Origin of the sequence: Enterobacter cloacae complex sp. 2022EL-00788 (assembly GCF_026627565.1) — a bacterium.
GTDB classification, from domain to species: Bacteria; Pseudomonadota; Gammaproteobacteria; order Enterobacterales; family Enterobacteriaceae; genus Enterobacter; species Enterobacter pasteurii.
Map to the genome: position 1 here is coordinate 1 of NZ_JAPNMC010000022.1, position 56467 is coordinate 56467.

A 56467-nucleotide genomic window follows, 5' to 3' on the forward strand; every position below is an offset into this window, starting at 1 on the left:
TGTTTCTATAATGCTCGACTGGCCAGTCATGTAATGCTGAACCGCCGCAAGACGGATGTGAAAGGGATATCTCATAAGGACCTCCAGATTCTTTGATCTGGTGTCCAGGATATGGGGTTCAGTGCAGTCGCCACCACCCTGGCGACCCGGGCTCCCGGCGGTAAATCGCCGCTTCGCGGTGCCCTCGGCTTATTCCTTCCGGCTTATCGGGGACGGGCGGATGTAACGTCCCTGTAAAGCCGCCCTCTCGGCGCATCCATGCGCCTCGCCCCGACCTGCAGGAAACGCCTCAGCGATTTACAGCCGGACCAGGGCATCGCTGACAGCCCTCAGTCATTCAGAAAGCAACATTATTGCTTCTTCATAAAAAAATTACCGGGGATCCCTCAGCCCGCAGGGAGAGGGAGAACAAAAAACCCGCCGAAGCGGGTTTTTTTATTAGTTGCTGGTATCCAGCTCGTCGAAGCTCTTCACCAGATCGTCAATTGCCTTAATCTGCTTGAGGAACGGCTCAAGCTTGTCCAGCGGCAGCGCGGATGGACCGTCGCATTTCGCGTTAGCCGGATCCGGGTGCGCTTCAATGAACAGGCCCGCCAGGCCCGTTGCCATCCCGGCACGCGCCAGCTCGGTAACCTGAGCGCGACGGCCGCCAGACGCTGCGCCAAACGGATCGCGGCACTGGAGGGAGTGCGTAACGTCAAAAATAACCGGAGACTGGTTAGAGACGTTCTTCATCACGCTGAAGCCCAGCATATCCACCACCAGGTTGTCATAACCGAAGTTTGAACCACGGTCGCACAGGATCACCTGGTCATTACCGCCTTCGATAAACTTATCGACGATGTTACCCATCTGGCCTGGGCTCACGAACTGCGGTTTTTTCACGTTAATCACGGCACCGGTTTTCGCCATGGCTTCAACCAGATCGGTCTGGCGAGCCAGGAACGCCGGAAGCTGGATCACGTCTACTACGTCAGCCACAGGCTGCGCCTGAGACGCTTCGTGCACGTCGGTGATCACCTTCACGCCAAACGTCTGTTTCAGCTCCTGGAAAATCTTCATCCCCTCTTCGAGGCCCGGGCCACGGTAGGAGTGAATGGAGGAGCGGTTGGCTTTGTCAAAAGAGGCTTTAAACACGTACGGGATGCCCAGCTTTTGGGTCACGGTCACGTAGTGTTCGCAGATGCGCATAGCGAGATCGCGGGACTCCAGCACGTTCATACCGCCAAACAGCACGAACGGCAGGTCGTTTGCCACGTTGATATCACCAATGCTAACCACTTTTTGTTTCATAGGATCGCCTTATTCAGGTGTGAATCGGAATTAAATTTAATGCAGTGTAATGTGTTTATGCGCGATCGCGTTGATCTGCGCGCGAATCATTTCGCTAATCGGATCTTCCGGACATTGCTCGACGAAATAATTCAAATCGTTCAGCGCCACGTGCTCGCAGTCGAGTTGCGCGTAAATCAGGCCGCGGTCGCGGATTTCGTACGGATCTTCCGGATTAAACTGCAGCAGCACTTCGCTTGCGCGCAGCGCCAGCTCCATCTGTCGCTCTTCCATCAGCGCAGACTTCAGCGTATCCAGCAGCTTGCGGATAACCTCAGCGTTATCGGCTTCATCAAGATCTTCATTGAACAGTTCGGCTATCGGGCTGATGTTGCCCTTCAGCCAGACGTCAAGCGTGTGTTCATCCAGCGTGTCGCCGTTAAACGGATTGATTAACCACATCTCACCGTCCAGCCACTCCGCACGCAGGATCATCTGCGTCGGGAAGATGACCGGCACCAGCGGAATATCCAGCCGGTGCGCAACCCAAAGTAAAATGGCGCCCAACGCGACGGCGCTGCCCTGACGATTTTTCAACACCTGGTCCAGCCACAGTGCGTCAGACAGGCGGTACACGCCGCGCGTGTCGCAGAAACCCCATTCGCCGTAGAAAAGCTCAATCAGCTTCTCCAGTTGCCAGTCCTGCGGACGTGCCTGACTGATCTCCTCGCGCGCCAGGCTAACCAGATTTTCCAGTTCAGCGTAAACGTACTGTGACGTAAAATCGTCGCGGATCATCTCTGAAATCAGGATCATACCATCGCAAAGCGGCGCTTTATTAAATTCGAAATCGGCTAAGGACCTCATGACTTACCCCAGTAACGGTATTCTTGTGGTGGCGAGTTTAATGATGATGTACAGCACCACCAGACCCAGCAGAAAGGCGATAAAACCCGTCTGCTGGCTGCGCGGACGATGACGCCCAAGCGCGATAAAACCCAAAACGATGTAGATGATAACGCCAAACAGCTTTTCAGTCAGCCATGCGCCTTTATCAGTAAATGGCAGATAGCCGGTCTTCCACATTAACCCGGCGCCGGAAAGAAACAGCACCGTGTCGATGCAGTGCGGAGCGATGCGCACCCAGCGGGCGTTAATCAGCGGATTATTACTGTAGCGCCACCAGTAGCGGACAATGAAAAAGCCGATGGTCAGGGCAACGGCCAACAGGTGAACGGAGATCAGCAGCGTAAACAGGCTCATGACCGCTTCCCCAGCGTCAGGCGCTCGTTGCCGCCGTAATCCCGACAGGTTTCCACCATGCGATAGCCGGCACGCGTAAACAGCGCCCGCACCGCCTCCCCCTGCGTCCAGCCATGTTCCACCAGCAGCCAGCCATCGGGAAGCAGATGTTGCCGTGACGTTGTCACAATGTGATCGAGATCCGCAAGCCCCTGATTAGCGGCTACCAGCGCCGTCAGCGGTTCAAAGCGTACGTCACCCTGCGCCAGATGCGGGTCATTTTCGTCAATGTAGGGAGGATTGCTGACAATCATGTCGAACAGGCGGTCTTCAAGGGCGGTAAACCAGCTGCTCTGCAGAACGGAAACATTGCTAAACCCCAGACGCTCAACGTTGCGCTGCGCGAGAGTGACCGCATCAGGCATCACGTCCACTGCCGTCACGGTGCAGTCCGGCCGCTCGCTGGCAAGCGCCAGCGCAATGGCGCCGGTGCCCGTTCCGAGATCGAGGATCCGGCACGGCTGCGCCGGTAATCGCGCCAGCGCCTGCTCCACCAGACACTCGGTGTCCGGGCGCGGGATCAGCGTGGCCGCTGAGACGTACAGCGGAAGTGACCAGAACTCGCGTTCGCCTACCAGATGCGCCACCGGCTCGCCGGCTTTGCGGCGGGCAAGCAGCAACTCCAGCTGCGAAAGCTGTTCAGCGGTCAGGATGGTTTCACCGAACGCCAGCAGGTACGTCCGGGCTTTGCCCGTGACGTATTCCAGCAGTATTTCGGCATCGCGCTTCGGGCTTTCACCCGCAGAAAGCGCGCTGGCGGCATGGCGTAGCCAGCGTTGAAAATCCATTAATCCTGCTCGGACAGCGCCGCCAGCTGGTCGGCCTGGTATTCCTGCACGATAGGCTCAATCAGCATATCGAGCTTGCCTTCCATCGCCTCATCCAGACGGTAGAGCGTCAGGTTGATACGGTGGTCGGTCACGCGGCCCTGCGGGAAGTTATAGGTGCGGTTACGGTCGCTGCGGTCGCCGCTGCCCAGCAGGTTGCGGCGGGTAGAGGCTTCCGCCTGCTGGCGTTTGGCCATTTCCGCCGCGTGAATGCGCGCGCCCAGCACCGACAGCGCCTTGGCTTTGTTTTTGTGCTGGGAACGTTCGTCCTGACACTCCACCACAATGCCGGTTGGCAGGTGGGTAATACGGATGGCGGAATCGGTGGTGTTAACGTGCTGACCACCTGCCCCGGAGGAGCGGAAGGTGTCGATACGCAGGTCCGCCGGGTTGATATCCGGCAGTTCCGCTTCCGGCAGCTCAGGCATCACCGCCACCGTACAGGCTGAGGTGTGGATACGCCCCTGCGACTCGGTGGCCGGCACGCGCTGCACGCGATGGCCGCCGGATTCAAACTTCAGTCGGCCATAGACGCCGTCACCGCTGATCTTGGCGATCACCTCTTTATAGCCGCCGTGCTCGCCTTCATTGGCGCTCATGATCTCCACGCGCCAGCGGCGGGACTCTGCATAACGGCTGTACATACGGAACAGATCCCCGGCAAACAGCGCGGCTTCGTCGCCGCCGGTACCGGCGCGCACTTCCACGAAGGCGTTACGTTCGTCATCCGGATCTTTCGGCAGCAGAAGCACCTGAAGCTGCTGCTCCATCTCCTCTGAACGCGCTTTGGCATCCTGCAGCTCTTCCTGCGCCATCTCGCGCATTTCAGGATCGTCGAGCATCATCTGCGCGGTTTCGATATCTTCCTGAACCTGTTGCCAGTCGGTAAAGCATTTTGAAACATCACTTAACTGCGCGTATTCACGCGACAGCGCGCGAAAACGTTCCTGGTCGGCAATGGTCCCGGCATCGCCGAGCAGCGCCTGTACTTCTTCATGGCGCTCGTGCAGAGCTTCCAGTTTAGCGACGATAGAAGGCTTCATAGGCGTAAATGCACCTTGTCATAGAAAATGGGTATAGGGCGCTATTCCAGCCCGAGGCTGTTGCGCAGAATAGTCAGGCGTTCATCATCCCCGTCACGGGCAGCCTGCTGAAGAGATTTGGTTGGAGCATGGATCAGGCGGTTGGTCAGCTTCCAGGCCAGATCCTGCATAATTGCCTGCGCATCGCCGCCCTGTTCAAGCGCCGCGAGCGCTTTGGCCGTCAGGTCATCACGCACCTGCTCCGCCTGACCGCGGTACTCGCGGATGGTCTCGCTGACGCTTTGCGCGCGCAGCCAGGCCATAAATTCGCTGGTTTCCTGCTCAACGATGGTTTCCGCCTGCACCGCCGCCGCTTTACGCTGGGCAAGGTTGTGCGAAATGATGCTTTGCAGGTCGTCAACGCTGTAAAGGTAGGCGTTCGCGAGCTTGCCCACTTCCGGTTCAACATCGCGCGGAACGGCGATATCCACCAGCAGCATCGGCTGATTTCGGCGAGACTTCAGCGCACGTTCGACCATCCCTTTGCCGATAATCGGCAGCGGGCTGGCGGTAGAGCTGATGATAATGTCCGCCTCTTTCAGGCGTTCATCGATGTCGCTCAGGGCAATCACCTCAGCGCCCACTTCATCTGCCAGCGCCTGCGCACGCTCGCGGGTACGGTTGGCGATAATCATCTTCTTCACTTTGTGTTCGCGAAGATGGCGCGCCACCAGCTCGATGGTTTCACCTGCCCCCACCAGCAGCACCGTGACGGTCGACAGCGACTCAAAGATTTGACGGGCGAGCGTACAGGCCGCGAAGGCAACCGAAACCGCACTGGCACCAATGTCGGTTTCGGTTCGCACACGCTTGGCCACGGAGAACGACTTCTGGAACATACGCTCCAGTTCGCTGGCTTTCAGATGCCCTTTCTGGGAATCCGCAAAGGCTTTTTTCACCTGGCCGAGGATCTGCGGCTCGCCGAGCACCAGCGAATCCAGACCGCTCGCGACGCGCATAAGATGGCTGACCGCATCGTTATCCTGATGCCAGTACAGGCTGTTGCGCAGCTCTTCCTCGTTGAGGTTGTGGTAATCGCAGAGCCAGCGGATCAGCGCGTCGTGCAGGTTGTCCTGCTCCTCTACGCTCAAGTAAAGCTCGGTACGGTTGCACGTCGACAGCACCACGCCACCCTGCACCATCGGCTGTGCGAGCAGGCTGTCCAGCGCCAGGTCGAGCGTATCCGGCGAAAACGTAACGCGTTCTCGCAGCGAAACCGGGGCCGTTTTGTGGTTAATGCCGAGTGCTAATAGGGTCATGTTGAGCGGGAGTAGTACCAGCGTTAATAAGGTTAGCAGGACGCATCATACAGGATGCGCGAGATCAATAAAAGAGACTGCACCCTTTCGGAGTAATAGGTTACATAGCGCTTTGAGATAATTTGAACGTAGACGGTGCCCCCCTTCAACGCTAGCATTAACACTTATAACTGCAACGTATCTCAAGGATTTGTCATCATTATGACCCGAATGATTCGCCTGCTGCCTCTGGCGGCCCTCGTACTGTCCGCCTGTTCCGTTCATCAGCCGAAAGGCCCGGGCAAAAGCCCTGACTCACCGCAGTGGCGTCAGCACCAGCAGGACGTGCTGAAATTAAGCCAGTACCAGACCCGCGGCGCGTTTGCCTATCTCTCTGACGAGCAAAAAGTTTATGCTCGCTTCTTCTGGCAGCAGACGGGCCAGGACAACTATCGTCTGCTGCTGCTGAACCCGCTGGGCAGCACCGAGCTGGAGCTTATCGCGAAACCGGGCGAAGCGCAGATCACCGATAACAAAGGCCAGCACTATACCGCGACCGATGCCGAAGAGATGATTGGCAAGCTAACCGGGATGCCGATCCCGCTCAACAGCCTGCGCCAGTGGATCCTCGGCCTGCCGGGTGATGCAACCGACTATAAGCTTGACGAACAATACCGTCTGAGCCAGGTGAACTACACCCAGAACGGTAAAACCTGGAAAGTGGTTTACAGCGCCTATGACAGCAAGACTCAGCCGTCGCTGCCGTCCAATATGGAGCTGACGCAGGGTAGCCAGCGCATCAAGCTGAAGATGGACAACTGGATCGTTAAATGATGACCCGCTGGCCCTCTCCCGCAAAACTGAACCTGTTTCTCTATATCACCGGGCAGCGCGCTGACGGCTATCACACGCTGCAAACGCTGTTTCAGTTTGTCGATTACGGCGACACGATCTTTATCGAGCCACGTCATGACGGTCAGATTTGCCTGCTGACTCCCGTCGACGGCGTGGAGCATGACGATAACCTCATCGTACGCGCCGCGCGCCTGCTGATGAAAGCAGCGTCGGCGTCCGGTCGTCTGCCCGCGGGAAGCGGGGCGGGTATCCGTATCGAGAAACGCCTGCCGATGGGGGGTGGTCTCGGCGGCGGTTCGTCAAATGCCGCGACCGTGCTGGTGGCCCTTAATCACCTGTGGGGCTGCGATCTTTCCATAGACGAGCTGGCAGCATTAGGGTTGACGCTGGGCGCGGATGTACCGGTGTTTGTGCGCGGCCACGCGGCGTTTGCCGAAGGCGTGGGTGAAATTCTGACGCCGGTCGACCCGCCGGAAAAATGGTATCTGATTGTGCATCCCGGAGTGAGTATTCCTACCCCGGTCATCTTTAAAGATCCTGACCTGAAAAGAAATACCCCGGTACGGTCAATAGAAACGTTATTAAATTGTGAATTCAGCAACGATTGCGAGGATATCGCAAGAAAACGTTTTCGCGAGGTTGATGCGGTGCTTTCCTGGCTGTTAGAATACGCGCCGTCGCGCCTGACCGGTACAGGGGCCTGTGTCTTTGCTGAATTTGACACCGAGTCCGCCGCCCGTCAGGTGCTTGAGCAAGCGCCGGTTTGGCTGCATGGTTTTGTAGCGCGCGGGATGAACACCTCCCCCCTACAGCAGGCCATTCTGGCGCAGACTGAGTTTCGGTGACAACGTCACCCTGTTCCAGACGTTGCATCGCGCTCTTTAATACACCGCCTGGATAGCATTCGCTTAGGCCCCGCAGTTTGCGGCGGACGCTATCCACCACTGGACGCATGCCTGAGGTTCTTCTCGTGCCTGATATGAAGCTTTTTGCTGGTAACGCCACCCCGGAACTAGCACAACGTATTGCCAACCGCCTGTACACTTCCCTCGGCGACGCCGCTGTAGGTCGCTTTAGCGACGGCGAAGTCAGCGTACAAATTAACGAAAATGTACGCGGTGGTGATATTTTCATCATCCAGTCCACCTGTGCTCCAACGAATGACAACCTGATGGAACTGGTTGTTATGGTCGACGCCCTGCGTCGTGCTTCTGCAGGCCGTATCACTGCTGTTATTCCTTACTTTGGTTATGCCCGCCAGGACCGTCGCGTCCGTTCCGCGCGTGTGCCAATCACCGCTAAAGTTGTCGCTGACTTCCTGTCCAGCGTTGGCGTTGACCGCGTACTGACGGTTGACCTGCACGCAGAGCAGATTCAGGGCTTCTTCGACGTTCCGGTTGATAACGTATTCGGCAGCCCAATCCTGCTGGAAGACATGCTTCAGCTGAACCTGGACAACCCAATTGTGGTTTCTCCGGATATCGGCGGCGTGGTACGTGCTCGTGCTATCGCGAAGCTGCTGAACGATACCGACATGGCGATCATCGACAAACGTCGTCCGCGCGCTAACGTATCCCAGGTGATGCACATCATCGGTGACGTGGCCGGCCGCGACTGCGTGCTGGTTGACGACATGATCGACACCGGCGGTACGCTGTGTAAAGCAGCAGAAGCGCTGAAAGAGCGTGGTGCAAAACGCGTATTCGCTTACGCAACTCACCCGATCTTCTCCGGTAATGCAGTGAATAATCTCCGCAACTCCGTTATCGACGAAGTTGTGGTTTGCGATACCATCCCTCTGAGCGACGAGATCAAGGCACTGCCAAACGTGCGTACCCTGACCCTGTCCGGGATGCTGGCCGAAGCGATTCGTCGTATCAGCAACGAAGAATCCATCTCAGCAATGTTCGAACACTAATCGAACACGGCCAAAAAACCCGCTGCGGCGGGTTTTTTTGTTTCTGATATGTATTAATGCTCTAAATAATTCGTGTTGCAGGAAGGCGGCAAGTGAATGAATCCCAGGAGCTTACTTAAAGTAAGTGACCGGGATGAATGCGCGCAGCCAACGCCTCTGCAGCGCGAAGTATGACGAGCAATGATTAATGCCTCCTTCACCTGCCATTTATATGACAGATGATGCGCACACGGATGATAGATAATTGTGAAAAACGTAACCTCCTCACATGTTCTGCCCTTTCGCGCCCTCATCGACGCCTGCTGGAAAGAGAAATACACCTCGTCACGCTTTGTCCGTGACCTGATTGCCGGTATCACCGTCGGGATCATTGCCATCCCGCTGGCGATGGCGCTGGCGATTGGCAGCGGCGTCGCGCCGCAGTACGGCCTTTACACGTCGGCGGTTGCCGGGATTGTAATTGCGCTGACGGGCGGGTCCCGCTTCAGCGTTTCCGGCCCGACCGCCGCCTTTGTAGTGATCCTCTATCCGGTTTCCCAACAGTTTGGTCTGGCAGGCCTGCTGGTTGCCACCCTGATGTCCGGCGTCTTTTTAATTCTGTTCGGTCTGGCCCGCTTTGGACGGCTGATTGAATATATTCCCCTTTCCGTGACGCTGGGGTTCACCTCGGGTATTGGTATTACCATCGGGACCATGCAGATCAAGGACTTCCTCGGCCTGGAGATGGCGCACATTCCGGAGCACTATTTGCAGAAAGTGAGCGCGCTGTTTATGGCGCTGCCGACGGCCAACCTGGGCGACGCGGCTATCGGCGTCGTGACCCTTGGCACGCTGATCGTCTGGCCTCGCCTGGGCATTCGTCTTCCGGGTCACCTGCCCGCCCTGCTGCTGGGCTGCGCGGTGATGGGCATCGTCAACCTGCTCGGCGGACAGGTCGCCACCATTGGTTCCCAGTTCCACTACGTTCTGGCGGACGGCTCACAGGGCAACGGGATCCCGCAACTGTTGCCGCAGCTGGTGCTGCCGTGGAATATGCCCGGCTCCAGCTTCACCTTAAGCTGGGATTCCCTTCGCGCCCTGCTGCCCGCCGCGTTCTCCATGGCGATGCTGGGGGCCATTGAATCCCTGCTCTGCGCCGTGGTGCTGGACGGCATGACCGGCACCAAACATAAAGCCAACGGTGAGCTGGTCGGCCAGGGCTTAGGCAATATCGTCGCACCCTTCTTCGGCGGAATAACGGCTACGGCGGCGATTGCCCGCTCCGCTGCGAACGTGCGCGCGGGGGCAACCTCCCCGGTATCTGCGGTCATTCACTCCCTGCTGGTGATTATGGCGCTGCTGATCCTTGCCCCGCTGCTTTCGTGGCTTCCGCTCTCCGCCATGGCCGCCCTGCTGCTGATGGTGGCCTGGAACATGAGCGAGGCGCATAAGGTGGTTAACCTGCTGCGTCGCGCGCCGAAAGACGACATCATCGTGATGCTAATCTGCATGTCGCTGACCGTGCTGTTCGATATGGTTATCGCCATCAGCGTCGGCATTGTGCTGGCCTCGCTGCTGTTTATGCGCCGTATTGCGCAGATGACGCGTCTCTCGCCGGTTAACGCTGAGGTGCCTGACGATGTGCTGGTGCTGCGCGTGATCGGCCCCCTGTTCTTTGCTGCCGCGGAAGGGTTGTTCAGCGACCTGGAATCCCACATCGCGGGTAAACGGATTGTGGTGCTGAAGTGGGATGCCGTCCCGGTACTGGATGCGGGCGGTCTGGATGCCTTCCAGCGCTTTGTTGCGCGTCTGCCGGCAGGCTGCGAGCTGCGGATAAGCAATCTTGAATTTCAGCCGCTGCGCACCATGGCGCGCGCGGGCATCCAGCCTATCCCTGGCCGGTTGTCCTTCTACCCTAACCGGGAAGCCGCATTAGCGGATCTGTGAGTCACGTGATGCAGAGAAGCGTCTCTGCATCATCACCCCTATCGCCTGCTGGAGCCATTCAAGCACGGCAGGCGTCATCCACGTTCCTTTCATCAGATGCGGCTCCTGCTGCATGGCGATACGAAACTTTTGCTGCGTCTCCGGGTCTGTTCCTGCGTATGACTGGAACAGCGCCAGCCAGGTTTCTGCCAGCTGTTGCGCACCGTCCGATGCGGGATCGAGCCGTTCGCGCTGCGCCCTGTGCAGCTTCGCCACCAGCGGCGGCCACTCCATCATGCGGTCAAAGTAATGCGTCCGGGTAAAAGCCATCTCCTCAGCAGAGAGATACTTCTCCCAGATGCTGAGCTTTGATTCGGCAAACGCCCGCGTGATGTAATCAGTCATCTCCGGCGTGATGCCGGTTTGCTCCTGCATCTGCGGCTCAACGCTGTGCATCTCGTTGAGCCGGGTCAGGAATTCCGGCCTGCCTGCGGTATCCTTCTCCAGGCGCTCCATCCAGCGCGACGCCAAATCAATCGCCTGCGGATCCCTGACGTCGACGTGTTGTTCCAGCATTTTTTTGGCCTCCTTGACCAGACCGGACCAGATATCCACCAGCGCCTCTTTCTCCACCGCAAACGGCAGCTGCTGTAATTCTTCTTTGCTAAACCAGCGATCGTACATATTCATTAACTCCAGAGTCTGTAGCCAGGATTCCAGATCCGGCGTCGCATCGTCGTTAAGCCCGGTACGCAATTCCACCAGCCGGTCGCGCAGCGTATGGATGCTGCGCAGCTGCTTGTCCAGCAGGGTGATTTGTCCATCGAGTAGCTCGGTTAACGACAGCGATCCCTGTTCCAGAAACTCCCTTATTTCGGCAAGCTCCAGACCCGCTTTCGCCAGCGTCTGGATCATATGCAGACGCTGCACGTCCGCCAGGTTATAAAGCCGATAGCCTGCCGCGCTTCTGGCAGAAGGCAACAGCAACCCTGTTTGCTCATAGTGATGCAATGTCCGCACGGTGATCCCGGCGCGTTTCGCCAGTTCACCCACCTGAATCAACATAACGGCTCCTTTTGTTCTGCCAGTGTCGCTACTCTGAAGCCTTACGTTACGTGAGGGTCAATGCGTCATGCAAAAAAAAAACGACCCCAGATGGAGTCGTTTCGGTGTTCTTTATTGGGCACTAGCCGTGCTTATGCTGGTCGCGGCGGCATCGTTTATCGTAATGGCGCACCCACCAGTATTTATCGCATACTTCCTCATGTCCGCTCACGCGCGCCCCGGCGAGCCACAATACCGCACCGAGGAAGATGCTCAGCACCGCGCCATGCGCAAAGTATTGTGGGAGGTCAAGCTGCGGTAGTTGGTTTAAAATTGAATAACCGACACCGGCGACCATCACGAACAGTCCCAACCCCATTAGCACGTTACCGAGCATTGAAGCGTTTTTGCGTTTCATATGTCACCTCCGGAACTTTGGGTTGTCAGGGGAAAAGCCCCTTCTCCTTGTGTGTAAAGTATAGACAACAGCTCTTATATGAGTTGCGTGAATGATCACATTTACAGATAACTGCCCGACAAAAATTTACAAATAAGGTATTGAACAGCTTGAAATTCTAATTGTTCAGGTGAGTAATTATTCGCATTTCAAGATGCGGCAGCCAGAATTTTGTCAAGCGGCGCGCCAGACAGTAAACTACGCGCCAGATCTGGAACCCATTAGGAAGTAAAACGTGACGATTAAACTGATTGTCGGCCTCGCCAACCCGGGCGCAGAGTACGCGGCAACCCGCCATAATGCCGGTGCCTGGTATGTCGATCTGCTGGCAGAGCGTTTGCGCGCTCCCCTGCGTGAAGAACCGAAGTTTTACGGGTATACCTCGCGCATCAACCTTGCGGGGGCTGACGTGCGGCTGCTGGTGCCAACCACCTTTATGAATCTGAGCGGCAAAGCCGTGGCGGCCATGGCAACGTTCTATCGCATCAATCCGGATGAGATTCTGGTAGCCCACGACGAACTGGATCTCCCACCAGGCGTGGCAAAGTTTAAGCTGGGTGGTGGCCACGGTGGCCACAATGGGCTGAAAGACATTATCAGCAAGCTGGGTAATAACCCCAATTTCCACCGTTTGCGCGTCGGAATTGGCCATCCGGGCGATAAAAACAAAGTTGTCGGCTTTGTGTTGGGTAAGCCCCCGGTTTCTGAGCAGAAGCTCATTGACGAAGCGGTGGACGAAGCGGCGCGTTGCACTGAGATTTGGCTACAGGACGGCTTAACGAAAGCCACAAACCGACTACACGCTTTTAAAGCGCAATAGTCGGCCTCCTGCGGCTTTTTTACCGCGCGCTGTGCGGGTTACGTGTATAATAGGCGTAGTTATTTACTTTTCTTCAATCGGTTATCACTAACGGATTGATTATCAAGATATTAAGGTGATTTAGAAATGGGATTCAAATGCGGTATCGTCGGTCTGCCAAACGTGGGCAAATCCACCCTGTTTAACGCGCTTACCAAAGCGGGTATCGAAGCGGCGAACTTCCCGTTCTGTACCATTGAACCGAACACCGGCGTTGTACCAATGCCCGACCCGCGTCTGGACCAGCTCGCGGAAATCGTGAAGCCGCAGCGCATTCTGCCGACCACCATGGAGTTCGTGGACATCGCGGGCCTGGTAAAAGGCGCATCCAAAGGTGAAGGCCTGGGCAACCAGTTCCTGACCAACATTCGTGAAACCGAAGCGATCGGTCACGTGGTGCGCTGCTTCGAGAACGACAACATCATCCACGTTAACAACAAAGTGGATCCTGCCGACGACATCGACGTTATCAATACCGAGCTGGCGCTTTCTGACCTCGACACCTGCGAACGCGCCATTCACCGCGTGCAGAAGAAAGCCAAAGGCGGCGATAAAGACGCGAAAGCGGAGCTGGCTGCGCTGGAAAAATGTCTGCCACAGCTGGAAAACGCGGGCATGCTGCGCGCGCTGAAAAACCTGACTGACGAAGACAAAGCGGCGATCAAATACCTGAGCTTCCTGACCCTGAAGCCAACCATGTACATCGCCAACGTTAACGAAGACGGTTTCGAGAACAACCCGTACCTCGACAAAGTGCGTGAAATCGCGGCGGCTGAAGGTTCTGTGGTTGTTGCCGTGTGCGCGGCGGTTGAATCCGATATCGCCGAGCTGGACGATGCCGACCGTGAAGAGTTCATGGCCGAGCTGGGTCTGGAAGAGCCGGGCCTGAACCGCGTGATCCGCGCGGGCTATGAGCTGCTGAACCTGCAGACCTACTTCACCGCAGGCGTGAAGGAAGTGCGTGCGTGGACCATCCCTGTGGGAGCAACTGCGCCTCAGGCTGCTGGTAAAATTCACACCGACTTCGAGAAAGGCTTTATTCGTGCGCAGACCATCGCGTTTGAAGACTTCATCACCTATAAGGGTGAACAAGGCGCGAAGGAAGCGGGCAAGATGCGTGCAGAAGGGAAAGATTATATCGTTAAAGATGGCGACGTAATGAACTTCCTGTTTAACGTCTAAAAGATAAAACGGCGCTTTGTGGGGATCTTCGCTGCCTCATATAGAAGCCAAAATATAAAATCCACGCCACTGCGTGGATTTTTTTTACACGTTAGCTACTCTAGCCACCACGTTTACAGGCCTGTATCGGGAAGGCTCCCCATCCCGCGGGCTCTCCGGGCAAAGGGCGGGCCAGTTATCCTTCCACACCCGCAGCAGCGAATAAAGCGTGAGCGCATTACTGATGCCAAGCTTACCAAGAGCCTTTACCTTATGCGAGCTATAGGTTTTTCGGTTCATACGGCGCAACCTGGCCTTGTCATCAGCATCGGTTTCTTCGCACATCACCCTAATCGCCCATTTCTCTCTCTCGGTTAAGTGCGGTCTCCCCAGAGTATTAACCCGATGGCCAGACAGATAAAAGGCATATGTCTCCAGAGAAACATCACGCTTAAAATAAAAACTGCGGCAGTGCAGCAACGCGCTGTAAGGATCGAATATTTTGTTCCTTTGCAGTTCGCCAGAATCAAAAATATATGCCGAGCGCAACCCGGTATCAAAAATGACGAGATGGCGGGTATTCACAGCCGGCATCTCTTCTGCGATAACCTTCAGCCCCCCGATAAAATAGTTATCATTAGAAATAATTTGCACCTGTCCGCCCGTTTCAAATTGCTGAATCATAAAAAGGCGCACGCAGCGGCGCCTTGTGTTATTAAATCAAAGACTATCTGGAGCAATGCTCCATCAGGACAAACAAAGCGTCATTGCATTTCGCTGGATCACGCATATAGGCTTCAGGCGAAAAGATCTGCAGCGGCAATCCCGCGTTCGTTAGTACGGTGAGATTATAGGGCGACTTATTATCTACCCCTTCTGCATAGCAAATCTCTTTATATCGCTGAGGAACGGAAAGTAATGAGCAGAAGACATCGTAACGCTGTGCATCAGCGCCAAACCGGCTGGAGACCAGCGTTTGCACGGCCTGCGGATCGTCTTTGAATTTATTAAGACTCTCGATTTCTACCGCCGTGAGCTTATTTTCACCGACCGTTTCACCCAGCCAGCGCTTGACGCAAACCGCCGCGTTTGTGCCCGAAATATCACCGCTACGGATAGCATCCGCCATCTTTCCCGGCTGCTTCAGCGCGGCGTTGATCGTCCGAATTTTATCCAGCTCGAGGCTTTCTCTGAACATACCCACCATATAATCAGGATTTTTATCCATGCGTTCCGTCATGGCCAAACGTAGCTCTTCAGCCGCAGCCGGTTGGATATTATTCAGTTTCGGGTTACCTGCGGTCTTACTCTTATTCGGCACAAGCGAGCTTATCGCCGAGGCAACATGCCGCAGTCCGGACTGAACGGACCTGCCCATCGTTTCCAGCGAATTTGCAACACATTCCAGACAGGAAAGAAAGCCTCGCTTAATCGTTCTCAGACCATCACTCACGGCGGTCGTCACGGAATGTAAAATGCTATGATCTATTTTTCTCGGCTCAAAGCCGGAGTTAATTGACATGGTCGCCATAAATATACCTTTAGTTAATGTGAAACGTCGCCACCAGGAGAAAGTGGCGACTGTGAAAAAAGAAATCAGTGAATTGACGCCACGTGCGTGACAATATCCCCCACAGTCAGCTCGCTCGTTATTTCAGACTCATGAATCGCGACGCCAATTTCCTCAAGGCGCATAAGCAGATCGATCAGCTCAATCGAATCCATAAGCAGGTCATTCACAAGGCTATGGTGTAATGAAATATCCTTAGGCAGCACGCCGTTCACCTGGTAAATAAGGTTAGCGACCAACGATTCTGCATGGTTATCCACCACCATATTACTCATCGCCGTACTCTCCAGTCGGGTTCGTGTCCGTCACGCTGCCTTTTGTCGCGTCGCCACGGCGCACGGTGCCGGATGTCGACGCCTCGGTATTCCTTGGAACGAAGGATTTTGGTTCAGGAACGTCAAAATTCCACTGGCTGCGCGTTCTAATCGTGGAGTACACATGGCCCGGGGCGGTGCTGCTGGTCGGTCGGGATACTCTGGCAGACGCTGGCTGTGCCCCGATCTTCTGGGCCTCTTCGAAATACCTGATCCGATCAGCGATGCTAAATGGATTTGCGGCACTCACCTGCGGCGACGGAATGCCTGACGCATCCGCTGCGGCAGTCTGATGCCCGCTGCCCGGCTCTTCCGGCCTTGCTTCACGCACATCTCCAGCCTCGCGTGCACCACGGCGAGCGGCATTCTGTATGCGACCATCCGCTTCGTCCACGGACGAGGAGACTGGCGGCTCCTCTTGACCCAAATCGTTCAGGGTGACAAGTTCGGCAACGCTGGGCTCAGGCAAGTATGAAGACGTGACCTGTAGCGTCTGGCGAACCGTCGTTCCGGAGCGCAATACGTCACTGGTCGATCTCATTGATTCGTCCACGGGCGGCTGCGCCGCAGTTTGTCCGGGCGTCGGCGATGCTGCCGGACGAAGACCATTCACCGGCTTCAGGGTGGGGAACGCCTCCACTGGCTTATTCATCGGCACAAAGTGATTTACCTTCACAGGGTCACGTCTGCTCCACTGGTTCAGCGTTCGCTCAGTGGTGTAGATCTGGGACGTTTTATTTTCACCGGCAGGAATGGTTGCTGCCGTTTGATTTGCTACGCTGCGCGTGGCAGCTGCCGACGGCTGCTCATCCTGTGGGCGAGTACGGGTCCCTTCCACTGGCGGCGCTGTTTCCGGCGCACGGGTAGAGACGTTCCGGGTTGAATCCGGGCTCCGCTCATCCGGATCCTGCGCGCGTGCGCCTGTCCTCCGGGAATCAACGTCGTCAGCGCGCGTGTTCACGCTATCATCGACGGGCCGATCCTCGCTCTGCTGAGCGAAAGGCGGAATGACCTGAGGCTGTTCGGTTACGTTTTCTTGATTCCCTACCCTTACGCTTTCGATATGATCTATTACGCGTGAACCATAACAACCGTCGATGATGCGCCTGGCTAACTCATACTTTTCCTTCGGGCTAATGTTTAGCTTCTCGACGATTTCGAGCCTTCTGGTGTGGGGATCGACGACAGCAGGATTTCCACCCGGATACACCGGGGCATTCGAAATGTCACCGTTGCGGTTCGAGTTAGAATTATTAATGTGAAGCGTTACGCCGCCCTTATCTGCTCCACCGTGAATATCGTATCTCCGGCCATCCGGTGTGGCTTTTACCGCTTCCGGCGTTGTCGCAGGCTTTTCGGGATGAGCATCAGCGGGCGGTGCATCGAAGTCATGCCTGATCAGCGCCTTTGAGACGGCCGCGCATTCGTCTATCAGCATGCTCATGTTCTGAGTCAGCAATTCCCATGGCTTACCCGGCTCGCTCATCACATCCAGACGCCTATTTAAAACGGTGCTGCAGGCATTTAGCTGTTCGTTAAACGTCTCTTTATCCTTTACGTCAATGCCCTGGCTTTCGTGATACTTGAGCCATGCCGGATAGCAGTACGTTTCCATAAAGTTATTAATGAACTTTTCACCTGAGCGCCGGGCAAATTTAGACACCAGGTCATCAAGCTGACCGGCGATTTTTTTCTCATCCTTCTCGCGCCCGGCCAGATTCGCCAGCTTGTTGCTTACGCTGTCCAGCTTTTCTTTATCCGCCGGCGTGCCGTGCTCCTTCACCTGTTCAGATATGAATCCGATAAGATCCCTTGCTCGCGTCCCGTTATAGGTCAGGCTGGCATTATGCAGTTTGACCGGAACGCCTAATTGAATTTCAGAGCGCAGGGCGTCACGAGCAAGCGTTTCGTCATGAGGTTGAGTAATAAAATTCTCGCGCGCCGTGTTATTTACGTGCTTAAGCTTCGCAAGTACCTCGTGCTGCTGCATTGCATTTTTTGCCACCCCTTTGCTTTGCGCGTTTGGGCGTATTAATTCTATTTGTGAGAAACTTCGGGTAATTCCGCGCATTCAGTTATTCTCCCAGAGAGTTATTTTTGAAATTTGACGCAGGGTAAAATACTTTGCAGCAACCCTTGCCAGAAACGCTGAAAGGATGATTTAGATTTTGAGCCACATTCCTGGACTTTATAATGATGAACTTCAGGGGGCGCGATAGATTCGCGCCACGTTTGTTCCGGCTGGGTATGTGCCGAAAATAACTGCGCGGGTAAACGCTGCTGCGGAAACATCACCACGTTATGGGACTCACGCTCTGCTGGCGGCAGTTTCGCACCGATGCAATAGCTAAGAACGCGTACCTCATTCCTCATCGTGTCTTCATTATCAGACCATGCGAGCGTTTCGGTGCTGATTGCAGCGCTAAATTTAAGACCGCCAATGCGGGCATAATATGCAGATGCGGTTTCACAAACACCCTGCCCCGGCAGGCATGAAATAGTAGCATTAGAATAGACATTATTAACTGGCATGGCTGTTCACCTGTTAAATCACCCCAGTGCTTTAAGCACGTCTTTTGCACTGTCGGCCATTGAACTTATCGCACCGCTCAGCACTTTATTTAGGTTATCGAATGTGCTGTTGGCCTGCGTATATCGCTGGGCGAACGACTGCATATTACTTTGCAGCCCGGTGCCGATGGCATTAAAGGAAGCCAGCCATGCCTGATAGCTGGAGGTCGATACTTTTCCGCCGCCATCGCTTGGATAATAAGGACGGCCATTATATTGATCGAGATTGAAGCTTATTTTGCCGCTGCCCTGGTCAACCTTAAAGGCAGGCTCAAGCGTGGCCGTCATGCTGGCCTTTTGCTCATCGGTCATTTTATCCCAGTTGGCGACGCTGCCGAGATCCATACCGTTAACGGCATTATTAAATTTATCGTATCCCCCCTTCATCGTATTGTTATTGAAATCAACGTTATTACCATCCTCACCGGCCTTTACAGCATCAGCGCTGGCTTTCTGTACATACTCGTTGTAGGCCTCATACATCTCCGTATATTTCTGCATCAGGCCAGCATAGAAATCGACGTAGTTCGTTCTGATATTTTTAATGGCCTCGGCCATCACCGCCCAGAGCTTGCTGTAGCTGGTATGAACGGAAATCTCGTTGTCACCAGTTCTGGCTTTTGCGGCCTCTTCAGCTTCGGCAATTTCCTGAAGTGAGGTTTGCATGGTCGCTTTGAGCTGGTTCTCAGAAAAGTTGGCCTTGATTCGGTTCTGCGCTATTTCATCTTTAATCGTACCCAGTGCGGCTGCCGTTTTATCAACCTGCTGGTACCTGGCGGAGATCATCTCCTCCACGGTGGCTGTCGTGCCAGCCTTGTCATTTGCCGCCTTTATCTCTGCCAGCGCGGCGCGCAGCTTGCTTTTGAGGAAAGCCTCATCACTGGTCTCGAGACCGTGCTGCTGCAAAACTTTTCGAATATCCTCTAGCTGGTTATCACTTTCCGTCGACGTTAAGGCGGAAATGAGCTGTTTTAATAACACCGTATTCAGTTCAGACGTTGATCCCACGCCGACTTCCGCGACCTGTGAAGCAGAAATCATGGGTGTTTCAACTACTAAAGGGCGAACGGGCGCAGTCGCGCTGCCGCTAACTGGAAGCATATCTTTGTATCCTTTACAAAAATGGCGGGATAGCTCCCGCCGGGAAAGTAAGCCGATAATTAACGCATGCGCTCGGCGATGGTTGACGCCGCGCTGTTGTTCGCATTGAGCACATTTTCAGCAGCCTGGCTAAGCGCCGCGCGAGTATCCGCCGCTTTTTTCGCCACTTCTTTATGCGTATTGGCCAGTTCGCTGTTCTGGTTGCCGTCGGCGCGGGCTAAATCTGCTTCACCCTGCATTTCGGCGGCGTTAACGTTATATGCCCCTTCGGTAATATTGCGGGTGGTATTCGCCAGCTGGTTGCCCAGCTCGGTGACCACGCGAACTTTCTGCGTGTTGTTCTGAATTTCATTGTGTTTGAGATGCTTCTGCGACGCAGAAAGCTGCTCTTCGCCCTGGGTTTTGCTCATGGTTTCTTTGACCTTGCCGTCCATGCGCTGTCCTTTCATGACCATGTTGTCGCCAGCGCTACCAATGGCATTTTTCTGCTGGGTAACACCAAATTCCTGATTTTTCGCCACGGCAACGTTGTTTTTCAGCGATGCATTTTCTTTACGCAGCGCATTAGTGGACGCCACCGCCATGCCGCCCTGTGCAACCGCAGCGGTTACGCCGCCCACGATGGCGCCATCACGACGCTCCTCGGCTGCTTCAATCCCTTTCTGCGCGCTGCGCGCCGTCGATTCGATAAAGCGGTTCGAGGCTTTCGCCGCCGACATATTCTGCGTATTTTCACTTTCCAGCAGCGCAACGGTCAGCTTATTGCTCAGGACGATCTGACTCATCGGGCCGACGACGTTGATGAAGGTCGGCTTGACCGAATCGGCACCGGTAATATCCGTTCCGCCGGCAACCGTTGGCTGGGAGCGAGTCTGCCCCACCGCGTTGGTGGTGGTATTACCGGAGGTGTCAACAGCGCTTTTGCTTTCTGCCGCTTTATTATTGGGCTGGGTAATATTGGTCTGCGCCGCCATAATGCTCGGCATAGCGGACGCCATACGTTCAGACTTATTCGCATCACCTTCCCCTGCGGCAGAAAGCGTTACGGTTGACATCGCGCTTTGGCTGTTAACATCATTGCCACCGTTTCGCTGCGCCACGGCGGCGGCCTGAGCCTCATCGCGTCGGGCGCTTTGCATATCCATGACGGATGACAGCATGCCCTTTTCGCTGGCCCACTCGGACACGTTCTGCGGGCTGCGAGTTTCCGGCTTCGCATTTTCCGTCTTTTGACTTTCGGTGAAGTTAATTTGAACGGGACGTGCGGATACATTAGAAATAGATGTGGTCATTGAATTAATTACTCCTGTTATGAATCGTTCTGTAAAAATGCATGTTGCTTATCCAGCAACGGAACTCATCTGTTTAGTGATATATCTACCGGCCTTCAGCTGGGTGTCGGCCACGGCGGAAATGTTTTTCACAATTTGGTTAACCGTCTCCATGCGGTGCGTGAAGGTATCGATGGCACGATTCATCATCTCGTTGAGCAGCTCCTGCAGCGCGGCGTCTTTCATCATCTGAGCCTTCGTCTTTGAGGCTTCAACCATCATGTCGGCCACCACGATGCTGCCAGCAACCTGAATAGAGGTGTTCACCACCGCCGCGCCGGTAACCGCCATCTGCGTACGGTTGTAAATTGTTCCCATTTTGACTTCGTCCATGCCCGCCGCCCGGCCAAAGCCCTGGAACACGCGCTTGAACGCCTGTGCAAAGGCGCTGTCCATCAGCCGCTGCATGGTGGTTTTCGTCGCCTGTTCGGTCACCTCTTTCGCCACCTCCTCAGACACTTCTTTCGCGGCGGTGCGCAGGGTGGTTTTCGCCAGATCCTGAGTTACCTCTTTCTGCACTTCGGCGGCCACGCTTTTGCCCATGGTCTTGCTGGCTTCTTCACCCACTTCGAGGCCGATCTTCTTCATGACGACACCAAACACCTTGCTCAGCGCGCTGCCCGCGACGATCACCCCAGCGACCAGCACCGCGGCGGCGGCGATAGCGCCCAGGATCTTGCCGACCATTTCGGCCGTCTCTTTATCGACGCCCATCGCCTCGAGGATCCCGGCAAACATCTTGCCCATCAGCTCCATCAGCGGCTTGACGATCGCATCCATCAGCGGCTTCATCGCGTCGGCCATAAAAGAGTTGCCCGTGATCGCCTGATTAATCTCATCACCGATCGCCAGTGCCAGACCGACGGCGGCCAGCGCCAGCGAAGCCCCGCCAGTGAACGCGGCGGCAACAAAGCTCACGGCGGTAATAAGCCATCCGAGTACCTTTCCGATGCAGCCCATCGTTTTTTGCATTTCCTCGGCCTTACGCACCTCTTCTTCGTACTCTTTGGCCTTTTTTTCAGCGTCCTTGGCCGACGCTTCCGCAAGCTTCTGCTTCAGCTCAGCGGTGGCCTGCAGATCGTCACTGGAGCTTTTGGCAATCAGCTGCGACATAAGCGCCATCAGGAAATTAAGGCTCTTTGACTGGTCATCGTTGTTTTTGCGCTGAAACTCTACGGCGCTTTGCTGCTGCGGCGTGAGCGTGTTAATGAGCGCCTGGGATTTGGTTTGCGTCGCTTCCAGCGCCATGCGCGAGTTCGATTCAGCGGTTTTGGCAGGGTTCAGCGTCTTTTCGACAAATCCGTTATACAGTCCGGTAGCCGTCGTAAGCGCGAGCTGCGCGCTGGTGACTGCCGTCTGGGCCCGATCGATTTGCTTTTGCAGATCGTCCGACACCGGATCCTGCCCGGCGGCCTGATTCTTGAGCGCGTCCAGTTCTGCCTGCGCGCTGTCGAGCGCCTTTTGCGCGGCGTCAACGCCGCTGGAAAGCCCGTCGGCCTGTTGCTGCGCCGCTTTCAGGGCATCGGAATCGGCGGCCCACTGGGTTCCCTGCTGCTCCAGCATCGCGGCCATTTCAGACCATGCGCTGGTTGCTCCCGACATCATCGCGTTGAAGCTGTTCAGCTGAGATAGCATTTTCTCAAGCGACGTATTGGCCGTGAGCTGCGTAATTTTCCCCAGCAGTTCGGTCAGCTCAGCCGCGCTGGAGCGCTGGCCGCCTCCGCTTGCCGCGGCCTTTGCATTACCGCCCTGCGGCAACTGGAGCACGGGCATCTCCTGAGCGTTAATGGCCGACTTGCCGCCATTTCCCACCAGTGCCTGCTGGGTATTTTTCAGCACGGCCAGCAGCTGCTCCGGCTGTAAAGATTGCACGGCGCTTTTGACGCTTCCCGCCTGCGCGTGGTTTTTGTAACCGTCATTGCCCAGACGCCTGGCCTGTTCAGACTGCTTTTTAAGTTCGTCTTTTCCTATTTCCAGACTAACCTGGTGATAACTCCCGGCATCCTGGCTATCGACACGCATATTCATTACGATTCCTCATACTCATTTTTCTGCTCCATCTCATTAGGCTGATCGCGCTTTAATTTATTCATCGCGGAAACATAAGCTGCAGCTTTCTCAACTAATAACGGATCGCGACAGCGTTCCATTACTATTTCAAAACATTTTCGAGCCTGTGCCGCCTGACGCTGCATTAAATTACACTGCCCGGCATAAAACATCGGTCGATAATCTTCCTTCGACAAGGAATAGGCGAGAGCGTAGAAATCAATGGCTTTCGCATAATTTTTTTTCAGCTGATAAACCGCTGCCAGCCCCATCGCGTATTCAGGGTTGTAAAAGTCATAAATACAGAGAAAACGGAACAATGACTCTGCGTCATTCAGCTTGCCCTGGTGATAAAAATCATATGCGAGTTTATAAACATCCTGCATAGTATCGCTCGATACATCGTGGATATCCTTCATCGTCGCGCCATTCTGAAGGGCATCCAGCAAACGGTCAGAATAAACATCTAACTCTTCATCCGTTTTATAACCCTCATCCTCGGTGAGAAATTCAAGCATATTTTTATCAACCATCTGTGTCTCTTCCCTTATTAATAAGCAACGTATAAGTCACGCATTTGACGTATGGACAGACAGCCAAGAAGATATAAACATCTTACTGTTGTCCATTGGTCGTTAATACAAAAAAACCGCACAGCCCCAGGGCGGAACTACTGACGGGGGCTGTTCTCAGAGTCGGGCTCTGGTGGGGCGGGATCCGCATCGAGAGGTACTATGCCTGCTGCTTCGACCTGGCGTAGCCAGATGAGCACGTCCATCACGTCCATCAGTACCTCATCTTCCAGCGAAATGAAGCTGTACTGGCTGTAGGTATGATACAGCCGACGCGTCAGCGGAATATTACGTACCACCGGCACGCCAATTTTCTCCGCATAGGCGATCGCGGCCTTCGCCTTCAGGTTGGTGCAGCGCAGGGCAATAAAGGGCAGCGACGCGACTTCGGGGTTAAAATAGACCGCCATGGCAATGTGGGTCGGGTTCGCCAGCACCACTTCTGAATTGCGTACCGCCGCCATCTCCTCCCCGGAAAGCAGATCCTGATGCGCACGGCGCCGCGCGCTTTTGATTTGCGGGTTGCCGTCGCTCTCCTTGTGCTCCTGCTTCACCTCGTGTTTATCCATTTTCATATCTTTAAAATGGAGGAAGTACTCCACTAAGAGATCGGCCAGCAGCACAAATATGGACCAGGCGATAAATACCATCACCGCCTTCACCGCCAGGGCCACCCACACGGCAACCATCCCCGGCATGTCGGCGCGATACAGCGTCAACGCCTGGCGGAGATCCTGCTGAATCAGGCTATTACAGGTGGCGGCGAACACCACCAGATAGCACAGCGACTTCACCAGCTCCTTAACGGTGCGCATGCTGAATATTTTCTTAATCCCCTCCACGGGGTTCAGCGCTTTAAAATTCAGCTTGATGGCTTCGGTCGCCAGCGTAAATCCTGTTTGCAGCAAGGTGGCGGCAAAACCGACAAGGGTACATACCGTAATAAAGGGCAATGCCAGCGTGAAAAAAATCCTGGCGAGCTCCAGGAGGAACACGCCCATGCCGGGCCGGGTCGGATACTGCAATAAATGCGTATAAAATGAGATGAAGGGGCCGAAGCTCACGGCATGCGCCAGAAAATAAATCCCCACCAGCAAAATAACGGTGGTAATGACGTCTTTACTTTTGAACGTCTGCCCTTTTTTTGCCGAATCTTTGCGTTTTTTACTGGTCGGTTGTTCTGTTTTTTCAGCCATTGCGTTCTCTCAGGAAATAAACTGACGGAAGTCGGCAATGGAAAACAGCTGCAGCGGTTTCTCGGTTAATGCCTGGAAACCGTAAAACAGAAAAACGACAAAGGCAATCGTGCTTTTCACCGTTAGCGACAGCGAAAAGGGGTTAAGCTGCGGGCAATAGCGAGCAAATACGCCCAGCAGTATTTCCGCCGTCATCATCACCAGCATGATCGGTGCTGCCAGCATGATGCTGTTTTGCATTAACACCTGAAGCAGCACTCCCGTATACTCCCAGCGTATGCCGTCCAGCGAGCTGCCTCTCGGCAGCATCTCGTAGCTCTGGACCATCACCTCCATTAATTTCAGCATGCCGCCGCTGACGAAGAAAATCGCACCAAAAGCAAAGCTGAGAAAGCCGGACAATATTGAACTTTGTACGCCGTTCACGGGGTCGATACTGTCGCTGATGGTGGCTCCTCGCTGGTTATCAAGGATTTCACCCAGACCAGTGACAATCCAAAAAGGAATACACAGCGTGACCGCCAGAATTAATCCAACGACAAACTCTTTTATCAGAATAATAAACCAGCCCTGCTCCGGCGTGACTACCGTTGTGAAACTTGGCCACAGCCCGATAATCGTCAGCGCAATAATCGTATTCTTAATAACCAGATTGGATAAGACCCGTTCGCCTAGCGCTGGCAGCATATAAAAAACGATAGCCAGCCGCGCGTACACCATAACAAACGTCAGCACGCTGTGCTGAAAATTAAGATACAACGCAACAAACAGCATAGAGATTCCGTTTTAGCGAAAAGCCATATAAAAAGCCTGGTTAGCAAAGTTCATCATTTCTGCCGAGAACCATTCAATCAGCATAAAAATACTGGCGAAGACCGCCAGCATTTTCAGACCAAACGGCAGCGTCTGCTCCTGAATTTGCATAATGGTCTGGAATAAGCCAACAATAATGCCGACCACGGTTGCAAAGGCAATCGGTACCGCGGTCAGCTTCAGCACTACGATTAGCGCCGTATTTCCGATAAATAAAACGTTATTCATGATGTCATCAGATCGGCATATTGAGCGATCAGTCCTTTCGTTAATAAGGCCCAGCCATTCATCGACACAAACAGGATGAGTTTTATCGGAATTGAGATCGTCACCGGGCTCATCATCATCATTCCGAGCGCCAGCAGTATGCTGGAGACCACCATGTCAATCACGACAAACGGCACGTACAGATAAAATGCAATTTTGAACGCGCTCTGAATTTCGCTTAATGCATACGCGGGCATCAGCGTCATTAGCGAAAGCGTGCTCAGCTCATGATCCTCCACTTCGGGCGCCGGCTCGCCGCTGCGCTGCTGCTGGACCTTATTGAAGAAACGGATCAGGTCGTGGTCGGAGTAGCGCACCAGATAGTCACGGTAGCTTCCCAGCCCCTGCTCCATCAGCTGCGTAACCGATCCGCTGTTGTTAAAGTCAATATGATTCGATTCGATATAGTCGGAGATGCGCTGGCATACCGGCATCATCACAAAGGCGCTTAAAATCAGCGCCACGCCGTTTAACGTCAGGGTTGAGGGAACCTGCTGGATCCCCAGCGCATTACGCACCATGATCAGGACTATGGAAAACTTAATAAAACAGGTGCCCCCCGCAATAATAAAAGGCAGCAGGGTAAAGAACGACAGTAAAGCAATGAGGGAAATATCGTTACTCAACATCGGATGCGCCCATATTACCGATAAGCCCAGCGTTTACATGGTTCACTTCAACGGCAAGCGCGCCATTTTCCAGCGCCACCAGCTCACCGCGCGCAAAAAGCTTCTTATTCAGGTAAATCTTCATGTTTTTTTCCGCATCCTGCGGGAGAGGCAGCGCGGCACCGGGTCGGATATCCTCAAGTTCGGCCAGCGTCACTCTGCTGCCGTCGAGAACAAACTCAATCTCTATCGGCAGGCTGGCCCACTCGTACAGCGTTTCATCCTCATCGCGGTACTCTTCTTCATATTCAACATACTGTTCTTCCACAATAACCTCCTGATTCAGGGTAAAGCTCACTCGATAAATGCGGCGCGCGCCAACGGTCAGATACGCCTCGGGGCGCTTGATTAGCAACAGGTCGCCTGGGGCTACGTCCATCAGCTGCGACAGGCTGAGCCGGCTGCATCCCAGGCTGAACTGCAGCGGGTACGGAACAAGCCAGGCCGGAATACCTGGGGTGTGGTATCGCTCAAGTGGATCTTCCGGCCAGTCCAGGCACCACAGTGGACAGGGATCCGCGTGCAGCAGCAGCGCAGCGTGAGGTAGCTCTGCCACCGCTGGCGTAATCGACTCAACGGACCAGACCGTTTCGGCGAAATAAAAATTCAGCCCGAGCCTGGCCAACCAGCTCGCCAGATAGTCCACCGGCACCTCCTTCCAAGGAATGGCGGGGAGATGGAGGTTCATTTGCCTAAGCCAGGCGTCGACGTCAAACCAGGCCTGCGCCTGGTCGTCGTTCTCATTACGCAGCCTCAGCGGCAGGTAGCGCGCATCCGGTGCCGGGTGTAAAATTTCACTGCCGGGAAGCCGGTTATGCAGCTGCAGCAGCTTCTGCTGTTCTTCACAACGCTTGCGTAAATGGTGGCGTAAACTCATTCTTGCTCCTCATCCTGCTGGGGCTGCTGCTCGCGCTTTTGCTGTTCGTGCCGCTCCTGCCTCGGCTGCAAAAGCTCCGGCGAATGCCCTGCCAGCGCGCCGAGATTGCGCGACAGCGCATCCGCCGCGCGGGCATCCGACGGCAGTAGCGTCATGTTGCCCTCCCGCAGGGCCTGAGCGGGAATGGTCACCTTCACCGAGTGGTCTCCCGACCAGCGCTGGAACGAATAATCCACTTCGAGCGTTTGCGCCTCTTTAGCTGACGGCGCTGCCGTCGCGGCGTTCACCTGGCTCTTTAGCTGCTGCAGGGTCGCCGGCACGGCCTTGGTTTGCCCCTGCCGTTCGCTCTGTACGTTTGTTCTGAAATCTACCGCTTTGCCCGGCGCCAAAATAGGTCTCTCCTCGTTCAGCTCATCCTTGCGCTGGAGGCTGCTCTCAGAGTGACGGCTCGCGTCCTCACTCTTTGTCACGCGTGCGGTTAGCGGCTGAGAAATGACGGTCGTCTCTCCCCCCGCTGCCTCGACAGCAACCGGCTGTGAGATTGCCCTGGCATCCGCCTGCCTGACCGGAGCGATCGATGCGCGAGGTGGAGATACGCTCTCTTTCATCGAGTCAGCTGCGGCTACCGGCCTGTCAGCGGTGGATAGGGGCCTGTCGCCGGTGGCTAGCGGCTTAATCAGCGTCGCTTCAGTCCGGGCGGAAGCCGCCAGCATGACCTTATGGCGCTGACCCTCATCGCTGCGGCTCACCTGCCGTACAGGCTCGGGCACTGCCGCGGGGTTGGCCGCTTTATTCTCCTTTTGCTGCCACCCGCCGCCGGTGAGCGCCCCGTTGAGCACCTGTACCAGCATCTGCGCGGTAAGCGCCGCGGAAGACGGCTGTTCATCAAGCCGATTTTGCTTTTTCTTCTTATCCACCCATTCAAGCAAAACGCTGTCATCCGAAACGGAGCCGCTAGCAAGCGCGGTATTAACGTTAACCTTAGAAACTATTTCGACCATATCCCGCCATCTCCTGGATTTCATTTTCAGCAGCGTTATCACGGCGGCGAATATAATCGCGGCGCAGTGGCTGCAAATAATAATTCAGTTTGTAATGCTTCTTATCCAGCCGGGTCATTGAGGCGCGCAGCTGTTCTTTATTTTGCTCAAGCTTCTGCTGTTCACTTTCCAGCTGATTTATCTTATGGAAGACATACTGCTGGTGCGTGAGTAACGCGCCCTGCTGCCTTATACCTTTATAAATATCCGCACGGCTCATAACCCCCGCCGGGGTAAGCATTTTTATTTGTTGATTGATATCCGAAAACTCCTGCTGATATTGCTGTATCTGCAAAATTACCTGGGCTAAGTTATTGTCGGTTTTAACGATATCCTGCTGTAACACCTGCTTCTTGCGCTCGAGCATGCCGACAAATTCGCGCCCTTTACGCCACGCTTCCATATAACGTCTCCAGACAAGCCTGCATGTCCGTTTTTTCAGTCATCCGTTGTTGCAGAAAAGCCTCCATCTGGTCTTTGCGATCGAAGGCGGCATCATTCTCCGTATTCTCACCGCGGCGATATTCCCCAAGGTCGAGATAGAGCTGCATATCCTTCTGGCGCACGAGGTACTCGCGAAAACGCGTCGCCAGAACCTGATGATCCTCGCTGGTCACCTGGGTAAAGACGCGGCTGATGCTTTGCATGACGTCGATGGCCGGATAATGCCCCTTGGCCGCCAGCTTTTTGCTGAGGTAAATATGGCCATCAAGAATTGACCTAACCTCATCGCCGATGACGTCTGACTCTTCCTCATTTTCAATCAGGACGGTATAAAACGCGGTTATCGAGCCTCTCAGAAAACGGCCTGGACGCTCCAGAAGCTTTGGCAGCGCCTCAAACACCGAGGCCGGGTACCCTCTTCGCGCCGGCAGCTCGCCCATACTCAGCGCGACGTCGCGCAAGGCGCGCGCGTAGCGGGTAATTGAATCCACGAACAGCAGAACGTTTTTGCCCTGTTCACTGAAAAATTCAGCTATCGTAGTGGCGATCTGCGCCGCGTTGCAGCGCTCCACGCAGGATCGATCGGACGTGGCATAAACCAGGATAACCTGCGAACGCCGGGAGGAGCGCTTAAGCTCCTCAACAAACTCCGTCACCTCGCGGCCACGCTCGCCGATCAGGCCGATAACGTAAATATCCGCTTCTGAATGTTCGATTATCATGCTCATCAGTGAGGTTTTGCCGCAGCCCGCAGCGGCGAAAATCCCCATACGCTGGCCCTGGCCGCAGGTCAGCAACCCGTCAATCGCGCGGACGCCGGTCGCCAGCGCGTCGGCGATCGGTTTACGCTGGGTGAAGTCTCGCGGCGCGCCGCAGGCATCAAGGCTTACGCCGCCCGTTAAGGGCGGCTGGACGGTCTCATCCAGCCGCCCACGGATGGTTCCGGTTGCGTCAATGATGGCCCCGGCAATGTTTTCATGAACCTCGATACGAAACGGCTTACCGGTAGGTAGGAGCACATTGCTGCGGGAAAATCCTTGATTGTCATTAAGCAGGCTTAATAACGTATGTTCTTTGTTAAACCCAATAACCTGGGCAAAGCCCATAACCTGCGGTTCGAGCAGGGATTTCTGAATCTCACAGACCTCCCCAATACGCGTTCCCGGTAAATGTGCTTCAATAACATTCCCCTGAATACGCAGCGGGTGTGCGAGATGAACCAGACATTGCGCAACCATCGAATTAGCCTCCGGAGTTAAACGAGCACGGACCGGTAGTCCTGCAGGATGGTCAGGAAGTGGTCGAGCATCGGCAGAAACGCGTCAGGACTGGACATATGCTTCTCTTTTACCTGCGCACGAAGTTCCAGGTGGCCGTCGACCGGATACAGACAAGGCTGGCCAATATGGAAGAAATCTTCCTGGTGATTCATCATCAGCGGCAGCAGACTGGCGCTGCAGTAAGCCAGACTGGTGGGCGCATTTTCCATTACTTTCGCCCATACCCAAACTTCATCATTTTCCTCGCGGATATGAATAGTTGGGATGTCGTCTTTCATGGTCAGCGAAATTGTCGAATGGTTATTTAAATCACTGTCCAGAATATCGCTAATGCCTGCATCGTTTAGCAATCTGGACAGTAATTCGACGATATCGTATTTCATTCTTACCTCTGTTATTTCTCTAATGTACCAATTACATCAACATCCACACCGGAAGCGACGTCTCCATAAGAAAGCACTTCCATTTCTGGATAACTGCCTTCAATTATTTTCTTCACAAAACGACGTATATCTAATGACACCATTAAAATTATGTCGCGCGCGTTTACGCCATTACTGCGAATACAGTTTTCAAGACTCTGAATAATACTTTCCGTTTCTGGCGGAGCCAGATTAATAAAGGTACCGCCGGAAGTCTGACGAATACCGCCGCGAACCAGCCCTTCCATATCATGCGACATTACCAGCGTGCGAATCTGTCCATTAGCGGAAAAACGGTTGGAAATATAGCGCGATAAAACGCCGCGAACATGCTCAACCAGCATAATGGGGTCTTTTTCCTTCGGTGCCCATTGCACCAGCGCTTCAAGGATCAGTCGCATATTGCGAATTGAAATGCGCTCCTGCAGCAGCCGCTGGAATACTTCGGTGATGCGCTGCACGGTATTGTTGCGATAGCACTCCTTTAAAAGTTCGGGATATTTCTTTTCCAGGTCGTCCAGCAGCGTTTTGGCTTCCTGAATACCGAAGAACTCCGAAATATTGTGCACCAGCAGGGTAGATATGCAGGCATAACATTCATCCACCGCCGAGCGGGAATAGAATCCAAGCTCCAGCGCAGTCTGGCTATGTGATTCAGGGATCCAGTAGGCGACGCCCTGGGCGGTTTCCACGGCCTGCACGCTGCCGTCCATAACCTGCAGCTCTTCTCCGCGCAGCAGCACCTTGCACATTCCCGGCAGAATATCGTAGGCGGCAACTCGAATTTCGTTAATTGCCACGGTCAGCTTGCCGCGCTCGATGTGCTCGTCATAGTTCATGACTACTTCAGGCAGGCGGACACCGTACTCAATAAAGAAATTACGCTTCAGCAAAGAGCAAAGATTGTGTTCTTTAAAATACTCTTCATAGCCTTTCCACGCGGAAATAATCAGTGGAATGGTTTCAGGAATATATTCACCATCAATCATCACCGGCTTGCTTTTCAATACCGGCTGTTCATCCTCTTCTTCTGCCGGTGCAGCCGGTTTTTTGCCTCTTTTCTCGTCAATTTTATCCTTGATATAAATGCCTAACAAAATCGCCGCAAGCAGCAAAAATACGGGTAGCGGGAATCCCGGCAGCAGACCAAGCGCAATGGCCAGCACGGCGGTAACCAGCAGAATAAATTTATTGGAGAACATATCCTGGAGGATCCTTGCCCCCAGGTTGCTGTTTTCACTGTTATTCACGCGGGTCACGATCAGCCCGCCGCTTATCGAGATTAACAGCGCCGGGATCTGCGCCACCAGCGCATCGCCGATGGTCAACAGCGTAAAGACCGACATGGCGTGGGAGAGATCCATCCCGTGCTGCAGCACTCCGACGGAAATACCGCCGATAAGGTTCACGAAGATAATAATGATCCCGGCAATGGCGTCACCTTTAATGAACTTCATTGCCCCGTCGAGCGCACCGTACAGCTGGCTTTCTGCCTCAAGGTCGCTCCGGCGTCGCTTCACCTCTTTCTCATCGATAACACCGGCCTTCAGATCGGCATCAATGCTCATCTGCTTGCCCGGCATCGCGTCAAGCGAGAATCGCGCCGCTACCTCGGCAATACGCTCCGACCCCTTGGTGATCACGATAAACTGCACGATCGTCACGATGAAGAAGATCACGAAGCCAACCACCAGGTTATCGGCAATAACGAACTCACCAAAGCTGGCAATAATCTCACCGGCATCGGCATCGGTCAGCACCAGACGGCTGGTACTGATCGATATGGCCAGTCGGAAAATGGTCGTAATCAGCAGTATTGACGGGAATGTTGAAAACTCCAGCACCCGCGTAATATAGAACGAGCCAATGAAAATCAATAATGCCATGGTCAGGTTAAGACCGATAAGAAAGTCCACCAGGTACGTTGGCAATGGAATAATCAACATCACCACCACCATGACCATTATCGACAGAATAATGAGCTCTGGTCGGCTGCGAAGCTGCAGAATAAATTTTTCAATCATTTTATTTACGCATTAAGTTGGAGGCGATGGATAAACATCGGCAATTATTTATAGTGTTCGTTCCAGATACCCGTATTTTTCTCTTTTTCAGCCATTTTGCGTAATATCATGGACAAATGGTCCATTACAATTTCGCGATACATTAAGTCTGCAAAGAGAAATTCAGGCGTCAGGTTAAAAATATTGCGTAATGCCTGCATCACCGTCGCCCGCTGTTTGAGCAACAGCATGGACATAAACTCTTTACTGAATCGCTTAAGTACACTCTTAAATTCATCTGTATCTACCAGGCCCGTAATATACAGCGCGACAATATCGGCCTCTCCCGCCAGGATATGCTGATTTCGCATTTGCTCGCGAAACGCAAACTTCGCAAAGTTTTCATTCAGTAGCTTATCGAGCGTGTTTAATACGCGCGCGTCTGATAGCTTAGCGCTCAGCGGGCCGAACTCCGAAGAGTGAACCCCCGGCTCATTCGCCTTCATATCCGCGACCAGCGCCGCCAGGGTAAAGGCGAGCAGCCGGGTGCGGTTTTCATAGCCATATACATCAACCCAGTCTTTGTAGATAAAGCCCGCTGGCATATCCAGCTCCAGAAAGTTGAGGTAGCTGTTGCGCAGATCTTTAGCCGACAGCGGCCTGCCTTCGCTTTCCTGACTAAAACGCCTGGCCAGACGGCCAACGTTTATCCCGGACTGCATCTTTTTGCTGTCGCCGAACTTCTCCAGATCGGCAATCGCCTCTTTGATTTTCTTTTTCTGAAGCTCTGACAGCTGGCGGCTCAGCAGCATTTCCCGCAGTGCCAGCATCAAATCACTGTCGTTAGGGAAAAGCTGGCGGGCAAAATTAATCAGCGTATTGACGTCGCGCAGTTTTGCCACCTGACGAATGAGCGTATCCAGCTTCTCATCAGCCTGGTCCTCAAGCATGGCGGAGACAAAATCATTATCCGTGCTGTCGTTTTTTCGCCCCATCTTGCTAAAACGTCCAAACGCGCTGAGGATGTCCGCCATCTCCTCAGCGGCATTGCTCAGCTCCTGCTGCAGGTTCAGGGGCTGTACTTCCTCTCCCCCATCCGCCATCAGCGTCCCAGAGTGACTCTGCGGCATCGGGGTATCGATGCGTTTAAAATCTATGCCGGGGACAGAACGAATATTAATCACGAGAGCAGCCCTTAATTATCTTTCATCGTTTCGCGCAACATGGAGACCGTCGATTTCAGAGTCACTTCGTTGCCCGTCCAGGTACGTCCCAGAACCGGGTTATTTTCCGTGCGTCCCTGCCAGGTTTCGCCGCTGGTCAGGAGGCCCGGCTGGATCAGGAACAGGCGCACCATCTTTTTGTGGCTGGTATAGCTGTAGTCAAACAGCTTGCCCACAAACGGGATATCGCGCAGCAGCGGGATCCCGAGGCTATGATACTCATCCTGATCGCGGCTATAGCCGCCGACCAGCAGGCTATAGCCGACCGGAACGCGCGCCTCGGTACTGATCTGGGTATTGTTAACCATCGGCAGGCTGTCGATGTTTTCCGTGGAGCCATCGGCGTTCAGCGGTAGTCCGCCGTCCTGAATATTGAGGATCATCTCAATTTCCTGCTGACGTTGAGCCAGACGCGGCAGCACGCTTATCATCGTGCCGTAGGTGATCTTCTCCAGCGACGAAGTGCGTTCGCCAATCAGCTTCGCGTAAAAGCTGCTGTTGTTATCAAATAGTGCCGGAACGTTTTCCTGGGTGAGGATCTCTGGGCGAGACACCACCTGCGCGCTTCCTTTTTTCGCCAGCGCAGAGACGTCCGCCAGGAAATGAAGGCTGTTTTCCGGCGTCAGGGAGCTGGTATTGAACGTCACCCCGGTATTGCCCAGCTTCGCCGCGCCCTGCCAGCGAATGCCCAGCTCGTTGATATCGTCTTTTGAGATATCAATAATCCACAGAGAGAGCTGGATCTGCTGTTTAGGAATGTCGATAGCGTTCACCAAATCCTCAACGAAGCTTACCTGCCGCTCGGAGCCCTGAATCAGCAGGCTATTCGTGTCGGAATACCCCACGATATTGATCGTCTGCTGGCTGGGGATATCCCTGTCAACCGCCCCGCTCCTTGCCGCAGGTGGCGCGTTAAATGACGGCAGCGGCGGAAAGTTGCCTTTTTGCGTCGCAGACGCGGCTTCCAGCGCGCTACGCGTATCGTTATCAACGGTAATATTCGCGCCCGCCGGCGCTGAACGCCCTCCCTCGCGGCTGCTGGTATTGTTTAACAGCTGATTCAGCACCGTCGCTACGCCTGGCACGGTAATAGGAACATCCCGCTGGGTATAGTTACGGTCGTTCACGAAGGTATTTTTCAGCTTGATTACGCGGATTGTGGTCTCTCCGGTTCCCGGCCGCGCATAGGTGGCATCAATGTATTTTGCCGCGGCGGAGACAAGCTCGACGTAAACTGGCGGGCCCGAAACATAAAACGAGCCCGAGCGTCCGTCTGAACGCAGCGGGAATCGCGGATCGTACAGGCCCGACGACTGCAGGTAGGCGACCAGCCTGTCATAAGGTGCGTAGGCCAGGCGCACGACACTGCTTTGTATTTCGCTGGTGTCGTAAATGTAGACCGAGCTGCCGTCGTCATACCAGATAAGACCGGTACGGGCGGCCACGGTATCAAGCACCGATTTAGGGTCATTGAGGTCAAAATTGCCGGATACCCGTTTTTTCGCCGCCTCGACGCTAACGATAAAAGGCTTATGGAGCGCGCCCCCAACGACAAAAAAGAGCTGCTGAACGCTGTTGTTGCTCGCCACATAGGTATTTTCAGCCGTCGAATGAATGGACGTCGCGGGCGCTGAGGTAGTATTCAGCATATTTGCGCCTGCTGGCACACAGGATATTACCGTCAGCAGGAGATAGGGCACTCTGCTATTCAGCGTTTTGCGAACAAACTTATTCATGAAGCAAACCTTCCAATTTTTTAAACTCCCTGGGGGTGATGCCAAATAGCGACTTTATTTCGCTGGAAAAATGCGAAGACGATGCGTAGCCATTGTCACCCGCAATGGTGGCAATGGACTGGTCATTCTCAATCAGCTGCAATGCGCTATTCGCCGCACGCCATAAGCGCAGCTGTTTTTTGGGGCCTCGTGTAAAGGCGTGGTGGCAAAGCTTTCTGAAATAGGACTCTGAAACACCATAAATTCGACTGGCATTATAAATTTTGTGCGTCTCGCTCTCTTTATCTTCATTCATGACCTGCGACAGCAAAAAATGCGCAATCCAGTAACTCTCCACGTTACGCACAAAGGCAAAAAGGCTTTCCAGGCGTCGGTCTTGCGGATCTAATAACGATGAAATAAGCAACGCCATCAGCGATTTATTTTCATGTTCAACTCTTAATACCAGATGAGATGCGGTAAGCAGCATAACGTTTTCCTGCCCCTCGATACCCTCACCGCTGGCTTCCGGGCATTTCGTCTGATAGTCGAGGAAAGAAAATAACGTCGTCGCCTGAGACATAGACTTAACCTCGACAATCCATTCCCCAGAAAAACGTAAGTGTATTTCACTCAGGGTGGCGATCATTACAGCATGACGGATAGTATCGAATGCCACTGCGCTCTCTTCCTCCGTTTGGTCGATGCCCAGTGACATAATAGAATGCTGATTAACCGGCCGCGCATATAAAATCGCTGAGTGACACTTGATATCTTTACAATCAATTTTGTGCGTTTTCCCTCTGAGAATATCATCAGACAGGAGCTGCTGAGATTTCTGCTCCAGATGGCGTTGTTTATGATTATTCATCATCGTTGCACCCTACATGAGTAAGTATGTCTATCAATACTAATGAATCAGATAAAAACAGTTGAACGAGCACGGGTTTTAAGAATTTCCGTAAACTTATCAGAAAACTCCGCACGGTCAATGGCGTAAAATAATATTAAATTTTTAATAAATTTTATTATAAAAACTTCAAAAAAAGATCAAGACTAATTGTTGCGGATTATTCCTGGCTTACGTATATTCATTTTCCCGTAAGCATCTGTTGTAATGCAATGCAGTCGGGATACCAGTATGGATTCAAGCATTATTTATATTTTGATTTATCCAATAGGCTATTGACAGCAACTGGCCCTTATATTGAAACCGGTAGCAAAATAATTTAACGGTAGCAGATTAAATATACAATCGTAAGGATGCCAGCATCTGTTTGATTGTTTTTTTATATTGAATGGCTCTTTTCTATGAACAGCGACATGAATGAAATAACTGAAGCGATGCCTGTTGTGCCAGAGACAAAGAAAAGCTACACATTGAAGGTGCTGTTTGGCCCTATGTTTGGCTGTGAACTTAATCTGCCAGCAGATGACTATTTTATTATTATTAATCAGAGCATTGCTATCGATGACGCTGGCAGCGCAGCGATATCAAGCGGCGAGCATGCCGCAGCGTATACCCATAATACGCTCTATATACCTTGCGATCGCCCGTCGCCGAACCTCATTTTACGCCTCTCGGCCCCAGCAGAAGACGGAGAAGGCCCGGGCAGCTTTCGGGTAGAGGTTCAGGATGAGAATAACAGTTTCCCGACCATCGTTAATGAAAACGAAATATTTACCCGTGAACATATTCGTTTCGCCCTAAAGCGCACTGAAGATGAGTGGCCGGAAAGTATCCGTAATTTTGTGCTCCCCCCCAATGTTGATGCAGAATTCAACGGTCAGGAGACCATTGCTGAGTTTAATGCTAAAAAGCACCATACGCTGATCGTTGGTGCTGCCATTCTGCTGATTTTAATCATTACTGCCGCCGTTATCTGGTATAAAAAACTGGAGAACGATCGTCAGGTATTAAATCTGAATGCGGCGCTCGCCGGCGCGCCCGCGGCTATCGATATTTATCGAGGCCGTGAGAATAGTACAATATATGTTCTGGCAAGCAAATATCAGGCCCTGGAGTGGGTAAAAGAAGCCTTATTCAAGCTAGGTGAAAATAATAACGTCGTTCCTGTATGGTTAGTTCAGCACCAGAAAGCCACAACCGAAGTGCTGATCAAGTCAGGCTATCCGGTAGTGCAGATCGATTACACCAAGCCTCAGCACCCTGTGATTATCCTCTGGCAGGATCTTTCTCCCATTCAGCAGGAGAAGTTAACGTCATTGGCACTGCAGAAAATTCCGTTTGCGCTTGATATCCAGGTATTTATAAAAAGCAAACAGCAGCTCCTGCAGGATGCACGCCAGGGCTTAGACCGCATGCACATTAATTATCGTCAAATAAACTCGTCAAGCGGCTACGCCTTAGTGATTCGCGATGCGCTTAGCGATAATGCTCTTTCGGCGTTGCAGCGATTTATAAATGATTTCAATCGTCAATGGGGAACACACATCATTAATTTTTCGATAAACCTCAATGAGAACTGGTTAGAGAATAAATCTTACCTTGACTCATCGAATGGTTATTTGTTTTTAAACCCTCGTCACTGGTACTTTCCATTAAAGCAAGGAGATATAAATGGCTGATACAAATCCTAGCCCGACCCCCACGAGCAACGGTTATTTTCTTGATGACGTCTCGGTCGCATTCGAGAACGGTGCGGCAGACATGATGAAGCAGCTTCAGGATGCCCAAACGGCTCTTGAAGCCGACCCATCCGATCCCGCCGTGCTGGCTAACTATCAGGCGAAGCTGCAGGAATATACGCTGTTCCGTAACGCCCAAACCAGTACGGTTAAAGCCTATAAGGATATTGGCGCAGCCATTATTCAGAACTTCCGTTAATTATAAGTGGTACGAATATTTTCGTACCCTTTCCTTTTATTGGAGATTTTATGAGTCAGCCAATCGAAGCATTGTCAGCATTAACTCGCCTGAGCCCACACGGTATCAATCCGGAGGACAATACCTCAGTCACGGTACATGACCAGTATTTTAACAATCTGGTTGCCAGTACGTTCAATAAGATCAGCGACACCGACATGCAGTTCAAGAATGTGATTAATACGCTCAGCCAGTCGCCCCAGTTCACCAGCGACCCGCAAAAATTATTGATGCTGCAGAGCTATATTGGCGAGTACAGCAACTATGTCTCTCTGGTGAGTACGCTGGCTCGTAAGGGGGTTAGCACAATTGAAACCCTGGGAAAATCGCAATAATGAGCACTACATTTTTCCGCACCCTGGCGGTTGTCTTTTTTGCTTTTATGTTGAGCGCCTGTAATGACGAAAAGCTGCTATTCAATCTGACCCAGGAACAGGCCAATCAGGTGCTGGCCGTCCTGCAACAGCACAATATCTCTGCCAGTAAGGAAGGCACGCTCAAGGCGGGCTATACCGTTGCGGTAAACAAGTCCGAAAGTACCGCCGCGCTGTCAATCATCAACCAGTACCAGCTACCGTGGTCCGCTGATGTGCAGATAGCCCAGGCCTTTCCCGAAGGCGCGCTGGTCTCCTCCCCTAATGCCGAGCAGGCGCGCGTTCTCTCTCTTCAGGAGCAGAGGCTTGAGCAATCTTTGCGCATGATAGCGCAGGTCGTTAACGCGCGCGTTCACGTGAGCTATCCGGCGTTCAACAATGACAGCAGCAGAACGCCAACAGGCCACGTTGGGGTGATAATCACCTATAAAGGTGAAATTGACGATAACCTCTTCATCTCGCAGATTAAATCGCTAATTAAAAACAGTTTTGATGACGTGCGTTATGAAAATATCTCGGTTGTGCTGTTCCCGGCACCGCTGATCCAGTACGTCACGCCAACCAAAGTCCCTGACGCTCTGCCTGCCACCTGGATACTCATTCTCGTTGCGCTAGCGCTGTGCGGAGCGGTCACTTCTGGCTACATGCTTTACCGCGTCAGCCGCCGTCCTCCGGTTGAAAAAGAGCATAGCGCAGAGCCGCTCGCACCGGAGAACGCAGAACCATGAGAGCCGACGATCAGCACATGATGTCTATCCTGTATGCGCCGGCCGGGTATGCCCACATGAGCCATCTTCCGCAAGCGCTAGCCTATGGCGATATCGACTGCCCGACGCTGCGTAACCTGTGGCTTCTCCGTCAGGGTAAACTCAGCCATCTTCCGCCAGCGTGGCGGTCTGATAATAAAACGCTGTCGCAGATGCTGTCGTGCTGGCATCTGATTCCCGAAACGGCGCACCTGATCGGCGGCTATCTCATGCGAAATCATCTGCTTAAGCGCGGCGCGCTGATAATGTCCGATCCGCGGCTTCTGGCCTTTATTTCATTGCCAATGCCCCACGGCATTGCGCTCGATCCCGGCGGCCGGACCTCAATGGCAACTACCTCCTGCGGGCTGGCGTTTATTCTGAGCCAGTTCCCAGAATTACCTCAGGCGCTACGACAGCGCCTGCTGCTGCACTTCCCCGCGGGGATGTCTATTGAACCGCTGCCGGCGGGAAAAACGCTTAACCATATCAATCTACTCCGAATGGCCCTGACCTATGCGAACCATTACTACTGATACCTTACCTGAAGATATCGATAATCAGGTTGTGGTTAAGTCCGGTGAACGGACTCGCCATCAGCGAATGACCGTAGCGCTGGAACGAACCCTCAGCCGCTGCAGTGAAATTCACGCGGAATATGAACTACAGACCATCAGGCTACGAGAGAGCTGTGAAAAACAGGGCTTTGAAGCCGGTTTTCGCCTGTTCTTCGACCAGCTTGTGGCACTGATTGATGATTATCAGCGCCTGCAACGCCAGCACCAGATGCAGTTCCGCGAGCAGGTCGGTGATGCGCTTAAAGGCGCGCTGCACGACACGATGATCGTGAATCGAATTATTCATCATTTACAGGAAAAGTGCGGTCATCAGAAGGCGCTGCGGATCATCATCCCCACTGCCGTGAAGCTGCCGGAAGGCGCCGACGCCTCAAACTATCAGTTCACCGATGACAACCATATCACCGTGCAAAATGATATGGATGCCATCCGCTTTCCCAGTGAATCACTCTGTCGCCAATGGCTACATCATGCCGATGAAAAGGTTGCTCCCACCGAAGCGGTGATGTCCCATCTGGCCCCTGACGTGCTGCGAGATATCGCCAGTCAACTTATTGGCCTCAGTAACCAAATCCCCCTCACCTCCACTTATTCAGAACATCAACAGGAAGAGCACGATGAGTCAGATTAACCCGGTCTCCGCTGCGGCGCTTGCCGCATACTCCAGCGCATCAGATGAAGAAAACGCTACGGGCAGCAATTTTAACACTAAGGTGCTGGATTTTTTTAAACAAAACCAGCCTGAAGGTTCACTCAATGAGGTGCTCGCACAGCTTAAAAATCTGGCCGACCCGGGTGAAAAGATTTCAATGCAGCAGCTAAACTCGGCGATCCTCATTGCTGATGGCACCCTGCGCAAAGACCCGGAATATAAGACATATACCGACAGCACCCTCGACAGGATGACGACCCAGATGCTTGGCGTGAATATGTTTTACAACAACATGCTGTACAAAAGCTTCACCAAAACCGACGACGATACTTCCCTCTAATTCATTCAGCCCAGACCCGGCGTAGCGCCGGGTATTTACATTATGCAGATTAAAACCGTTATTGCTCTCGCCAGCCCTTTCTTCCTCTCTTTTCATGCTTTCGCTCAAAACGGCGACTGTATTACTCAGGCAGCACAATGTTTCCAGGTCAACCCACTGCTTATCAAAGCGATAATCTGGCACGAATCCAGGAATCAGCCGCAGGCGCTGAATTTCAATAAAAATAAAACCGTGGACGTCGGCATCATGCAGATTAACACGGTGCATTTTAGCAGTCTCAAAAGCCGGGGGATTGATGAGCAGCGCCTGCGCAAGGACAGCTGCGCCAATGTGTTCTCGGGAACCTGGATACTAAAGCAGAAAATTGAGCGTTATGGTTATACCTGGGACGGCATTGGCAGCTACCATTCACGAACGGCAGCTCAGCGTGAAAAGTATGTGCGAAACATCGTCTCACTTATTGCCCATCAGACGGCCACCCTCGACAAAATTGCCGTTCCCCCCTCGCACAGCGTCCCAACGCTTTTCTCATGCCGGTAAGTTAAAGCAATAACGCAGGCGCTGGCCTGCGTTATTGTTTTAGTCAGCATGATCTGGAATAGAGAGGTAAATAACGCCGTCACTTATCTTAAATTAAGGCTAATTTAACGAGTAAAAGATTCAGAGCCTGAGATTAGTCTGCTTTGATAGCTTCGGTATTCAGCGTGCATTTTCCCATAAGCATGGACGCCCTGGGGCTACAAACCAGTCCGTGATCCGTTTTGCAACAGTATAAATAATTATCCATAAGCCTGGTCTTACTGTACTGCGCCAGCAGTCCGCCAGAAAAGAAGACCTTCTTTTCTTCAAAAAGATCCTGTGCATATCCCCTTGCCCCCATGGCCACCCCCGCCAAAAAGATGCTTAACGTTGCGACGGCGAAAATAAACCACTTCCTTGACGTCAGCTTTCGCCCCACCGGCTTGTGCTGTGGCACATAGGATACAACCGTCATTGACGTTGTGGGGGGAGCGGGCTGATAGCTGGTAATGGGTTTAGCTGAATAAGAGATGTTGTCCAGTTCAATCGTTCCTGCCGCCGGGGAACGTTCGTTTAGCGTGTCAGGCTCCAGTTCGGGCTCTGATAGCGACGCCTCCCAGGTGGGTTCGGCGGTAAGCTGATAGCCTAACTTTGGAATAGTGACGATAATGTTCTTAGATTCATCTTTAAGGCTAATGCGTAATGAGCGTATCATTTGCGCAATACTCTGGGAGGTAACATAGCTGCCATCCCAAACTTCCGAAAGAAACTCGTCCTGAGAAACCGGGGATGGATATTTGGCGCAAAGCAGGGCCAGAACGTCTGACTGTTTTTTTCTCAACTGCAGGATTGTATCTTCGCGTTGTAAGGTTCTTAATGCCGGATTAAAAGTGTAATCAAGAAAGAAAATCTTGCCTTGCTTCGTTGAGCTATTTTTCAATTTAGATCCCTCAGTCATTTCATTTGATGAGTGAACATACCATCAAGAAAATGCATGGCCGAAAGCCTCAACCCACGCCTCTAGACATTTAATCGACAACTGATTAGTTCATTTCACATTTATTTAATTAAACGATACCTAAACGGACAATTACATTATCAGCTCACCAATATAATTACCTGCGGTATTAATATGTGTCAGATGGAATATTATGGATAATGCTTTACTCTGTAAAAATATCATCTTAACACAGTAAATCCATAGTTTTATAATTGATTTAAACGATCGATGCCCATACGTTAATCGTCAAAACAAATCACACTATTTATTTACATTCAATTAAAATCAACTTCATATACTCCTTCAGCAAGCTGAAAAATAGCATATGATTCACATCTTTAAATTAAGCTAAATCTGTCCCTGATAGACATATTATCGTATGCCGTTTAAAAAAAATGCGGAACATCCTTGTCCGCTAATAAAGCAATGTCCTCACGCTACATGAATAGTCACTGCATTCTGGAGTCGAATCTGTCGCTAACCTTGACTCCTTTTCCCGACCCAATCCATGGTCAAAAATTTAACATATATCCAGGAAACCACTCTATCAAAAAACGCCACTTAGCCTGTCAGTACTGCGTCAGAATCATCGTCGCCGATGCGGAAAATGCCCCTGTTGCAATATTCTCATAGCTGACCGAAGCCGGTTTCACCGGAGTAAAGCTCAACGGCACGGTGAAACTGCCATTCGTGACGCTGAGTTTCTGGCTATCTCCGTTGGCGATCGCATTCCCATTCCATCGCATTTCCACAGCCAGATTATCATTATTGGTTTTAATCGCCTTATTATTCCAGGCCGGAGATAAGAGGCTCATTTTGACATCAAAATCCACAGTGTGCGCCGCGTCACAAACTATATTGAAATCTTTTCTTACAGTTTGCGATGACGTCCCGCCTGAGACAATATCACCGCGTTCAATCTGCCCTAAATCCACGTTAAAGGTCGATCCAGACATAACGCTACAGGTCGAGGTATTAATATCCACATCGTTCGACGCGTAGAGGGTCCAGGTATAGTTATGACGCTCGCCTTTATTATTGGTCTGCACGAATCGCAGGCTCCCCAGCTTATCGCCGGTCTTGATGTGAATCTCCTCCCCGAGCGACGTCAGTTCAAAATAAAGCACCACGGGTAATTGTCTGGATTCACCATTGTTTAGATCGAAGATTTTCGTTTCAGATACCGGCGCAGGATGTTCGGTCCCCGAAATCGTGACGCCATATTTAAGGTTTTTAAAAATACCGCTTTCAAGCTTTACCCCATCGGCCCCCAGCCACATGGTGTCGATCCAGCCGTCCTGTCCCGCCGTATTCTTGCAGGTAATTTGGGGCGCCAGATCGACGATACTGTTTTTACCGGTATTAACATCTGAGCTGACGTTAATATGGATATCGGCGTCGCCGCCGTGCCAGCCAATCTTGTCACACTCATAGGCCGACGCCGCCACGCTTTGCAGCAGCAGAATTGCCAGCAACGGCAATTTTATCTTCATAAGATTTTCCCTAGGGGTAATTAAGCTCAAACGTCGCCAGCGCGCTAAATTCGCCGCGGCGCAGTGTGCGGTTGGCGAGCGCGCCTGGTTCACCTATCACGTAACCTTCCAGCGCCAGCTCGCTGGTGCCGTTCTGAAGTGAAAACGCCTTTACCGTCTTGTTGAAAGGTAAAGGCGTGCCGTCCGGCAGCGACATGCCGATGGCCAGACCGCTATCGGCAGGAGACGTCACGGCCAACATGCCGGAGAGCTCCGCGCTCTCAGCGCCCTTAAAGGTCACTTCAACCTGATTGCCAAGCGTCAGGTCGCACTCCCTGAGCTTGATGACGAACGGCTGCGCGTGGGTGCGTGTATGTAGATAGAGATACGTATCGATTACCGTGCCAAAATCGAGGGTTATGGCCGCGGAGGCGGGATCGAGCTCACAGGGATCGGCCACCAGCTGGCCGTCAAACCGCAGATTATTACCTACTTCTTTTACGCCGCCCTCCGCCGCACACGCGGCGTGGGTGATGATAAGCAACAGTAATCCCAGCGCCCCGCGCCGCGTGTAGAATATGTCCATGCTATTTCCTTACAGGTATTCCGCCAGCAGCGTCGCGGTTGCGCTAAACGCCCCTTCACTCAGCTCGCTGACGCTCGGATCTTTTACCGGTACCGCTTCAAGGGTTGGCGGATTTTGATAGGTAATATCCAGCGCCTTGTTGATCTCAAACGGCTGCCCGTTCTGAAGGATCTGGATCCCCAGCCCCGCCGCATTGGTGCTCAGCGCGCTGGCGTCAAAGGAGGCGGCGCTACCCTTCACAATCATGGTCAAACGCCAGGTTGGATCGATATCATCGCAAACCAGCTGGTAGCTGATGGTCTGCCTGTAGCGCTGCCCGTCGACCTTGTGGATACCAACATTGTCGAAATGAATGCTCAGGTCACGGTCGTTATTGATGTGGCAGGGATGAATTTTCAGCGTCCCGTGAAACGCGATGTCGCTACTGTCGCCGGTCGCGACGGCGAAAGCATGCCCGCAGGCAGAAAGCACCAGGGTAAAAATAGCGCCGCGCAGACGCGCCCGGCTGCGATTAAGGAGGGTGTGAATCATCGTTCTTGCCTCAGTTATAGGCCACTTTCAGGGTTGCCGTGGCGTTAAATGCCTGGCCGTCCTGAAACCGGGCGCCGCTCTCCTTTTCAAGCACCGCATACAGCGAAGGCGGACTGCTGCTATCAAAATCGATCCAGTGATTAAGCGGCAGGGTCGCGCTGCCGTTTTGCAGCTTTATCGTCAGCCCATTGGCATCGGTTTGCAGCCTGCTGGTATCGCCACCCGCGGGCGTGCCGGATACCTGCAGCTGCACCGTTTTGCCATCCGGGTCGCCCTGGCAGCTCACCTGATACGGGATCGCCTGACGATACGCCGTCCCCACGATCTCATTGATGTACACATCGCCAAATTCGACCTTTATCGGCTCGTTGCTGGAAAAGGTACAGGACGCTGTAGCAATCACCTCGCCGGAAATGGCGATGTCCACGTTGCTGGATCCCGGTCCGGCGGTCGCGCCGGCGGCGGCCACCATCATCAGCGCGCTAGCGCCGCGGCTCAGACATTTCATGACGCGCTCCTTAGTCATAGTCCAGTTCAAATCCTACCGTCGCGCGCCACTCGCCGGACGACAGGTCCTGGGCCGTGCGTTCCGGCTGCACGCGGTACAGCATCGCACCGTTTCCCGGCACGATAAAATGCGGCACGCCGCGCTGACCAAGACGAATGTCCCGGCCCGCGCTGTCGGTGATACGCAGGCCCATCCCGCTTACGCCGTTGACCTTAACCAGCTCGGGCGTGTCCGGATCGGCGGGGGCGGTGAACGTCACGCTAACCATTGGCTGTGCGCTATCCCAGTAGCGATTGCCCGTGCGCAAATCAAGCATATTGCCGCCGACATGGACGCAGTCGCGCAGCCGCAGGATAAACGCCTGCGCTTCCCCGCGTGACCCCGTCTTTTGCAGAAGCGACGTCGTTATGCGCCCCAGATCGATCTCCTGATTTTGCGAGACCATATCGAGGCGACAAGCACCCTCTACAAACTCTCCGTAAACGTGCAGTTCGCCGTGCTCGCCTTCCACACCCCAGCTATCCGCGTCGGCGAAGGCCGTCATTGCCGGCCCGAGCGCGCTTGCGATAAGCAGCACCGCGGCGCGTTTTGTCGTTTCATTCATCGTGCTTATCCAGCCCTGCTGTCAACAACCCGGCAAACATCGTGCGCGCAGCTGAACATCAGCTTTGGCCGGCCGCCATAGTCATTAATCCAGGTCATAATGGGCTTATTGCCGAGCGCCCCCGCCTTCACGGTGAGCGGCGATTCAGAGAAAGGGGCAATCATCACCGGGTCAAACCCGGCAATGGGCGCGCCGCCCGGCTGATTGTACGCAGCAGCCAGCGTCACGTAATAAGGGCTGGGGTTATTGACGCGGTAGCCTTCGCCGTGGCGGGTTAAGACCAGCTTTTTCTGCCAGAGATCCGGGGCCTGATTGCGGTCAAGCTGCAGCGAGGCCGGACGGTAGAAAAGCTTGATGCGCGTTTGCAACGCAATCTGCAGGGTGTTCGCCTTGCTGCTTTTGGGCGGAATTTCACGCAGGTTAAAGTAGAAAATTGATTCTCTGTCCTGCGGCAGCGACTGGGCATCATCGGTAAGCTGCAGCTTTACCTGCCCTTTAGCCACGGGCTCTACCCGCTGAAGCGGCGGCAGCGCCGCCAGCGGCCCGCTGATTTTGTTCCCCTTTTCATCCTCAATCCACGCCTGCGCCAGGTAGGGCAACGCCTTGTTCTGGTTGGATATGTTCAAGCTCATCGACCTGTTCGCGCCGTTAAACACTGCCCGCGTGCGGTCAAGCGTAACGGCAGCCTGCACGCTCTGGCAAAGCAGCCCGGAGATCAGCACTGCTCCGATCCCCGTGAACGATAAATGATGTTTCATACGGATATACTCGCTGTTGTTGGGCCACCGCAGAATACGGTTGCCCGGTTGTTTTCACCGCGGTCGCGGATGGCTGAAACGCTATATCTGCTGCGGCCGGCAGGTTAACGGCAGAACGCGGACGCCGGTCGGCAGGGGGTTAGGCAGCGTTACTACGCACTGCGTTTGCCCATCCCACATCACCCGCATCGACTCCCCGCTGACCATCCCCGTTAGCCATACCATGCCGTCATCGTCGACGATCCCGGCCTGGCTCTCACGATGGCTGAGCACCGTCGCTCCGAACGGTGGAACGCTGCCGTTGGTAAGACGCAGCTGCACCATCGCCTTTTCCCCGGCAATCATTCCAAAACGGCGGTAGCCGATGGCCCCTTCCGTCAGCGTTCCCTGAACCACCGACCGCGTTGCCTCGACGTTGTCGGCCAGGTTGTTCACGTCCACGCTGACGCTGCTGCGATAGCCATTGCTGATATCCGCAACCACGGCCTTGCCAAAGCGGTTCGTCTGGGTTCCCGTGCCGTATCCGCGGACGGGTACCCCGGCAATGCCCGCCGTATCAACCATCATTCGCGTTCCACCCATGCTGCTCACCCGATGCATCGCCACGCCCTCTGGCGTCGCAGTAAGGCCCCCCTGAATCGCTCCGCCCCAGGAGCGATAGCGCCCCTCTTCATAGGTGGTATTAGCGGTCAGCTCGGCAACGTCGCCCTTGTGCGTAAAGTACCCGCTGCTGGCTGCCCGGCCCTGCCGGGCAACCCCGGCTTTAATCCGGTAGGTATTGTTTGCGTCAATGTTGTCGAAATAGCCAATCATCGCCCCGTTGCCTGAACTTCCCGCCTGGCCATCGACATTGAGCGTGCCCCCATTACCCCACGGCACCGAGAGGCTCAGGTAAGCGCCATCGTCGCGTGTATGGTTAAAAAGAGAGCGATAGGCCGACAGGGTCAGACCAAGATTTTTAAGCTGTCCGGCATCGAAAAAGCGGGATAGCGAGAGGTTGTAGGTATCGTTATCCGGGCGGTCCCAGTAGGTCTGGTGGCTATAGTTCACATACGCACTAAGCCCCAGCTGCCGAAACTGTTTATTGAAAGCAATGGTATAGAGCTCTTTATTGTTATTTCCCGCTATACCGTGATAGCGCGCGCTTAAAAACTCCGACATATTCATAAAGTTACGCTGCGAGAAGCGATAGCCTGCGAAGGTGACCTGGCTGTCGTATTCGTCAAAGCGTTTGGAGTAGCTAAGGCGCCAGGAGCCACCGGACCGGCTGCCCGTCTGCGGCAACACGGCACGCGACTCGGTGAAGTCAAACGAGACCGCCCCCAAGGCCAGCAGGTCACGACCGACGCCCGTCGCCACCGCGTTATAGTCACCCGCCAGCAGGCTGCCGCCGTAAAGCGACCAGCCGTTATTGATCCCCCACGAAAATTCCCCCGTGGCAAATCCCGGCCCCACGCTGTTGTGGCGGTAATCCGACGGCTTGCCCAGCGCCAGCTTGTAACGCACCGTGCCAGGCCGCGTCAGATAGGGAATATTGGCAGTATCCATCCGGAAATGGCGAACGGTGCCGTCCTGTTCCTGTATCTCCACGTCCAGCGTTCCAGAAACCGCCGTGTTCAAATCCTGAATACGAAACGGGCCCGCCGCCACGGTGGTTTCGTGCAGCACGCGTCCCTGCTGGCTAATAGTGACCTTCGCGTTGGTCCTCGCGACGCCGACCACCTCCGGCGCATAGCCGCGCAGGTTGGGCGGCAGCATATTGTCGTCCGATTCGAGGCTGCTTCCCGTGTAGCGGAAACTGTCAAACAGCCCCGAGTTGAGATAGTTTTCCCCCATCATCAGCTTCGACTTCAAGGACGGCAGCGCCCGCCACGCGTAGTAACGACTCCACGCCCACTCGCGCTGATTGTCCTGATACGACCCAGCGCTGTGGCTGTAGCGCGCCTGCCAGTCCGCACGCACCCGCCAGCCGCCGACGTTAAAACCGGTAGTGCCGTTACCCGTCAGTGATTTCATCTCGCGGCGGCTCCCCGTTGCATACCGCGAAGACTGACCGTTAAGGTTATAGTCAAAAATGGCCCCGCCAATCCCCTCATCCCAGCTGCCGGGGGGATCCCAATTCTCAGCGGTATATTCGAGATAGGCCTGAGGAATGCTCAGGTACAGCGTATTAGAACCAAGGTCGGCACGCTGGCTGGCGCCCGGCAGGCTCGCCAGCTGCAGGCAAGTACCGTGATGCCACCACGTCAGCGTGCTTTGCAGCGCTGATTTAAGTCCAAGCAGCGCCACAAGGTCGTGCGTCAGACATACCTCACTGCCCTTTGGATCATCATCCGGCGCCAGAAAACTGAGCGGCTGTTCGGGCAACTCGGTCTTGTTCAGGCGAACCACCATCTGGTAATTCCCCGGCATAATAAAACCGGCGCGAGAGAACTGACTCAGGTCGATATGCGCCCGATCGCTGACGTCCAGCACGTCGGTATTAAATTGAATGGTTTGTGCCGCATACCCACTGGTCATCCCTCCCTGTAAGGCCAGGGTGACCAGCACGGCAATGCCCGAAAAATTAAAAACGTGCCTCATCAAAAATAATCCAGTTTGAAACGCACCGTAGTCTGGTACGCCCCGGCGCGCAGCTTCTGGTGGTTACCCACCAGCCGCAGGCTGTAATCAAGGCGCATGGCGCCAGGCTGAAGCTGCCCCGAAGAGGAGGCGATTCCCGGCCGCATGCGGTTGCCTGCGGCATCCATAATTTCCAGACCGACCCCGCGGGCCTCGCCGCGAAGCGCGAAGAGCGAGCCATCGGTGATGGCCCCATCGAAGGTGACGCGAAAATGTGACCAGTCAGGATGGTTTGGCAGCATCGGTTCCAGCGCGCAGTTCTCGAGGTGAATGCTGAACGGCTTTGATGGCCCGACGCCGGCATTGATGATCTGATCTAACGGCAGCGTGATGAGGTCGATCGCCTGATCGCGACTATCGACTTTGATCGCGCAGGGCGTATCGATAATCGCCCCCTGCATGCTGACCTTGCCATGCCCCTGGCCGGTAACGTTAGCCGCCGGTACGCCCGCGCAGACGAAGGGCAATGTCAGCCACAGCAGCCGCACAGGCGTGACAAATGAAGCACTACGTTTCATAGATTTCCCGCAAAAAAACCGAACCAGACGGCCGCAAGGCCAACGTCGTCTTACTGGTAAGCCAGGGTGAAGTTGGCAACCGAGGTAAACTCACCCGGCACAACGGAGGACGTGGCGCCGTTCCCCTGCAGATAAGCGGCATAGGTAAGGGTGTTATCACCCTGCTGGGTTTTGGTGACCGAGCTCGGCGTACCAAGCGGGATGTTGGTGCCATTGTCATTGGTAATGCCAATAGCCGCGCCGCTGGCCGTGCCAACCAGCGCCAGATAGCCTGGCTGGGCGCTTGATTCCGATCCCGTGAAGGTGATGGTGACCGTTTTATCCGTCAGGCCAGCGAGATCGCAGCTTTCCAGCTTGATATCAAACGGTCGCGGACGCGATTTCCCGCCGTTCGCCAGCGCTTTGTTGGAAATTTCACCCAGGTCAACGGTTTGTTCAATGGTATCGGGGGTAATTGAACAAGGGGCGTCGATAATTGCGCCGGTAAATGTGACCTTGCCGTGCCCCTGATCGGCCGCCTGTACCTGACCGACGAGTACGGTAGTCGTCATGCCAAGCGCCCAGGCCCATTTGGTTAATTGCATCGTTATTCTTTCCTGTAAAAGTTAATAGATAACACCAACACACACATTATCCGCATAGAGTTAGTGGCTTTAATCTACTTAATTTTTACTGGCACAACTTTCAAAAAACGACACCGCAAAAATATCCTCTTTTCAGTAAAAAGCGTTTTTTGCAAGAAGCACACGATGGCGCATGACACTATACATCCCGACAGCTAAACCGGTCCTGTGAACGGTTTTATATTGTAATTTAATGCCAAGCGAGGAAATTATGTCGTTAACTGTACGTGAACAAAATCGATTTATTGCTGCCCTTGATAACCTAAGAACCTCCGAGCGGGTGCACAAAAGCGATCTTAAAACCGTTAATAAAACGCTGGATAAAATGGGCAGCGTCGCTAATAGTAAAGAATTACTCGCAAGTCTCAGCGATCGAATGCGTCAAAACTTTGACATTAAAGATTCCAAAAAAGTGGAGTCGTTTATTGAAAATGTCAAGGACAAGCTTGAAAAGCAGGAATCAAAGATCCACGATAAGAAACTCACGCAGCTGAACAATATTGGCAACCGTATCTTTCAGGCAAGCCAAAAAATTGAGGTTGATCATCTCAGCAAAGAGATCGCGCTCAAGACGAGTGCGGCAAATCGTCAACTGGAATGCGCCAGATCTGATAAAAACCTGGTTCACGAAATGATTGACAAACGAAATGAAGCAAAAGAGTTTGTCTCTATCGAGAAGCATAAATTAGAACAGATCACTCCGCAGAAAATTAGTGAAGATCAAGAAAAACGCATTGATAGATTGACCCAGAAAACAAATAGTGAGATTGACAAACTGAAGGTTGACATTCGTAGAATTAATAAACGTGAGCCTGAGCTCTTTAAATTCCTTAATAATCTTGGGAAGACCGACGTTATTAATGATTTGGCCAAAGCGCAAAATAATAAATTCCTCAAGAGAACAATGGCTACGCCTGAGTATGCTGAAAAGATGTTTGGTACCAAGACCATTGTGGTTGAGGGTCGACGCTCCTATTCTGCTACGACAACAAAAGAAGTGCTGAGCGACAACGGAGCAGCGTTCCTCACTCGCATTAAGAAATATCAAAACGCTAAAAATGAGGTTGCAGCCATTAAACATGAAATTAGCCGTATGGAATCTGCCAGAGACGCGCGGATCGCGGCCATTAAGTCTGAAGAACGTTCGCCGCTGCAGTCAAAATATGACGCTAGAATTGCGCAATATCAGGACGGTGTCAAAGAGATGGGTGAAACCGAAAACCGCGCCCTGAATACGTTAGCGAAGAGAATTAACTTCATCGATAGCACAATTGAGCATACAACCGCGCTTAAGAAAGGTATTGAAGAAAAAGCCGAGCTTATGGCTGACCCTGAAGTTAAACAGTCAGCGGCTCGTCATGAAGATAGCATTAGCAGGCTCGTCGCCAGGAAAGAGAAGCTGGAAAACAGTTACCAGCGACTTGTTGAGGCGTCAAACACCGGTAAAAACTACGTCAGCGACGTTGAATCCGACATCGGAAGCGATTACTAAAGTCACGTGTAACCACGCCTGGCCCTCTTCACGAGAGTGACGTTTAAAATCCACGCCCCGGCGTGGATTTTTTCTGTTAACTAGCCCCCGCGTTCTGAAAGTGCGCTTCTCAGGGAGCCAGGGCCTGTTCACACCCCGCTTTTTCACTACGGGATAAACGGTGACCTCGATAGGTTTTCACCAGATCAGGCGCGCCCATTCGCTGAAGCCGATGACGACGAACCCGCGATTACACCACCGGTGCGCCTCACGGTTTTGCTCGTATACCGTGCTGAACCCGTACCAGGGAACGCCGGAGAAAACTGATGGGGTCACTGATGGTGCCACAACGCTTTCAGCTGCGGTAAAGCAGTACGTAAAGCCCGGAGCGATACTCACCCTGAATCCGGGGCAGTACGCAGAGCTAAACATTAATGTCTCAGCTGGGGATGGTTTGGGGGTATGCAACATGGAGGGAACGGCAAAGTAGATAGCTGCTGGATAAAAACCAGAAGCGTCACTGGGTCTGGAACGACAATTCCAGCCAGTGTACTGCAGTAATTGGTGAACTGGATACTGTGAAGTTTATGCGGGAGGCGCAATGGATGGCAAAAGTATCGTTAATTAACGAAGGAATATTAGATGAAAAGAACAGGCTTGGCAGGTAGTTTGCTGGCTATGGCGAGTAAATGCCAGGTGTAGTAGTGATGACGAAAAAATCTGGTCATGGATATTGCCATTAAGACAGTCGGGAAAGGTATGATGCTGGATAAGGATGTGCGGATTTCAGTAGAATATGTCAGTACAATTAGCGATGAATCAGGACTTGATGTCTATCAGTGTGCGGCTGATTTAATGTTCATAAAACCAGAACTGAAAGATTCGCTTCCAGTAGCTCATTATGTTTGATTTGTTTTGAAAAAAATCCACGATTTGGCGAGATTTTCCATTATTCTGAACTATATCTTTGATAAGTAAAGATTTATAGCATCAATATACTATTACTTTCTTTATCCATGTCCAGACTTCCTAACGCTCCAAGATCTAAAGAATAAATCTCATCAGTACCTTTGCGCAAATTCAAAAAGTATCCCAGATCAGCATCTTGACCAATCAATAAAACGTCAGGCTCAACCGCTTGAATAGTATATGTATCATTTCTTTCTAGTAAGTCAAAACAATTGAAAACATATAGCTGGTCACCATTTGCTCGTTGAATTTCATAAGAGTCACTATCCTTAACGTTCTCAATCATAAAGCGCTTATACTCAGAGGGTAAAGAGGAGCGCATGAGCTTTTCAATTTTCTTTAACTGATCAATTAAATATTGTTTTTTCATATAACTTCATCTATAAATGAATAAATTACATACCCAAATAAATATTATCTCCATTTGGTTCGCATTCGTTAATTAATCAGTAAAATTATTAATAATTACAATTACTGTAACTTTCCTGCAACTAATAAGTCGTTAATTGTACACCATTAGAGCTGGGCTAAACAATAGCGCCCAGTTTTTCTCAATGCCGTTATTTAAGTAATAAAAAGTCGCGCCTTCAGGAGGTGCAGACCAAAATAGTTTTTCGCCCTGAGCATTGAAGATGGTCAAAACGGTTGGTTATGGCTTTGGCTCGCTTAACGCAAAGACTAACTGGCGTGTTGAGTCGACCATTGCGAGGTCTAAGCAAGGTATACTTAAGCGTCCGCTTCTTGTGCAGCATATCCACTCGAGCACGTCTTTTTCTTTAAAAAATTGAAGTAAGCGATCATCTTCGCTCTTAATACATATTTTTATTACGTTAATAAGAAATTTTCAGATGATCTCGATATGTTATAGTTTAAATCCCGATATATATTATATAAAGCATCAATTATCAAATCGTTCTGAAGATTCCAAAGAGGTTTAGTGTGTTTATTTTTGAAAATAACATCGCAATTTGATTTAGGGCATGAGTGTTTTATCTGAATACTCATGAAAATCATCTTTTTTTCGTCATAGATGATGTGTCTAGGTCTATAAATATATCCTTATAGAAGAATGGCATCATATTTCTAATCACGGACCATAAAAATGCATCAATGTGTTAAGATCCTCTAAATCTTGTTTGGTTGGTTTATTTTTCTCCATTTTATCATATTCATAAATTATTCCTTTCATAGGAATGCCGAAATCATGATTAATTGCCAGCCCCATTAGCTTATCAATATCAGCCTGATTTTTTAAAGTATTCTTTAAAAATTTATGGAGAAGTTTTTCAGCATCTTTTCTTTCTAAGAAATACATCATATTTATCCGGTGATATTTCAATAAAGTAAAGGATTACGATTACCATCTTCATACACTTGCAAAATGCAGTTTTACAATGCTGTGAATATTTTAAAGCTTCATATCATATTAAGGATAGCAAGATGAGTGAGCAGATCAAGTTTTAGAACCAGCTAAAGACCATGCTTGCAGCAATGGCTCTTAGCAGACAGTTTTAGAGCCTAATCGCACTTAAGAAAAATAAGTCCAACAAATCCTCAAAAGAACAGTGTCTATCATCATGGTTTAGTGTACAAAATTGTAACAGACTGGGGCAAGACTGCTTCGAAGGCTAATTTCGTCCGCACGCAGATGAATTGATTGATGCTAGCTTTAATTTTAATACATCAGCCGGTTAATAGTGATTATTTTTGCGCTCTTTTATTAAAAATTGTCTGTTTCTGTGGTTGGAGTGAGAATTTCAAAAAAAGACAACCACTTAATTATAACCTCGCAAAAAATCATTCCTTCCCTTTGCTTAATATCAGGGCATCTTTTTTTTAATATCAAGTGCGTAATTAACAACATCATCTAAAAGTTTTTCTTCCCTGAGGGAAAAGTTTGCGTATTGAGCCATAGCTCTGCATGTTGACAGACTTTCAACTATTTCCAATGCAATTTCGTCTCCAAAAATTATTATCTGATCATAACGAGTTTGAAAAAAATTTGCCGATTCATGTTTAGCATTGGCATTAAGTTCAAAAATTATTTTTTCAAGTGCGTTTTTTAAGTTATTCACATTCATTACCAGGGAACCCTTAAAGTTTTAACCACCCATGCTCTTGGAAGATTTGACACCACAGCCTGGTATCCCATCCCAGGATATCCTGCCCCTTGAGCTGCAGCAGGACCTTCACTCACCCAAGTTCCCTTAGGAACTCTAAACTCTGATACATTAGTAATATTTACACCCCAATCATGGCGAATAGCTAGCTTTTCTCGCAACACATCCTCGGAATTGTATTTTTCATTTGTCAGCCAAGAGATTTTTCTTCCTGTTCTATTATTTACACCATGATATTTATAAAAAGTCTCGTCTCTTTTTAGCTGCCTGTTTTTATAAATGCTTTTATCAAATGTTTCAGCAATTCCTCCAGGAAGTTGCGGCCCTGGTTTTTTCCCTGTATTGCATCTACTCAACCCCCACGGATCCACCCACCCCAGCGCATTCGGCGCATACTGGTAAAGGTTTATCCCTCCCGCCAGCCCTATCGGGTCCTGCTGCGTAAACCGTCCGCAGTCCGGGTCGTAATACCGGAACAGATTGTAGTGCAGCCCTGTCTCACGGTCCAGGTATTGCCCCTGCATGCGCAGGTTCTGGGAATATCCTGATAGCTGCGTCTCGCTTTCCCGCAGAAGCTTGCCCCAGGCGCTGTTAACGCCTTCCCATCGCACCTGCCCTCGATATCCGTCATTCGCTCCGGCGTGCCGTTCGGCTGGCAGTGGAACCAGAAGATCTTCGGGGCATCAACGCCGTCAATGCGCGCCAGCGGGTCGTAACTGTCCTGGTCGCTGTAGACGTAGGTCAGCGGCACGTCTCCGTGCAGCTCCTGGAGCAGGCGGAACCCTTCCCAGACAAACCGGGTGGTGACCGGCTTACCGGCTGGCTGACCGCCCAGCATCTGCTGGCGCGTTTTGCTAATGCGGCGTCCGAGCGGATCGTAGCGGAAGCTGACCCGCGTTTGCGGCCTGTTGCGATCCCGCGGCTGGCTAATCACCTCCGTCAGGCGGTGCTCGCCGTCGTAGCGATAGTGCCAGCGGGTCTGACCGTTATCCTTCTCCACGATGTCATAACGCCAGCGGCGGGACCAGCGGCGCGGCGACGGGCGCTGGGCGTTACCGGTGAAGACGTCCCGGCGATGCAGGCGACCAAGACGGTCGTAGTCGCTGCGGGTGGTCAGCAGCCCCTGCGTGCGGCTTGTTTCACGGTGAAGTTCGTCGCGGGTATACTGACAGCTTATTGAGGGTAAGATTCAGCAAGGAGCGTAAGAGGAAGC

61 protein-coding genes and 2 pseudogenes (1 of these 63 cut by a window edge) are annotated in these 56467 nt (G+C 52.7%); 18 read left to right on the top strand and 45 right to left on the bottom strand.

The annotated features are described in order from the left end of the window. Positions 1-111 precede the first annotated feature (111 nt). Positions 112-237, top strand: coding sequence for a hypothetical protein (locus tag OWK27_RS22745; RefSeq protein WP_267591286.1), 126 nt, complete (start codon positions 112-114; stop codon positions 235-237). A gap of 201 nt (positions 238-438) precedes the next feature. Here the strand turns inward: OWK27_RS22745 and kdsA are convergent, their stop codons facing one another. From kdsA to hemA, 6 genes are read right to left on the bottom strand one after another with little or no spacing between them, the layout of a single operon-like run. Continuing rightward, a complete protein-coding gene (gene kdsA, locus OWK27_RS22750; RefSeq protein ID WP_003856671.1) occupies positions 439-1293 on the bottom strand; it encodes a 3-deoxy-8-phosphooctulonate synthase in 855 nt (284 codons plus the stop codon). A gap of 36 nt (positions 1294-1329) precedes the next feature. Then, positions 1330-2139, bottom strand: a complete 810-nt coding sequence (gene sirB1 / locus OWK27_RS22755; protein WP_148419609.1) for an invasion regulator SirB1 — start codon at positions 2137-2139, stop codon at positions 1330-1332. A gap of 3 nt (positions 2140-2142) precedes the next feature. Next, positions 2143-2535, bottom strand: coding sequence for an invasion regulator SirB2 (gene sirB2, locus OWK27_RS22760; RefSeq protein ID WP_242172502.1), 393 nt, complete (start codon positions 2533-2535; stop codon positions 2143-2145). Beyond that, positions 2532-3362: a peptide chain release factor N(5)-glutamine methyltransferase gene (prmC, locus tag OWK27_RS22765; protein WP_267591287.1), complete on the bottom strand. Its 831-nt coding sequence runs from the start codon at positions 3360-3362 to the stop codon at positions 2532-2534. Before prmC ends, sirB2 begins: the two co-directional genes overlap by 4 nt. Further along, positions 3362-4444, bottom strand: a complete 1083-nt coding sequence (gene prfA / locus OWK27_RS22770) for a peptide chain release factor 1 (protein WP_148419606.1) — start codon at positions 4442-4444, stop codon at positions 3362-3364. The genes prmC and prfA overlap by 1 nt, the downstream gene beginning before the upstream one ends. Positions 4445-4485: 41 nt before the next feature. Beyond that, positions 4486-5742 (bottom strand): glutamyl-tRNA reductase, encoded by a 1257-nt coding sequence (gene hemA, locus OWK27_RS22775; protein ID WP_148419605.1) that lies wholly within the window; start codon positions 5740-5742, stop codon positions 4486-4488. Between the two features lie 201 nt (positions 5743-5943). On the opposite strand from hemA, the gene lolB reads away from it, so the two are divergent. The 4 genes from lolB (at position 5944) to dauA (ending at position 10420) form a co-directional block, all read left to right on the top strand. Next, complete coding sequence (gene lolB / locus OWK27_RS22780) at positions 5944-6555, top strand: lipoprotein insertase outer membrane protein LolB (protein WP_267591288.1); 612 nt, start codon at positions 5944-5946, stop codon at positions 6553-6555. Next, positions 6552-7421 carry a 4-(cytidine 5'-diphospho)-2-C-methyl-D-erythritol kinase gene (ispE, locus tag OWK27_RS22785; protein WP_267591289.1) on the top strand — a complete coding sequence of 290 codons (870 nt, stop codon included), beginning with the start codon at positions 6552-6554 and terminating at the stop codon, positions 7419-7421. Before lolB ends, ispE begins: the two co-directional genes overlap by 4 nt. 125 nt (positions 7422-7546) lie before the next feature. Next, positions 7547-8494, top strand: coding sequence for a ribose-phosphate diphosphokinase (prs, locus tag OWK27_RS22790; protein ID WP_003856663.1), 948 nt, complete (start codon positions 7547-7549; stop codon positions 8492-8494). Positions 8495-8740: 246 nt separating this feature from the next. Next, complete coding sequence (dauA, locus tag OWK27_RS22795) at positions 8741-10420, top strand: C4-dicarboxylic acid transporter DauA (protein ID WP_267591290.1); 1680 nt, start codon at positions 8741-8743, stop codon at positions 10418-10420. On the opposite strand, the gene OWK27_RS22800 is transcribed toward dauA, so the two are convergent. Both OWK27_RS22800 and ychH read right to left on the bottom strand, forming a co-directional pair. Continuing rightward, on the bottom strand, positions 10406-11464 hold the full coding sequence (locus tag OWK27_RS22800; RefSeq protein ID WP_267591291.1) for a MerR family transcriptional regulator: 1059 nt from the start codon (positions 11462-11464) through the stop codon (positions 10406-10408). The genes dauA and OWK27_RS22800 overlap by 15 nt on opposite strands. A gap of 121 nt (positions 11465-11585) precedes the next feature. Beyond that, positions 11586-11861: a stress-induced protein YchH gene (ychH, locus tag OWK27_RS22805; protein WP_022648382.1), complete on the bottom strand. Its 276-nt coding sequence runs from the start codon at positions 11859-11861 to the stop codon at positions 11586-11588. A gap of 274 nt (positions 11862-12135) precedes the next feature. On the opposite strand from ychH, the gene pth reads away from it, so the two are divergent. Both pth and ychF read left to right on the top strand, forming a co-directional pair. After that, positions 12136-12720 carry an aminoacyl-tRNA hydrolase gene (gene pth / locus OWK27_RS22810; RefSeq protein WP_006810922.1) on the top strand — a complete coding sequence of 195 codons (585 nt, stop codon included), beginning with the start codon at positions 12136-12138 and terminating at the stop codon, positions 12718-12720. 126 nt (positions 12721-12846) lie between these two features. Next, positions 12847-13941 (top strand): redox-regulated ATPase YchF, encoded by a 1095-nt coding sequence (gene ychF / locus OWK27_RS22815; protein WP_003856650.1) that lies wholly within the window; start codon positions 12847-12849, stop codon positions 13939-13941. 84 nt (positions 13942-14025) lie between these two features. Here ychF and OWK27_RS22820 read toward each other — a convergent pair whose 3' ends face one another. From OWK27_RS22820 to OWK27_RS22925, 22 genes are all read right to left on the bottom strand, one after another. Continuing rightward, positions 14026-14604 (bottom strand): hypothetical protein, encoded by a 579-nt coding sequence (locus OWK27_RS22820; protein WP_267591292.1) that lies wholly within the window; start codon positions 14602-14604, stop codon positions 14026-14028. Positions 14605-14647: 43 nt separating this feature from the next. Further along, positions 14648-15451, bottom strand: coding sequence for a hypothetical protein (locus OWK27_RS22825; RefSeq protein WP_242172490.1), 804 nt, complete (start codon positions 15449-15451; stop codon positions 14648-14650). A gap of 65 nt (positions 15452-15516) precedes the next feature. Continuing rightward, the gene (locus OWK27_RS22830; protein ID WP_126765224.1) at positions 15517-15765 is read right to left on the bottom strand and encodes an acyl carrier protein; all 249 of its coding nucleotides are present in this window, start codon (positions 15763-15765) and stop codon (positions 15517-15519) included. Further along, a complete protein-coding gene (locus tag OWK27_RS22835; RefSeq protein ID WP_267591293.1) occupies positions 15758-17875 on the bottom strand; it encodes a hypothetical protein in 2118 nt (705 codons plus the stop codon). Before OWK27_RS22835 ends, OWK27_RS22830 begins: the two co-directional genes overlap by 8 nt. A 20-nt stretch (positions 17876-17895) precedes the next feature. Beyond that, the gene (locus OWK27_RS22840; RefSeq protein WP_242172487.1) at positions 17896-18336 is read right to left on the bottom strand and encodes a hypothetical protein; all 441 of its coding nucleotides are present in this window, start codon (positions 18334-18336) and stop codon (positions 17896-17898) included. An 18-nt stretch (positions 18337-18354) separates the two neighbouring features. After that, on the bottom strand, positions 18355-19476 hold the full coding sequence (locus OWK27_RS22845; protein WP_267591294.1) for an IpaD/SipD/SspD family type III secretion system needle tip protein: 1122 nt from the start codon (positions 19474-19476) through the stop codon (positions 18355-18357). A gap of 59 nt (positions 19477-19535) precedes the next feature. Beyond that, on the bottom strand, positions 19536-20768 hold the full coding sequence (locus OWK27_RS22850) for a type III secretion system protein (RefSeq protein WP_242172484.1): 1233 nt from the start codon (positions 20766-20768) through the stop codon (positions 19536-19538). A 48-nt stretch (positions 20769-20816) separates the two neighbouring features. Continuing rightward, positions 20817-22835 carry a type III secretion system translocon subunit SctE gene (sctE, locus tag OWK27_RS22855; protein ID WP_148419594.1) on the bottom strand — a complete coding sequence of 673 codons (2019 nt, stop codon included), beginning with the start codon at positions 22833-22835 and terminating at the stop codon, positions 20817-20819. Then, positions 22835-23389, bottom strand: coding sequence for a type III secretion system translocator chaperone SicA (sicA, locus tag OWK27_RS22860; protein WP_148419593.1), 555 nt, complete (start codon positions 23387-23389; stop codon positions 22835-22837). Before sicA ends, sctE begins: the two co-directional genes overlap by 1 nt. A 137-nt stretch (positions 23390-23526) precedes the next feature. Further along, positions 23527-24624, bottom strand: coding sequence for an EscU/YscU/HrcU family type III secretion system export apparatus switch protein (locus OWK27_RS22865; RefSeq protein ID WP_242172482.1), 1098 nt, complete (start codon positions 24622-24624; stop codon positions 23527-23529). Positions 24625-24633: 9 nt separating this feature from the next. After that, complete coding sequence (sctT, locus tag OWK27_RS22870) at positions 24634-25398, bottom strand: type III secretion system export apparatus subunit SctT (RefSeq protein WP_148419591.1); 765 nt, start codon at positions 25396-25398, stop codon at positions 24634-24636. Between the two features lie 12 nt (positions 25399-25410). Beyond that, positions 25411-25665: a type III secretion system export apparatus subunit SctS gene (gene sctS, locus OWK27_RS22875; protein ID WP_044243276.1), complete on the bottom strand. Its 255-nt coding sequence runs from the start codon at positions 25663-25665 to the stop codon at positions 25411-25413. Continuing rightward, positions 25662-26333, bottom strand: coding sequence for an EscR/YscR/HrcR family type III secretion system export apparatus protein (locus tag OWK27_RS22880; RefSeq protein ID WP_148419590.1), 672 nt, complete (start codon positions 26331-26333; stop codon positions 25662-25664). Before OWK27_RS22880 ends, sctS begins: the two co-directional genes overlap by 4 nt. Next, positions 26323-27249, bottom strand: a complete 927-nt coding sequence (locus tag OWK27_RS22885) for a FliM/FliN family flagellar motor switch protein (protein WP_148419589.1) — start codon at positions 27247-27249, stop codon at positions 26323-26325. Before OWK27_RS22885 ends, OWK27_RS22880 begins: the two co-directional genes overlap by 11 nt. Then, positions 27246-28250, bottom strand: coding sequence for a hypothetical protein (locus OWK27_RS22890; RefSeq protein ID WP_267591295.1), 1005 nt, complete (start codon positions 28248-28250; stop codon positions 27246-27248). Before OWK27_RS22890 ends, OWK27_RS22885 begins: the two co-directional genes overlap by 4 nt. Next, the gene (locus tag OWK27_RS22895; RefSeq protein WP_267591296.1) at positions 28231-28692 is read right to left on the bottom strand and encodes a type III secretion system protein; all 462 of its coding nucleotides are present in this window, start codon (positions 28690-28692) and stop codon (positions 28231-28233) included. Before OWK27_RS22895 ends, OWK27_RS22890 begins: the two co-directional genes overlap by 20 nt. Continuing rightward, on the bottom strand, positions 28676-29971 hold the full coding sequence (sctN, locus tag OWK27_RS22900; protein WP_252003839.1) for a type III secretion system ATPase SctN: 1296 nt from the start codon (positions 29969-29971) through the stop codon (positions 28676-28678). The genes OWK27_RS22895 and sctN overlap by 17 nt, the downstream gene beginning before the upstream one ends. A 17-nt stretch (positions 29972-29988) precedes the next feature. Then, the gene (locus OWK27_RS22905) at positions 29989-30396 is read right to left on the bottom strand and encodes a hypothetical protein (RefSeq protein WP_148419585.1); all 408 of its coding nucleotides are present in this window, start codon (positions 30394-30396) and stop codon (positions 29989-29991) included. A gap of 11 nt (positions 30397-30407) precedes the next feature. Continuing rightward, on the bottom strand, positions 30408-32459 hold the full coding sequence (locus OWK27_RS22910) for an EscV/YscV/HrcV family type III secretion system export apparatus protein (protein ID WP_252003840.1): 2052 nt from the start codon (positions 32457-32459) through the stop codon (positions 30408-30410). Positions 32460-32503: 44 nt separating this feature from the next. Beyond that, entirely contained in the window at positions 32504-33622 is a 1119-nt protein-coding gene (gene sctW, locus OWK27_RS22915; protein WP_148419583.1) for a type III secretion system gatekeeper subunit SctW, read from the bottom strand. 11 nt (positions 33623-33633) lie between these two features. Beyond that, positions 33634-35397, bottom strand: a complete 1764-nt coding sequence (sctC, locus tag OWK27_RS22920) for a type III secretion system outer membrane ring subunit SctC (protein WP_324291178.1) — start codon at positions 35395-35397, stop codon at positions 33634-33636. Continuing rightward, a complete protein-coding gene (locus tag OWK27_RS22925; protein ID WP_252003842.1) occupies positions 35390-36250 on the bottom strand; it encodes a helix-turn-helix domain-containing protein in 861 nt (286 codons plus the stop codon). Before OWK27_RS22925 ends, sctC begins: the two co-directional genes overlap by 8 nt. Before the next feature lie 437 nt (positions 36251-36687). Here OWK27_RS22925 and OWK27_RS22930 point away from each other — a divergent pair, with 437 nt between their 5' ends. Genes OWK27_RS22930 through OWK27_RS22965 form a run of 8 tightly spaced genes read left to right on the top strand, consistent with a single transcriptional unit; the run spans position 36688 to position 41493 of the window. Next, positions 36688-37965, top strand: coding sequence for a PrgH/EprH family type III secretion apparatus protein (locus OWK27_RS22930; RefSeq protein ID WP_252003843.1), 1278 nt, complete (start codon positions 36688-36690; stop codon positions 37963-37965). Next, positions 37958-38224, top strand: coding sequence for a type III secretion system needle complex protein (locus tag OWK27_RS22935; RefSeq protein ID WP_126765271.1), 267 nt, complete (start codon positions 37958-37960; stop codon positions 38222-38224). The genes OWK27_RS22930 and OWK27_RS22935 overlap by 8 nt, the downstream gene beginning before the upstream one ends. 50 nt (positions 38225-38274) lie before the next feature. Continuing rightward, complete coding sequence (gene sctI, locus OWK27_RS22940; protein WP_112011574.1) at positions 38275-38598, top strand: type III secretion system inner rod subunit SctI; 324 nt, start codon at positions 38275-38277, stop codon at positions 38596-38598. After that, positions 38598-39365, top strand: a complete 768-nt coding sequence (gene sctJ, locus OWK27_RS22945) for a type III secretion system inner membrane ring lipoprotein SctJ (RefSeq protein WP_176610102.1) — start codon at positions 38598-38600, stop codon at positions 39363-39365. The genes sctI and sctJ overlap by 1 nt, the downstream gene beginning before the upstream one ends. Further along, positions 39362-39919: a type III secretion protein gene (locus tag OWK27_RS22950; RefSeq protein WP_242172466.1), complete on the top strand. Its 558-nt coding sequence runs from the start codon at positions 39362-39364 to the stop codon at positions 39917-39919. The genes sctJ and OWK27_RS22950 overlap by 4 nt, the downstream gene beginning before the upstream one ends. After that, positions 39900-40592, top strand: a complete 693-nt coding sequence (locus OWK27_RS22955) for a type III secretion protein (RefSeq protein ID WP_242172464.1) — start codon at positions 39900-39902, stop codon at positions 40590-40592. Before OWK27_RS22950 ends, OWK27_RS22955 begins: the two co-directional genes overlap by 20 nt. Further along, positions 40579-40953 carry a type III secretion system protein gene (locus tag OWK27_RS22960; RefSeq protein WP_126765275.1) on the top strand — a complete coding sequence of 125 codons (375 nt, stop codon included), beginning with the start codon at positions 40579-40581 and terminating at the stop codon, positions 40951-40953. Before OWK27_RS22955 ends, OWK27_RS22960 begins: the two co-directional genes overlap by 14 nt. A 42-nt stretch (positions 40954-40995) precedes the next feature. Beyond that, complete coding sequence (locus OWK27_RS22965; protein WP_148419579.1) at positions 40996-41493, top strand: lytic transglycosylase domain-containing protein; 498 nt, start codon at positions 40996-40998, stop codon at positions 41491-41493. Positions 41494-41626: 133 nt separating this feature from the next. Here OWK27_RS22965 and OWK27_RS22970 read toward each other — a convergent pair whose 3' ends face one another. The 10 genes from OWK27_RS22970 to OWK27_RS23015 form a co-directional block, all read right to left on the bottom strand. Beyond that, on the bottom strand, positions 41627-42412 hold the full coding sequence (locus OWK27_RS22970; RefSeq protein ID WP_242172462.1) for a winged helix-turn-helix domain-containing protein: 786 nt from the start codon (positions 42410-42412) through the stop codon (positions 41627-41629). Positions 42413-43041: 629 nt separating this feature from the next. After that, positions 43042-43965, bottom strand: coding sequence for a fimbrial protein (locus tag OWK27_RS22975; RefSeq protein ID WP_242172460.1), 924 nt, complete (start codon positions 43963-43965; stop codon positions 43042-43044). A 10-nt stretch (positions 43966-43975) separates the two neighbouring features. Continuing rightward, positions 43976-44530, bottom strand: coding sequence for a fimbrial protein (locus OWK27_RS22980; RefSeq protein ID WP_252003844.1), 555 nt, complete (start codon positions 44528-44530; stop codon positions 43976-43978). Between the two features lie 9 nt (positions 44531-44539). Then, a complete protein-coding gene (locus OWK27_RS22985; RefSeq protein ID WP_252003845.1) occupies positions 44540-45061 on the bottom strand; it encodes a fimbrial protein in 522 nt (173 codons plus the stop codon). 10 nt (positions 45062-45071) lie between these two features. Beyond that, on the bottom strand, positions 45072-45569 hold the full coding sequence (locus tag OWK27_RS22990; protein WP_176610098.1) for a fimbrial protein: 498 nt from the start codon (positions 45567-45569) through the stop codon (positions 45072-45074). Between the two features lie 10 nt (positions 45570-45579). Beyond that, entirely contained in the window at positions 45580-46173 is a 594-nt protein-coding gene (locus OWK27_RS22995) for a fimbrial protein (RefSeq protein ID WP_252003846.1), read from the bottom strand. A gap of 5 nt (positions 46174-46178) precedes the next feature. After that, positions 46179-46937, bottom strand: coding sequence for a fimbria/pilus periplasmic chaperone (locus OWK27_RS23000; protein ID WP_420713030.1), 759 nt, complete (start codon positions 46935-46937; stop codon positions 46179-46181). A gap of 75 nt (positions 46938-47012) precedes the next feature. Further along, on the bottom strand, positions 47013-49514 hold the full coding sequence (locus OWK27_RS23005; protein WP_252003848.1) for an outer membrane usher protein: 2502 nt from the start codon (positions 49512-49514) through the stop codon (positions 47013-47015). Continuing rightward, the gene (locus tag OWK27_RS23010; RefSeq protein WP_252003849.1) at positions 49514-50071 is read right to left on the bottom strand and encodes a fimbrial protein; all 558 of its coding nucleotides are present in this window, start codon (positions 50069-50071) and stop codon (positions 49514-49516) included. The genes OWK27_RS23005 and OWK27_RS23010 overlap by 1 nt, the downstream gene beginning before the upstream one ends. Before the next feature lie 50 nt (positions 50072-50121). Beyond that, positions 50122-50655: a fimbrial protein gene (locus OWK27_RS23015; RefSeq protein ID WP_176610095.1), complete on the bottom strand. Its 534-nt coding sequence runs from the start codon at positions 50653-50655 to the stop codon at positions 50122-50124. A gap of 250 nt (positions 50656-50905) precedes the next feature. Between OWK27_RS23015 and OWK27_RS23020 the strand changes: the two genes are divergently transcribed. Beyond that, on the top strand, positions 50906-52186 hold the full coding sequence (locus tag OWK27_RS23020) for a hypothetical protein (protein ID WP_252003850.1): 1281 nt from the start codon (positions 50906-50908) through the stop codon (positions 52184-52186). Positions 52187-52363: 177 nt separating this feature from the next. On the opposite strand, the gene OWK27_RS23025 is transcribed toward OWK27_RS23020, so the two are convergent. Next, positions 52364-52564: a hypothetical protein gene (locus tag OWK27_RS23025; RefSeq protein WP_267591297.1), complete on the bottom strand. Its 201-nt coding sequence runs from the start codon at positions 52562-52564 to the stop codon at positions 52364-52366. Between the two features lie 327 nt (positions 52565-52891). Here OWK27_RS23025 and OWK27_RS23030 point away from each other — a divergent pair, with 327 nt between their 5' ends. Then, positions 52892-53074, top strand: coding sequence for a hypothetical protein (locus OWK27_RS23030; RefSeq protein ID WP_242172446.1), 183 nt, complete (start codon positions 52892-52894; stop codon positions 53072-53074). Between the two features lie 73 nt (positions 53075-53147). Here the strand turns inward: OWK27_RS23030 and OWK27_RS23035 are convergent, their stop codons facing one another. The 4 genes and pseudogenes from OWK27_RS23035 to OWK27_RS23050 form a co-directional block, all read right to left on the bottom strand. Next, positions 53148-53504, bottom strand: a complete 357-nt coding sequence (locus OWK27_RS23035; protein WP_242172444.1) for an SMI1/KNR4 family protein — start codon at positions 53502-53504, stop codon at positions 53148-53150. Between the two features lie 717 nt (positions 53505-54221). Further along, positions 54222-54452: a hypothetical protein gene (locus tag OWK27_RS23040; protein ID WP_242172442.1), complete on the bottom strand. Its 231-nt coding sequence runs from the start codon at positions 54450-54452 to the stop codon at positions 54222-54224. 502 nt (positions 54453-54954) lie between these two features. Then, positions 54955-55209 (bottom strand): hypothetical protein, encoded by a 255-nt coding sequence (locus OWK27_RS23045; RefSeq protein WP_267591298.1) that lies wholly within the window; start codon positions 55207-55209, stop codon positions 54955-54957. Between the two features lie 5 nt (positions 55210-55214). Beyond that, positions 55215-56419: pseudogene (locus tag OWK27_RS23050) on the bottom strand (RHS repeat domain-containing protein); the annotation flags it as partial. Positions 56420-56459: 40 nt separating this feature from the next. On the opposite strand from OWK27_RS23050, the pseudogene OWK27_RS23055 reads away from it, so the two are divergent. Continuing rightward, positions 56460-56467: pseudogene (locus tag OWK27_RS23055) on the top strand (DUF933 domain-containing protein); its annotated part runs 73 nt beyond the window's last position; the annotation flags it as partial.

Bases quoted from the DNA above. Each gene is read 5' to 3' on its own strand.
- OWK27_RS23020 (WP_252003850.1), top strand. From the start codon at position 50,906: ATGTCGTTAACTGTACGTGAACAAAATCGATTTATTGCTGCCCTTGAT.
- kdsA (WP_003856671.1), bottom strand. From the start codon at position 1,293: ATGAAACAAAAAGTGGTTAGCATTGGTGATATCAACGTGGCAAACGAC.
- OWK27_RS22885 (WP_148419589.1), bottom strand. From the start codon at position 27,249: ATGAGTTTACGCCACCATTTACGCAAGCGTTGTGAAGAACAGCAGAAG.
- sctJ (WP_176610102.1), top strand. From the start codon at position 38,598: ATGAGCACTACATTTTTCCGCACCCTGGCGGTTGTCTTTTTTGCTTTT.
- hemA (WP_148419605.1), bottom strand. From the start codon at position 5,742: ATGACCCTATTAGCACTCGGCATTAACCACAAAACGGCCCCGGTTTCG.
- sctS (WP_044243276.1), bottom strand. From the start codon at position 25,665: ATGAATAACGTTTTATTTATCGGAAATACGGCGCTAATCGTAGTGCTG.
- prmC (WP_267591287.1), bottom strand. From the start codon at position 3,362: ATGGATTTTCAACGCTGGCTACGCCATGCCGCCAGCGCGCTTTCTGCG.
- OWK27_RS22850 (WP_242172484.1), bottom strand. From the start codon at position 20,768: ATGACCACATCTATTTCTAATGTATCCGCACGTCCCGTTCAAATTAAC.
- OWK27_RS22800 (WP_267591291.1), bottom strand. From the start codon at position 11,464: ATGTTGATTCAGGTGGGTGAACTGGCGAAACGCGCCGGGATCACCGTG.
- OWK27_RS22950 (WP_242172466.1), top strand. From the start codon at position 39,362: ATGAGAGCCGACGATCAGCACATGATGTCTATCCTGTATGCGCCGGCC.
- lolB (WP_267591288.1), top strand. From the start codon at position 5,944: ATGACCCGAATGATTCGCCTGCTGCCTCTGGCGGCCCTCGTACTGTCC.
- OWK27_RS22845 (WP_267591294.1), bottom strand. From the start codon at position 19,476: ATGCTTCCAGTTAGCGGCAGCGCGACTGCGCCCGTTCGCCCTTTAGTA.
- OWK27_RS22830 (WP_126765224.1), bottom strand. From the start codon at position 15,765: ATGAGTAATATGGTGGTGGATAACCATGCAGAATCGTTGGTCGCTAAC.
- OWK27_RS23015 (WP_176610095.1), bottom strand. From the start codon at position 50,655: ATGCAATTAACCAAATGGGCCTGGGCGCTTGGCATGACGACTACCGTA.
- OWK27_RS22995 (WP_252003846.1), bottom strand. From the start codon at position 46,173: ATGAATGAAACGACAAAACGCGCCGCGGTGCTGCTTATCGCAAGCGCG.
- OWK27_RS22930 (WP_252003843.1), top strand. From the start codon at position 36,688: ATGAACAGCGACATGAATGAAATAACTGAAGCGATGCCTGTTGTGCCA.
- OWK27_RS22895 (WP_267591296.1), bottom strand. From the start codon at position 28,692: ATGGAAGCGTGGCGTAAAGGGCGCGAATTTGTCGGCATGCTCGAGCGC.
- OWK27_RS22990 (WP_176610098.1), bottom strand. From the start codon at position 45,569: ATGAAATGTCTGAGCCGCGGCGCTAGCGCGCTGATGATGGTGGCCGCC.
- OWK27_RS22745 (WP_267591286.1), top strand. From the start codon at position 112: ATGGGGTTCAGTGCAGTCGCCACCACCCTGGCGACCCGGGCTCCCGGC.
- OWK27_RS22960 (WP_126765275.1), top strand. From the start codon at position 40,579: ATGAGTCAGATTAACCCGGTCTCCGCTGCGGCGCTTGCCGCATACTCC.
- sctT (WP_148419591.1), bottom strand. From the start codon at position 25,398: ATGCTGTTTGTTGCGTTGTATCTTAATTTTCAGCACAGCGTGCTGACG.
- OWK27_RS22905 (WP_148419585.1), bottom strand. From the start codon at position 30,396: ATGAAATACGATATCGTCGAATTACTGTCCAGATTGCTAAACGATGCA.
- OWK27_RS23005 (WP_252003848.1), bottom strand. From the start codon at position 49,514: ATGAGGCACGTTTTTAATTTTTCGGGCATTGCCGTGCTGGTCACCCTG.
- OWK27_RS23035 (WP_242172444.1), bottom strand. From the start codon at position 53,504: ATGAAAAAACAATATTTAATTGATCAGTTAAAGAAAATTGAAAAGCTC.
- OWK27_RS22925 (WP_252003842.1), bottom strand. From the start codon at position 36,250: ATGATGAATAATCATAAACAACGCCATCTGGAGCAGAAATCTCAGCAG.
- sirB2 (WP_242172502.1), bottom strand. From the start codon at position 2,535: ATGAGCCTGTTTACGCTGCTGATCTCCGTTCACCTGTTGGCCGTTGCC.
- sctI (WP_112011574.1), top strand. From the start codon at position 38,275: ATGAGTCAGCCAATCGAAGCATTGTCAGCATTAACTCGCCTGAGCCCA.
- OWK27_RS23010 (WP_252003849.1), bottom strand. From the start codon at position 50,071: ATGAAACGTAGTGCTTCATTTGTCACGCCTGTGCGGCTGCTGTGGCTG.
- ychF (WP_003856650.1), top strand. From the start codon at position 12,847: ATGGGATTCAAATGCGGTATCGTCGGTCTGCCAAACGTGGGCAAATCC.
- OWK27_RS22955 (WP_242172464.1), top strand. From the start codon at position 39,900: ATGCGAACCATTACTACTGATACCTTACCTGAAGATATCGATAATCAG.
- OWK27_RS22965 (WP_148419579.1), top strand. From the start codon at position 40,996: ATGCAGATTAAAACCGTTATTGCTCTCGCCAGCCCTTTCTTCCTCTCT.
- OWK27_RS22890 (WP_267591295.1), bottom strand. From the start codon at position 28,250: ATGGTCGAAATAGTTTCTAAGGTTAACGTTAATACCGCGCTTGCTAGC.
- sirB1 (WP_148419609.1), bottom strand. From the start codon at position 2,139: ATGAGGTCCTTAGCCGATTTCGAATTTAATAAAGCGCCGCTTTGCGAT.
- OWK27_RS22835 (WP_267591293.1), bottom strand. From the start codon at position 17,875: ATGCGCGGAATTACCCGAAGTTTCTCACAAATAGAATTAATACGCCCA.
- OWK27_RS22825 (WP_242172490.1), bottom strand. From the start codon at position 15,451: ATGGCGACCATGTCAATTAACTCCGGCTTTGAGCCGAGAAAAATAGAT.
- ispE (WP_267591289.1), top strand. From the start codon at position 6,552: ATGATGACCCGCTGGCCCTCTCCCGCAAAACTGAACCTGTTTCTCTAT.
- sicA (WP_148419593.1), bottom strand. From the start codon at position 23,389: ATGGTTGATAAAAATATGCTTGAATTTCTCACCGAGGATGAGGGTTAT.
- OWK27_RS22910 (WP_252003840.1), bottom strand. From the start codon at position 32,459: ATGATTGAAAAATTTATTCTGCAGCTTCGCAGCCGACCAGAGCTCATT.
- sctC (WP_324291178.1), bottom strand. From the start codon at position 35,397: ATGAATAAGTTTGTTCGCAAAACGCTGAATAGCAGAGTGCCCTATCTC.
- OWK27_RS22840 (WP_242172487.1), bottom strand. From the start codon at position 18,336: ATGCCAGTTAATAATGTCTATTCTAATGCTACTATTTCATGCCTGCCG.
- OWK27_RS22975 (WP_242172460.1), bottom strand. From the start codon at position 43,965: ATGAAGATAAAATTGCCGTTGCTGGCAATTCTGCTGCTGCAAAGCGTG.
- OWK27_RS22880 (WP_148419590.1), bottom strand. From the start codon at position 26,333: ATGTTGAGTAACGATATTTCCCTCATTGCTTTACTGTCGTTCTTTACC.
- OWK27_RS22985 (WP_252003845.1), bottom strand. From the start codon at position 45,061: ATGATTCACACCCTCCTTAATCGCAGCCGGGCGCGTCTGCGCGGCGCT.
- OWK27_RS22865 (WP_242172482.1), bottom strand. From the start codon at position 24,624: ATGGCTGAAAAAACAGAACAACCGACCAGTAAAAAACGCAAAGATTCG.
- ychH (WP_022648382.1), bottom strand. From the start codon at position 11,861: ATGAAACGCAAAAACGCTTCAATGCTCGGTAACGTGCTAATGGGGTTG.
- sctN (WP_252003839.1), bottom strand. From the start codon at position 29,971: ATGGTTGCGCAATGTCTGGTTCATCTCGCACACCCGCTGCGTATTCAG.
- prfA (WP_148419606.1), bottom strand. From the start codon at position 4,444: ATGAAGCCTTCTATCGTCGCTAAACTGGAAGCTCTGCACGAGCGCCAT.
- OWK27_RS23040 (WP_242172442.1), bottom strand. From the start codon at position 54,452: ATGATGTATTTCTTAGAAAGAAAAGATGCTGAAAAACTTCTCCATAAA.
- sctE (WP_148419594.1), bottom strand. From the start codon at position 22,835: ATGAATATGCGTGTCGATAGCCAGGATGCCGGGAGTTATCACCAGGTT.
- OWK27_RS22980 (WP_252003844.1), bottom strand. From the start codon at position 44,530: ATGGACATATTCTACACGCGGCGCGGGGCGCTGGGATTACTGTTGCTT.
- OWK27_RS22935 (WP_126765271.1), top strand. From the start codon at position 37,958: ATGGCTGATACAAATCCTAGCCCGACCCCCACGAGCAACGGTTATTTT.
- OWK27_RS22820 (WP_267591292.1), bottom strand. From the start codon at position 14,604: ATGATTCAGCAATTTGAAACGGGCGGACAGGTGCAAATTATTTCTAAT.
- OWK27_RS23030 (WP_242172446.1), top strand. From the start codon at position 52,892: ATGGATATTGCCATTAAGACAGTCGGGAAAGGTATGATGCTGGATAAG.